This window comes from Chryseolinea sp. H1M3-3, assembly GCF_029360725.1.
Lineage (GTDB): Bacteria > Bacteroidota > Bacteroidia > Cytophagales > Cyclobacteriaceae > Chryseolinea.
The window spans coordinates 519,043-576,713 of the sequence record NZ_JARKMY010000002.1 but is presented as its reverse complement, the minus strand read 5'-3'; the positions used below and the strand labels follow the sequence as shown (position 1 = coordinate 576,713).

The following is a 57,671-nucleotide window of genomic DNA, read 5'->3' as shown; positions in this document are numbered from 1 at the left end:
ATGCAGATGCATAACGGATCGATCACTGTAGAGTCGGAACCTGATGTGGAGACCGTTTTTACACTGCGGTTTTAAGGAATCTACGTCGATATCCTATTCAAGTACCGGTGCAACTTGATTCGCTATTTTTCCAATACAGGTAAAGCGACATAAAATATGGATCCTTTGCCAATTTCTGTTTCGAACCAAATTTTACCTTTCATTTGTTCAATTGCTTGCTTGGTGATGGCCAATCCTAATCCTGAGCCGGTTTGTTTCGTTGTGAAATACGGTGAAAAAATTCGTTCGGCTTCGTGCGGCTGAATGCCTTTACCGGTATCTTGAAATTCTATTACATAATTACCGTTGTCTTGTTTCAGGGATACCTTTACCTGCATCGCCTTTCCCGGTTGCGCAGACTGAAAGGCATTTAAGATTAAATTCGAAAAGGTCCGGCCCAGCAATTGTTCATCACCAAGTACAAACGCCTCCTTGAATGACGATGTAAAAATCAGATCTCCGGCATGCAAGTGAAGGTCAACGATTCTTCGAAGCAGTGACACCAATTCTAACGGGTGCATTACTGGCTCTGGCATTTTGGCAAACGAACTGAAAGAGGATGCGATCTCGTTTAAAGTTTCGACCTGTGTCAACAATGAAGCGACCGCCTTCTCGATTTTTTCAGGCGTTTGTGAAGCAGCTGAAAGCGAACGCTCTAATTGCTGAAGCGTTAACTTCATTGGCGTTAGCGGGTTCTTAATTTCATGAGCTACCTGCTGTGCAATCTCCCGCCAGGCGCGTTCGCGCTGCGTGTGTTCCAGCTCAGCTTTGCTTTCCCCCAACTTCAGCAGCATTTGATTATATTCTTTTACCATCAGGCCAATCTCGTCATCGGCGTTCCAAATCAACGGCTGGTTTGTTTTGACCAACGAAGTTTTTCTTAGCGATTGTGTAATAAATTTCAGCGGAAAGGTTAGCCATTGAGATACAAAATAAGAGAGGATAACGAGCCCTATAAAAATGAGTGCGAAGATGCTCAAGATGTTTGCAAGAATAGAAATCTGCACCCGTTCTAATGAGGAGGCTGATTGAAAAAATGGTATTCCCAAAATGCCGATGAGTTTTCCTGTTCTGGGGGCTTTCAACGCGGCGTAAGAAACGAAGTACTCCAGCGTGCCGACGTGTTCTGTTTGAATCACAAGATTTTTACCATCAAGAATTTCACGCCATGCTTTTGGATTGATATAACCAGAAACCAGGTTGTTTTCAACGATAAGCGGTTGACTGGACGCCAACAATTCGCCGCTCACGTCATAGACGTTGGCATCCAGGTTTGTAAGGCTCGCCATGTCAGTCAGTGCATTCTCAAAACTTCCCACATCACCAGTGCCTCCGTCCAGGTAATTATTGAGGTTAACTGCGAGCTGCGTTCCAAACGCTTCAGCCTTGTTCAGGTATTCATTGTTCAGCTGAATCTGTGATGAGATATTGGTCAGATTTAATGTGGTGACACTCACAATAATCAGTGGTAAGAAAAACGCTGCGTTTAACAACAATTGAATTCGCGCAGAAAAAAATAGTTTTTCTCCCTGCCAATAATTTTCAATTCCCAGAAATAACAGTTGAATAAGTATGATGGCCAATCCCAGTACCAACCAGAAAGAAAAATTGGCTAACATATATACGCGTTGTGTTTGCGGCGATGACACGACTGCCACTCTGCTGTTTTGGTCTTCTAAAGCGATATGATCAAATCCAGCCTCTGTCACCCCAATGGTATGAAGCTCAGGTATACCCAGCCACCCGCGTTTAAATGCTTTCTCATAGTTGAAATCGCCAGAACTAAACAATAAACTAGTATCGGAGTATACTGCGTAGCTGATGTCCTGCGCCCGGTAAAATTCCTTAAAACTATTGTCGACCAAAAGTTCAGGATAGACACTTTCCGGAATTATTTTTTTTAACGACAACTCCAGAACGACGTAACCGGCAATCACATTCATCCTGCTCATTGGAATCTTCACAAGGTACTTCTGGGTGACGTCGTTGGAAGGGCTGTTGATAAAGTAAACACTCTCGTAACCCGTCCGGAACGAGTCATTATCATAGGCGCCGATCATTTCGGAAAAGCTTGCATCCGTTCTATTATCTAACGGTTGGCCTGCTGCATTAAAAATATTGATTTCAACATCATACTTATTAAAATAGCTGGGCATGAATACCTGACGAATCTTTTGCCTCACAGCATCCCGGCTTAGAAATGGCGATGCTATGCGAATCTGGCTAAAAGCATCTTTAGAGATCTTTTCAGCAGTTTCGCGCAATAGGTACTCGCCGAAATAATCACGATCGATCAAGAAATTGGAAGCAAAGCGGAATTGATTTTCTATCTTTTCTTTGTGTTCAAAAAAATGTATGGCATAAGCTCCATTCGCAGACATAAAGAAAATTGAAACAAAAAGATAAACGAATGTCTTGAACCCCAATTGTCGTAAGCTGTTGTATAACCTTAGGAAGTACACCAACATGAAATATCCTGTACCTAAAACCAAAGAAGATAAAAACGATTGTTCAATGATGGTATTAATAACAAAGAACAAGATTAAAGCTATCAGAAAAGAAATAATCACCCTAACGCTATTGCTATCTGCAATCAGCAACCGTGTAAATGTGTGAGCAAATAAAAAAGAACAAATTCCGGAAAGCAATACCCCTATCGTAGCAACAATTCGCAATTGATCGAATCGCAAAGACTGTGATAAGTCCAGAACAATGGATGAGTTATTATACAATGTTTGAATGACAATAAAAGGAAATAACGCGGCGTATAACACGCATAATGCCGATACAACAGAGAGCACCCACGCAAATAGATTCCGGGAATAGAAATATTTCAGGCTTTTAAACTTCTTATAGTTTCTAAACAAATGAATGCATAGAATCAATAGAAAAATTTCATTTAAGATGAGATCACCCAGTGAGGCATTGAGGGTAGAAGAGGCAAAAATTTGCGGATTAAAAAGATCCGCATCCAACAACCCTGCAGGAAAATTAAAGCTCACCATCGCATACCGGATCGACCATAACAGCGCATACAAAAACAGAAACTGAATTTCGGGCGAAGGTATTTTTACAAGATAATGGTACGAAAGACCGATCAACAAAACAATTGATATCGAGATAAAGGCAACAGCAGCGAAATTCATTTTTTGATGAATGGGCAAATCGTTAATCAAAAAACTAATTCGAAACACGCACTCGTCCTGAATGCATACCGGCAGACCAAGATTTGCATCAGGCTCAAGAATATCAAAACTAGAAGCAGGGAAAACATGATCATTCCATTCTCTTGTGAGGTAATCATTGGTGATCGTATAATTACGAATGAGTGGAATGATAGCAACGAGAAACTGCCTGCCATTCAGTTTCCATTTTTTGGCCAGGTAATTTCCATTGCCAGCCTTCAATAGTTTGATCGTGAAAGGTTCCGCTACGGATGCAGCCGTAGGCACAAAGTCATTGGTTGACCATGAAATCAGGCGACCGCCGTTAAATAAAAAAAAGGAATATCTCGCCTCGGACGGTAGGAGTTGAATCTCGCCCTCCGTTAGGCTGGAAATAATTTGGGCAGCCTCCGCGTCGATGTGTTTAAGTTCTTTCTCGAGATTTTCAGACACATTGAGGGCAACGGCCTGCGGAGATACAGATTGATTTCCAAAATAAACCAGCAGTAGCCCGACTACAAATGAAAAGAGAAAACTAAAAGTTAGATACTTGGAATTCAACGGCCAATCACAAATTGATGATTGATAAAGTTAAGGAATTACTTTGGTTGCGAGAGACGCGGATTGTATTTGATGCCGCCGAATAAGTGAAGGTAAACGATTCTGGACCAGCGGTAGTTTAAAGGTGCAAAGAGTATCAGTACACCGATTGTAACACCGATATAAACCCATTCAGAAAAATCTCCGAGCAAATAAAGAATCGCGCTGATGAAAACCAAAAATGCGACGGTGAAACCATAGCCGACATACATGGCACCTTGATAGAATCCAGGCTCCGGTTCAAGTCTGACGCCACAGTGCGGGCAAGTTTTGTTCATCACGTTAAACTTTCCAATACGATTCACCGGATAAGTAAAGATATTGCCCTCACGGCAACGCGGACACTTACCGAGGACTAACGCTGTCAGATAATTTCTTGCTTGCATTCTTACTTGATTTATACCACATATAACCGATGATCATCACTGCCAGGTAAGGCATACTTAATAAATACAAAATGCCGGTATTTATTCCAGCAGCAATACCAGGATCGCCGTTTGAGTAGTTATTCTCAAGCGTTGATCGGCACATGGCACATTGCGCAAAAACATGTTCTGCAGAACCCATCAAAAGTATGCAAACAATTACAGCGATCCTTTTCATATTCAAGACCTATTGATAATACGGACTAATCATAATGTATACTACAACACCGGTTACAGCCACATAGAGCCAAATGGGAAAAGCTATCTTTGCTATTTTCCGGTGCTTGAGAAAGTCACCTCTCCATGCGTACAAATACGTGAAAAGCACCAGCGGTATAACAACTACTGAAAGCAAAATGTGCGTGATAAGGATGAAAAAATAGATATATCTTATAAAACCAACGCCTCCGAAGGATGTAGAATCACTGGTCATGTGGTAGGCAACATACATGATTAAGAACAGGGCTGAAAGTGCCATGCAAGCGGTCATTAAAACTTGATGTAGACGTTGCTTTCGATTCTTTATGGCTACCAGGGCAGCGATCAACAGGCAGGCGGTTAGGCCATTAATCGAAGCGTAAATAGGCGGTAAAAATGAAAAATCATAGCCGTCAATTTTAACTCCAAACAAAACAGCCACAGCGACCGGAATAATAATTGAGATCGCCACAATCAATTTTTGAAAGGGCTCTTTTCGGGGCAATGTTTTTAGTGGTGTTTCTTCCATTCTAAAACTTTTTGAATAGTATAGATAATTCCATCAGCAACCGGTCAATTTCATCGCGATCACCAGAAACATACTGGCCGCGAATAACGCCTTCATCATCTATCAATACCAGATCAAACGGCTCCTTTAAAAAAAACACGCATTTTTTCAGTACGGCTGCATTCCTTTGATCATCCAGTATATTTGTTTTAACCTCCATGCCGTGTTCTTTTTTTACCCTGCTCAATTGGTTTCTGGATTCGGTGTTTAACTCACCAAAATGAATTAACGTTAAGCTATCCGCTGAAAGCTGAAGGGATGACATAACACTATCCGGAATATGATACGGGAGTGTAATGTTAACACCACATTCTGACACTCCTTCCGGATATACATCTGTATACAACGGCGGCACGTTAAATTCATTTTTCCCAAAAAACTTCAGAAACACAAAAACGCAAGCTGGAAACAAGAGCGCTAGAAACAGAAGGACTATCTTTTTTACTTTCATAGATTTAAAACCACTAGTCCGACAATAAAAAAGGCTTAAGTCCTCACCTAAGCCTTTTACCAATGCCAGGATGTATACTTATCGCACGCTACCGATGGCAAAGCCTTCATAAACAAAGGCTACCAACATCCACACGACGAATATCATCGGAATTAATATTGACCAAAACAATATCTTCACTTCATATTTTAAGTGCATAAACTCCAGCACAATATATCCTGCTTTCACTATTGTTAAGGCAACGAAAAGAAAAGTCTTAGTTGCACCATGGGGCATTGTAAAAGCTATGATAAATTCTACTGCTGTCACAATACCAAGTATTCCCGCTACTGTCCAAAGTTTTTTGATTTTTTCCTTGTTAGGCGGAACCACATTTATGTGTGCATTTTCATCTGAGTAATCCATGTCTTATTTATTTACTATTTGATGATTAATTTCAATTAAACGAGATAGAAGAACGTAAACACAAATACCCACACCAAGTCAACAAAGTGCCAGTATAACCCTACTTTTTCCACCATCTCATAATGGCCTCTCCTTTGGTAAACACCGGTTACCGTATTATAGTAAATGAGAAAGTTAAGACATACTCCGCTAAATACGTGGAAACCATGGAAGCCAGTTATAAAGAAAAAGAACGCCGCAAAATCGGGGGGGCCATATTGGTTATGCACCAGGTTGGCACCAAAGAACGTTGTACCTTCTGCTACTGCTTTACCGGTTTCAGCGCCATGGATAAAGTGCGCCCATTCCCATGCCTGGCAAGATAAGAAGGCAATACCTCCTAGAATGGTCCAGAGCATCCATTTCTCTACGGCTTTGCGGTCCATCCGATGGCCAGCTTCTACTGCCAACACCATAGTAACGCTACTCATGATCAAGATGAAAGTCATGATACCTACGAAAACCAACGGTAGCTCAACGCCATGCAAAAATGGAACAGCTTCGAAAACTCTTTCAGGAACGGGCCAATAATTTTGAGAAAAAACAAAATCTTCAATAGGGCCTGTGTAGCCTTCGTGTGAAGAGCGTACCAATCCATACGTAATAAGAAGTGCAGAAAAAGTAAAGGCATCGGACAATAAGAAGAACCACATCATGAGTTTACCATAACTGGCACCCATGGGTGATGCTCCACCATCCCACACACTTTTATCTGACGCTACTGACGAACTGCTTGCCATAAATACTATGCGTTAAAGATTATCGGTTTAAGAGTAAAAAGACGAACAAATATAACCAAAGTCCATCCAAAAAATGCCAATACGTTGCGCACATTTCTATCCGCAACAGGTTTTTAGAATGAATCTTAAGTTGATATACGGAGACAAAAACAATGACTAAAAACACCAGTCCACCGACGATATGCAGTCCGTGTAAGCCGGAAATAACATACACAAATGAACCTGATGGATTTCCTACCAAATGAATGCTATTCTTAATTAGTTCACCCCAAGCCATATACTGGCCGACGAGGAAACTTATTCCTAGCAATGTGGTTAGCGCAGTGGCAATTTTAGCGGATTCCAAATTATCTTTCTTAACGGAGAGATAAGCCCAATGCATTGTGCCACTGCTGGCCAGGATGATCGCTGTTGTTACCAGAAATAAATTTGGCAATTCGAAAATTACCCAGTTGCCATCTGCCTGACGAACAATGTATGCACTGGTCAATGCAGCAAAAATCATAATAACCGTGACGATGAAAAGCCACAGCGCAAATTTTTTGGGCTGCATCGACAGCGGCCGCTTTGCTTCTTCTACAATTCTTATTTCAGTTGCCATAAATTCTTTCTTCCCTCCTAATCAAACTTTATCCAGTAAATATGCAATCTGTACAATGGGTAAATATAAAAATGAACCAAACATAATTTTCAATGCAGAACGGCGATCCCCCGAACGCATCAATGACAATGTCTGTGCAAAGAATAGAACACCGCATACGGTAACAACAATGGCGGAGTTTAGACCTGTTATTCCAAACGTTGCGGGTAATAATCCCAATGGAATAAGGAACATCGTGTAGATCATAATCTGCATAGCGGTATTAAGATCTTTTTTTCCACCCGACGGAAGCAGTTTAAAACCGGCTTTTTTATAATCCTCATCGGAGACCCAGGCGATCGCCCAAAAATGGGGGAACTGCCAAATGAATTGGATACCAAAAATGATCAATGCTTCGTGCGATATCCCTCCCGTTGCCGCTACCCACCCCAGCAATGGCGGAAGAGCACCTGGGAAAGCACCAACGAATACAGCAATAGGGCCTACTCTTTTTAAAGGCGTATAAACAAAGCCATACAAAATCATAGAAACAACAGAAAGAATGGTTGTCAACAGATTTGTGTAAAGCAACAGAATACTCACCCCGGCGAATAGGCAGAAAATTGTCAGTGCACTCGCCTCATTTACAGAAACGCGGTACGTTGGTAAGGGACGGTTCATCGTTCGCGTCATGAGCCGATCCAGATCCTTTTCAATAATTTGATTAATGATGACGGAAGACCCTGACAATAGAAATCCACCCAGGAAAAGCATGGCCAATGTTATCCAATTTATTTGAGGCGAGGCCAGCGCATAACCAAAGCCACATGAAAATGCTACTAAAAAAGACAACCTCGGCTTCAATAGTTCGAAATAAGCACGCGCTTTCGCGGTGACGAAATCAGAACCTGTTAAGTCGTTTATATTGGTAACTATCATTGTGCTACTGAGATCTCAGCTTTTCGATTTAATCTCAAGAGAAAGGCAAATTGCATCCCAAACGTAACTGTAGCCAGCAGCAAGTGCACTGGCTGAAGAAAAGCAGGAACAGCAAAATAGGCCATGCCCATACCGGTTAAAATTGTCCCCAAAATTAGCAGGATTAGGGTAAGTGCGAAAGATTTTGATCCCTCAGTTTTGTACAATCTCACGATTAATCCAACATGCAAAATCAACACAATCCAGGAGAATGATCGGTGAATTATAAATTCAGTTCCAAGATTGCTGATCCATGCCACTCTGTCGGCTTTCAAGGCTACCTGATCGATTGCCTCCCTGACCTGTGTGCCTAATAAAATTTGTACTAACAGAACTGCCATGCAAGCCAAGAGCCACCAGAATCCCAAAGAAGACTGTATCTCTTTTTCGTAACTGCTTTGGTGAACCAGATAAATCAGTAATGCTACAATTACTAATGCTAAAAACATATGCACTGTAATGGTCCATGGCGTCAAGTTGGTTGAAACCACAAAAGAGCCAATCCACCCTTGAAAAGCTACTAAGAGAAATGTTATGCCTGCGATAATGGTAAGCTTGTATTCTGTCCTCCAAAACTTTACTGACACGACAAACACAGCGAAAATCAAAAATCCAATAATGACACCTACGATACGATTAAAATATTCGATCCATGTTTTGGTGGGATTGAAATCACTTTCTTCAAGCACGCCAGGATCATTAAGAATTTTCTCTCCTGTTTCCTTCATTCCAAACGTACTTAAATACTGGGCGAAGCGAACGTTCTTTTTTTGTCGGTAAGCAGCATAAACTTCTTTATAGTTTGATGGCAGATCTTCCACCGATGACGGCGGTACCCAGCGACCAAAGCATTTGGGCCAATCAGGACATCCCATTCCGGAGCCTGTACTCCGAACGACACCACCTACGAGGATCAGTACGTAAACAGCAGCCAATGTTGATATGGTAAGCCTTCGAAATGAACGCATATTAAAATAGATATGCTGATTAGGGCCGAATGAAAAAATAAACAAAGGTTCAAAGCGTAGCGCTTTGAACCCTTCAACCTTAACAGGTGTACATATTAGTGTTTGCCTCCTTCAACTATAATCTTTCCTTCCCCATTCGAGGTTTCGAGTTTGATCAGATCATTTTCGCTCGGAAGGTTAGACTCTGGCGTTTCGGAGAATGGAATATGTTGAGGAATATAATCTTCTTTTGAACCAGGTTTGCTGTAATCGTATGGCCAACGATATACAGAAGGAATTTCACCAACCCAGTTACCATGACCAGGATTGCGAGGAGTAGTCCATTCAAGCGTATTGGATTGCCATGGATTTGCCGGAGCCAAACGGCCGCGGAACATGCTGTAAAAGAAATTGAACAGGAAGATAAATTGCGCAGCCAATGTTAAAATAGCAGCCGTACTTACTAACATATTCAAATCGGTAAAACCACTAAAAGTATCAAAGTTGGTCCAAGAATAATATCGTCTTGGGAATCCGGCGATACCAATATAGTGCATCGGGAAAAACACCATGTATACACCTACAAAAGTGAGCCAGAAATGTATTGATCCCAGCGTCTCGTTCATCATTCTTCCAAACATTTTGGGAAACCAGTGATAAATACCTGCCAGCATTCCGAAGAAAGATGCACTACCCATTACAAGGTGGAAGTGAGCCACAACAAAGTAAGTATCATGAAGCTGGATATCGATAGCAGAATTTCCAAGGAAAATTCCAGTGATACCACCCGTGAGGAAGAATGACACCATTCCAATAGAGAATAACATGCCCGATGTAAAGCGGATGTTACCCTTCCAAAGTGTAGTCACATAGTTAAATATCTTAACAGCAGAAGGAACTGCGATAATAAGGGTCAACAACATGAAGATCGATCCCAGGAATGGATTCATACCTGTTACAAACATGTGATGTGCCCAAACAATAAATGACAGGATGGCAATGAAGAGCATGGAGCCAATCATGGCTTTGTATCCGAAGATTGGTTTACGTGAGTTCGTAGCGATGATCTCGGAAGACAATCCTAATGCAGGAAGCAATACAATGTATACCTCCGGGTGCCCGAGGAACCAGAACAAATGCTGGAATAGAATAGGGCTACCACCATCGTGCGCTAGTGCCTCTCCACCAATGTAGATATCAGACAAATAGAAACTTGTTCCGAAACTGCGGTCGAAGATTAATAACAAAGCTGCTGCAAACAACACTGGGAACGAAAGTACCCCAATGATTGCAGTAAAGAACAGCGCCCAGATCGTGAGTGGCATTTTCGTAAATGACATCCCTTTTGTGCGCAGGTTGATAATGGTCGTAATGTAATTGATACCGCCTAATAAAGAACTTACTATGAATAACGCCATGGCTACCAGCCACAGGGTCATCCCAAGACCCGATCCCTTAATTGCTTGTGGTAATGCGCTAAGCGGGGGATAAATTGTCCATCCTCCAGAGGCAGGACCCGTGGAAAGAAAAAGAGAAGTAAACATGATGACACTGGAAAGGAAAAAGAACCAGTAGGAAAGCATGTTGAGGAATCCTGATGCCATGTCGCGGGCACCGATTTGAAGGGGAATGAGGAAGTTGGCAAATGTTCCGCTTAATCCGGCAGTAAGCACGAAAAATACCATGATCGTTCCGTGCATAGTAACCAGCGCCAGATAAAATTCCGGGTCAAGTTTACCTTCGGGAGTGATCCACTCACCAAGCACTGGCTTAAGCCAATCGAGGTTCATGTCCGGAAAACCAAGTTGCAAGCGGAAGATCACCGAGAGCGTACCACCGAGCAATGCCCAGAAAATACCAGTGATGAGGAATTGCTTTGCAATTACTTTGTGATCCTGACTAAAGACGTAGTTCGTCCAGAAATTGCCTTCGTGATGCTCATGTTCATGGTCATGATCATCGTGATGGTGGACGTCAGAATGAATGTGTATGTCGGTCGTTGCCATGTCGTTGATAATCTTTAATTGTATTAATCATTTGCCTCCGCTACGGATGATCCAGGATCTTTTTGCATTCCTGCTTTTATCATCGCCGCCTCTTTCAACGCATCGGGTACTTTTTTAAGGTAGTCCGGATTTTGTTTTAGCCATGCTTCCTGAGAAGCCTTCCATTTTTCGTATGCTTCTTCTTCCTCTACGACTACAGACATTTTCATCGAGAAATGTCCGCGTCCGCATATTTCTGCGCAAGCCAACTCGTAGTTGAAATTGGGGTTACCCAATTCATCGCGCATTTGCTGTGTGGTCTTTGTAACTGTGAATTTAAATTGTGTGGGCATGCCTGGGACCGCGTCCATTTTCACACGGAAGTGTGGTAAGAATACGCTGTGCAAAACATCTTTTGCCCGAATCTTAAGTAAGATCTCTTTATTAACCGGGAGATGTAACTCTAAGGACTTGAAGTCGTCAAAAGCATTTTTGTCAGTCAAGTCAAGACCAAACTCATTAACATCGTCAATCAGTTTGTAATTATTTTTTCCAAGTGCGCCATCCTTTACACCAGGGTAGCGTGCAGTCCAGGCAAACTGTTGTCCTATAAGTTCAACTACCTCTGCATCTTTTGCTGCCGGGGAAGTAATGTCATTCCAGGCCCGCAAACCAGTAAAGATGAGAACCGCCAACACAATTGCCGGGATAATGGTCCATGCCAACTCCAGATAGTGATTATCAGGATAGTATTTTGCGCGTTGACCCTCACGGTATTGGTATCTATAGATAAACACGAACATAACAATACTGATGATCACGAATGCTATTACAGAAACTGCCATCGTAATCCAGAACAGTGTGTCTGTCCATTTTCCATGGTCGGAAGCTACCGGTAAGTTATATTCATCAAAATAGGCAATGGAGTACCAGAAAAAACCGCCCAAGCTCGCTACCATAAAGACTATGAAAAGCGCCGCGTTCACTTTGTTCGCTGTTCCGCCCCGTTGATCCCGAGGCCCCTTCGCTATGGTTATAAGGTTACTAACCCTGAAGATCATGTATAAGATCGCCAGAATCAGGATAACACCAAGAGAAATAATCAGACTCATCATATCAGTTTCAAAAATTAAATGTGGTGATGGAGACTTTCTTGAAGCATTGGATCATTCTTTCCAAAGAGTGGCAATTTTGTCAAACTGCTAAATGCCACTAACAGGAACAATGAAAGGAAAATCAGCGCAAGACCGATCTCCAATAAACCAACACCTCCGTCATGTTTCATAACACCCGGTGTAACCATATTAAAGAAATCAAACCAGTGTCCAACAATGATGATAGGACAAACCAGTTTCAGCATAGACATTTGTCGTTTGGCGTCCCTTGTCATCAGTAACAAAAAAGGTAGCACAAAATTCAAAATTAAGTTTAAATAAAATATCCAACTGTAGGGACTATTTCTCATGCGTTCAAAAAAGTAAACCGTTTCTTCCGGAATATTTGCATAGTAGATCAATAGGAATTGGCTGAACCAGATGTAAGTCCAGAAAATAGAGAAAGCAAACATAAATTTACCAAGATCATGCAAATGGTTTGAGTTTACGATCTTGAGATAACCAGCATCTTTCAACCATACGGCAATCAACGTAATAACGGCAAGTCCTGTGACCCACCAGCTTGCAAACACATACCATCCGAACATCGTACTGAACCAGTGTGTGTCAATGCTCATTACCCAATCCCATGCAGCGATGGATGAACTTACGCCGAAAAAAATCAGAAAGACGGTAGACAACACGACATTTTTGTGCCAGAAGGAAGTAGTTCCTTGAATATCTTCAGCTGCCATGTTCTTGCGAATCATGATGAAGAACCAATACCACACACCGAAAAACAACACCATTCTGAAAATGAAAAATATCGGGAATGAACCACCAGCCAAAGGCCAGAAAAAGAAGGGCGCCTTCTTGTTGATGATAGGGTCAAATTCAGCACCGTCTTTGTTATATAAATAGTCGTGTGTCCAATGAAAAATATCATGATGTGTTATAAACCAAAGGATCAGCATCACTACACCTGCTATAGGAATCCAGTTACCCATAGCGATACCAATTCGCTTAACGCCTACCGACCAGCCTGCCTGTGCAGCATATTGAATAGCTACGAAGAATAAACCGATTATACCGATTCCAGCAAAGAAGACATTGTTCATCCATAAGGAAGAATAGAGTCGTTTCACCCAAGGTTCAGTTTCATGATGTGTGGCGGTCGCGTGTCCTTCTGAGGCAGCAGCGTGTTGCTGAACACTGGCCACCAGTTCCGAACTTTGAACGGCAGCATGTCCACCATCACCGCCTTCGTGATGGCCACCACCACTTATGGCAAGCACCAGGCCTAGAATAAACAACCCTACACCTATCCCTAAAACAATGTACAGGTTCTTCTTGGTTGCCGGTTTAAATACATAATGTTCTTCCGTAACTACTACTTGATGAGCCATTGTTATTTTATTATCCGTTTATCGGTTATCCGTTGTCTCTTATTTCTGAAGTGTTTTTACATACATGGAAATCTTCCAACGATCTTCCACACTGATCTGGGATCCATGAGGCCACATCAAACCTTTGCCATGCGTAATTACGTGGAATATGTGTCCTTCTGAAATATTTTTTAAAGCGTCCCCGGTTAGGTTAGCCACACCGTTATAAGCGCCTTTCTCAATCTTTCCTTTTTCAGGATCTTCTATCGTTACACCAGAAGCCACCTTTCCGTCGCCGGTTCCTTTAGCACCGTGGCAATGGTCGCAATACATGTCGTAAAGTAGCTTGCCACTTGCGATCATCGCGGCAGTTGAATCCAAAGGATTTTTCAAAGTGCGTGCAGCATACGCCAGGCTGTCTTTCCCCAACCGGTATGGCAGCCACCCGTTTTTGTTACGGCTTACTGTGTTTGGCGCAGGCAACCGCATGTTCATGTGGTTGGGATTGAATTGGTTTGTATTGAAAAATTCAGCGTGCTCGTCAGGATATTCGATAGATGTAAGCCAGCTACCTGCTTCCTTGTCGACGATTTGAGTATAAGGTTCGTAGGCAACCGAGTGATACATGTTGGGTGCATACTCAGTTCCTTGATTATCGCCACTCGCTCCGCAGCCGGCTAATATGACTGCTGCCGAAATTGCCGTGAATATTGTTGTTGCAAAACGCATCATCGTTGTCTGTAGTTATTCAAAATTCTTTTCATTCACCTCAGAAGCTCCAGCGGATTTTAAAATGCCGGCAATTTCTTCCTTGCTTTTACCCTTGTTCAACGCAAGGTCTATTGCCATCACATGTTTATCTTCCGTGCTACGAAGGTCAAACTGGCGAGGCCAAGCGTATGGCTTTAGGCCGCTCACAATGAGAAAGGTACCAACCATTCCCAATGCACCAAGCAGAACCGTTAATTCGAATGTAACTGGAATGAATGGTGGCAGTGAAACAAAATTCTTTCCACCGATGATCATTGGCCAATCGAAGCCCAACATCCATATCTGCATAATAAGCGCAAGGGATGTTCCGGTCATACCGAACAAAAATGCGGCAATGGGAAGGCGTGTTCTCTTATATCCTAATCTTTCATCCAGGCCGTGTACCGGGAAGGGAGAATACACCTCATGAATTTTCACTCCGCTTTGGCGAACTTTATCGACGCCGTTGAGAACAAGCTCATCGTCGTCGAAAATGCCTACTAGAAAGTTTTTATCTGCGTCCATTATTTAACAGTTATAATAGATCACATCTTAATGATGTGAATCATGCGTTGTTTTTTCTGAATCTGATTTAATAATGCTTTTTACTTCAGCCATGTTGATCACCGGGAAGAATTTCGCGAACAATAAAAAGGCCGCGAAGAAAAACCCAAAGGTGAACAGGTACTCACCGATATCATACATCGTCGGGTGAAACATCGTCCAGCTTGATGGAAGATAATCCCGATGAAGGGATGTCACAATAATTACAAAGCGTTCGAACCACATACCGATGTTTACAATAATCGAAAGCACGAAGGTTGCAACGATGCTGGTTCGGATCTTTTTGATCCAGAAAAGTTGAGGAGATATTACATTACACGTCATCATTGACCAGTATGCCCATGCATAGGGACCTTGAACGCGGTTGTAGAACGCATATCCTTCATATTCAACACCGGAATACCAAGCGATGAACAACTCAGTGATGTATGCTATACCTACAATCGAGCCGGTCACGATGATGATGATGTTCATCAATTCAATATGATAGATCGTGATATAGTCTTCGAGTTTGAAAACTTTTCTTGTAATCAACAGCAGTGTAAGTACCATTGCAAAGCCAGAGAAGATGGCACCGGCCACAAAGTATGGAGGGAAGATAGTAGTATGCCAGCCTGGAATAACGGAGGTAGCAAAGTCCATCGATACTATCGTGTGAACCGACAATACCAGTGGCGTAGAAACACCGGCAAGAATCAACGCTACTGATTCATAGCGCATCCATGTTTTGGCACCGCCTTGCCATCCGAAACTTAATATGTTATAAATGGAGGCCCTAGTCTTGTTTCCCATTACAACGGCTCTATCTCTAATAACAGCAAAGTCAGGAATAAGTCCCATGTACCAGAATACCAATGAAACGGTAAAGTATGTTGAGATCGCGAACACGTCCCACAATAATGGTGAGTTAAAGTTTACCCATAGTGAACCGAATGCATTGGGAAGCGGAAGTGCCCAGTAGAAGCCTAACCAAAGCCGGCCCATGTGCATGAGCGGGAAAGTGGCAGCGCAGATAACTGCGAAGATGGTCATCGCTTCCGCAGCGCGGTTAATTGACATTCTCCATTTCTGACGGAACAATAAAAGGATTGCTGAAATCAGTGTACCGGCGTGACCAATACCGACCCACCAGACGAAGTTTGTAATATCCCACGCCCAGCCTACTGTTTTATTTAATCCCCACACCCCTATTCCATTCCACAAAAGATAGCATATGCAATAGAAACCAAAACCCAGTACAGCTAAAGATACCGCCATTGCCATCCACCAAAGGGATGTGGGCTTACCTTCCACCTGACGGCTGATGTCATGCGAAACATCTTTTACTGTTTTCCCTCCGGTTACCAGCGGATCACGAACTGATGACGTTACCTGCATTGTATGATGTAAAAGTTAATCGTTAGTCTTTATTAATTCTATTATGCTTTAGCAGCATCTTTATTCCTTACTTTCCTCAAGTACCAGATATTTGGCCTTACACCAATTTCCTCCAATACCTGGTAAGCACGAGCGTTGTCTGCTTCTTTGTCATTTACCGTCGGACGGTCCTTATATAGCGGGCGGACCTTCAGCAATTTTGCAATCTTACTTTCGGGATTGTTCATGTCTCCAAAAACAATAGCACCTGTTGCACATGCTGCCTGACATGCTGTTACTACCTCACCATCCTGCAATTTTCTTCTTTCTTTGCGGGCATTCAATTTACCCAATTGAATACGTTGAACGCAGAAAGTACATTTTTCCATCACACCTCGTGAACGGACCGTAACATCTGGGTTCAATACCATTTTGCCGAGGTCGGTGTTCATAGCGGGGTTGACCTCTTCAAACTGACGATTGTCGTGGTACTTAAACCAGTTGAAGCGTCTCACTTTATAAGGGCAGTTGTTGGCACAATAGCGTGTACCAATACATCTGTTGTAGGCCATCTGATTCAAACCTTCGCTGCTGTGCGTGGTTGCAGCAACCGGGCAAACCGTTTCGCACGGTGCGTTATTGCAATGCTGACAAAGCATGGGTTGAAATACCACTTCAGGATTTTCTGCTGCTTCTTCTACACCTCTCCAATCGTCGGCTTGCGCATCGCTGCTATAATATCTATCAATGCGTAACCAATGCATCTCCCTTCTGGCAATAACTTCTTCACGTCCTACGAGGGCAACGTTGTTTTCAACGTTGCAGGCTACGACGCAAGACCCACAACCGGTGCAGGTATTCAAATCAATAGCCATACCCCAATGGTGATTCTTATAATCGTGACCTTTCCAAAGAGAAAGTGTTTCAGGATCAACTTTATGGTCTGGAGATGACCATGTAGATATTGCAGGCTCGAAGGCATCAGCTTTCGAGTTACTCTTAAAGGAAGCAAGCGTTGTCTCCTGAATAACCGCCTTGCGGCCCATGTATGTATTGTGCGTTTGCGTTTGTGCGAGTTGGTAAGATTTCTCTCCAATGGTAAACTCTGCACTTGCAGCATAGCTTAATGATCCGTTCACCAAACCAACCAGCGGGTAAGCATTCTCTCCTCGCCCATCAGCAACTTTCCCAGCTTTCGTGCGCCCATAACCTAACGGTATGCCTATCGTTCCAGCTGCCTGGCCAGGTTGTATCATTACCGGCAGCTCTACAGTTTTTCCGTTTGCCTTGATTGTTGCAACTTTAGTGAAGCTCTCCGAGAAACCAATTTCCTTGGCATCCTTAGGCGCAACAGTAACATAGTGATCCCACACTACCTTAGTGATTGGATCTGGTAATTCCTGCAACAATGGATTGTTTGCCTGTGAGCCATTGCCAATATTTCCACTTTCGTAAACAACAACTTCCCATTTGCCAGCTTTGTAATTACTTGCAATGGCACTTGCTGCACCATTTACATCGCCGCCAAATGTCACGGCGACAGCCGCTGCTTCAGGCAAATCATAAACACCATCATACAGGCATTTGTCCCAAAAGCTTTGGAAGTCGGGCGATGCAGATTGTGTGGCGAAGAATTTTGTTCTCCAGCTATCTTTTACAAATTCAAAATAATCGGCATTTGATTCGCCAGCCCACGTGAGGAAACTACTTTGAGCTGCGCGTGATTTGAAAATCGGCGTGATCGCAGGTTGACTTAAGCTAAAATGATTTTTCTTAGGCTCTGCGTCGTTCCATGATTCCAGGAAATGGTGGTCTGGAGCCACGTAATTTACGAGAGAACCAGTCTCATCTTCTTTATAGTTTGTTGAGATGGTGAGGCCGATCTTTTTAATGGCAGCACCAAGTTTGTCGCCTGCAGGGTAATCGTAAACAGGATTACAATTATAAAAAATAACTGCGCCTAGTTTTCCGCCCTCAGCGTCGCTGATGAAGTTGGCCATCGCCTGGTCGTCACCTTGCTTGTAATTTACGGTAAGGCTCGTATTAATCGTCGTTCCATAACTTCCGAGGATGTCATTGATTGCATTAACCAACAGCTGAATAGCCTTATCGTTCGAACCTGCCACTACCAACGCTTTTCCACGGTTGCTCCACAGGTCATCTGCGGCTTTTGACAGATTATTGATTTTATCATTACCACCAGACACCGTCGGACGGCCCGCTTTGGATGCTAAAAGATTATATAGTGTAATCACGGCAGCACCTTCCTGAGAAGGCTTTATCTGCGTTCTGTAATCTGCATTTGCGCCTGTGATCGAAAGAACCGACTCAAACTGATAATGCCGGGACATTTCTTTCTTCTCCTCTGATACTTCTCTGGTCTTGGCATACTGCTGACTAAATTCGATAGATGATGACAACCATCCGCCAAGGAAATCGGCACCAATACCCACAACGATATTTGCTTTACTGAAATCGTAAGAAGGTATAAAGGCCGAGCCAAATGATTCTTCATTTGCTTTCAGCATCCCATATGCTGAAACCTGATCGTATTGAACCAGCTGGGTTGTAGGATATTTTGCTTTAAATCTGTCGATGACAGTTTTTGTGCTGGGGCTTAGAATGGAGTTGCTAACAATCCGGATTTGTCCGCCGGCGGCTGAAATTTCGGTCAACTTTCCGATGATTTCTTTATCAAGGTCTTCCCAGTCAATCCGCTTCTTGTTGGCTTTGGGGCCACGTAATCTTGCATTATCATATAAGGAAAGCACGGAAGCCTCAACCTGAGCATTTGTTCCGCCATTTGTAATCTTCGACAATGCATTACCTTCTATTTTGATAGGGCGGCCTTCGCGGGTCTTAACCAGAATGCTGCAATATTCACCCCCATTAATATAAGTAGAAGCAAAATAGTCGGCGATACTTGCCTCCGTATCCATAGGTTTGTTGACAAACGGGATCGCTTTCCGGACTGGAGCTTCACATGCCGCTAAGGTTACTGCTGACATGCCAAAGCCCATCATCTTTAAGAAATCGCGACGGGAATGTCCCAAATCCTCCTCTGGACCAGGTTGAGCAAATTCGTTTTGAGCATTTTTCACAAACTCAGAATTGTTTGCGAGTTGCTCGATACCTTTCCAGTATACCTTTTTAGACTCTTCCATTATTATTGTAATGAATCGTTATTCGTTATCCGTTATCGCTATTGTATTAATAGCTTGAATTAATAGTGACACTTTGAGCACTCGAGACCACCGATCTCTTCCACTTTCATAGGAGCCTTGCCCGTTTTATTATGAATTTCCACGAGATTATCATAATAGGCATTACCTCTTGTGTTGACATCAGTTTTACGATGGCAATCAATACACCATCCCATAGTTAATAAAGAGTGCTGACGAACCACATCCATAGTTTCAATCGGGCCATGACAAGTCTGGCATTCTACGTTTCCAACATTGACGTGTTGAGCGTGATTGAAATAAGCGAGGTCAGGCAGGTTGTGAATGCGTACCCACTCGATAGGTCGGTTGTTCTCGTAAGCGGCAACAATTTTTGAAATTTCTCCTTCTCCAGTTAAGCTTCCTTGTTTGATCTGATTATGGCAGTTCATACAAATGTTAACCGAGGGTATAGTCGCATTTTTTCCCTTGGTTGCTCCCACGTGACAATATTTACAGTCGATTTCGTATTGACCAGCATGTATCTTGTGAGAAAAGGCAATAGGTTGTTTAGGTGCGTATCCTTGCTGAACACCAATTGAAAACAAACTATTAATTACAGCTTTAAAGCCCAATGCAGCCACCAGGAATACGACGATGAAAATGAATCCGGAACTTCTTGTGATAGACCCAACGCTGATGGGTGAATGAACTACCTCACGATCTTCTTCAGAAAGCTCTTTTTGGTCGAGGAAGCGTTTTAGCGCCGAAACGATGAGGCCTAATATAATAAGGAGTAAAAGCAGGATGATCACCAATCCAATCAGGACGATGTTCAAATATTTGCCAGAGAGGCCTGTGTCTTGAGTTGCCTGTTGTTGTCCTCCTGTTGGAGCAGCAGCCACTTCTTCAACTTTTTCATTCTCAGCTTTAACATAAGCGAGAATATTCATGATGTCTTCATCCTTCAGGGAAGTGAAGGAAGTCATCTGAGTTTTGTTATACTCATTGTATAACTTCACAGCATACTCATCGCCACTTTTAATTACAGCAGAGGAGTTGTGAACAAAGTCTTTGATCCATTGAATAGACGGTGCGCGGTCCTGAACGCCTCCTAAGGCGGGCCCAACCAGTTTTCGTTTTACAGCATGACAAGCTTTACAATTCGCATTAAATAAACTTTCACCGGCTTTAATCGCGGCAGGTTCAGTAGAAATTTCCTGAGCGGACGAAGTAAAATTTATAAATGCGAAAACGAAAACCAGTGAGAAGAACTTGCAAGCGGAAGAGATAAAGTTTTTATTCATGTGTGGTTCAGTGTCCGTTTTCAAAACAAGCGGCACAAATCTACTATCCGAACTCATTTTTTCAAATTTATTTAAAGTGTAGAACCAGAAATTATGACGAAAATCTTACTTATCTAATGAGTTAAAGAGACTTTAGAACACGCCTTTTTGAAATAGTTTAGAATAGTTACAAATTGAATTGCTTATTTTTTTAAATGCAGGATACTATCAATTTGATTATTAGCTTGCAAAATTAAGGTTTGATCAATATTCCGTATTAACCCTTAGACCACCCTTCTTCTATTCCTAATCCGAATAGCGCAAAATCATACTTCACCGGATCATACTCATCGAGCTTGCGAAGATTATTCGTCAACTCAACAGCAGTTTGCCAATCAGTTTGTTTTCGTTTTATCAATTTAAGTTTGCGCGATACACGATCAACATGAAGATCGCATGGGCAAATCAGTTGTGCCGGTGAAATGCTTTTCCATATACCAAAGTCGACACCTGCGTTGTCTTTCCGCACCATCCACCTTAGGTACATATTAAGTCTTTTGCATGTGGATTTTCGTTCCGGTGTTGCTATGTGCTTTTTAGTGCGACCTGGAAATTCATCCAAGCTGCAAAACAAATTGTAAAAATTCACAAGACCTTGCTCAATTGTTTGGTCATCAGATGAAACTTTGAATGCTTGTTCCAGGCTTTGATGGCGACTGTAATACCACTTAAGAAATTGTATGAAATAAAGCGTATCGGTAGCGTTGAAGGTACGGTGTTTAAATTGTTGCAAAGATTTCAAATCCTTTTCCGAATGATGAAGGACAAATTGATGTGGATCATTATCCATCATCGCTAAAAGTTCTTTGCATTTTCTAACGATTGTGACTCGCTGACCCCAGGCCAGCACTGCAGCGAAAAGCCCTGCAATTTCAATGTCTTGTTGTTTTCTAAAAGCATGGGGAATCAGTATCGGGTCCGACTCGATAAACGCAGGCCGGTTGTATAAATCAACCTTTTCGTCGAGGAAGGCTTTGAGCGCTGCTGCTTTCGTGGGAAACAAGTTAAAAGTTAAACATTGAACCGATGTTGTCCAGCGCGAATATATACTGGATTTTGAATCTTTATGAAGGAAAAAGTCGCCAACCAAAAGATACGCGCAAGCAACTAAATAGACCCGACTGAAAACACTTTTAATTTTTACTTAACTTTTACGCTTGCTTTTCTTACCTCATGAAACGATTCTTTAAAATATTCCTGCTCACTTTACTCGGTTTCATCCTCGCAGCTTTCGCATACATACTGATTACATTTCCACCTGTTATGGCAGGCATGGCTGCGAAGACGATGTGTTCATGCGTCTTTGTTACAGGACGTGATCCACAAAGTGTGAGAGATAAAGAACTTCAGGTTTTTCCCGGATTATCAAGTTCCACTATTCTGGTACATGAAGACTCCACTGTAACTGCCACCGTTTTCTGGAAGACCAGCAAAGCGATTTTTCGAAAAGGATTGGGATGTACGTTACTCGCACAGCGAAGCGAAGAAGATGTCAGGGCTCAGCAAATCGTGATTGCCGGGACTGTGCCAACAAACCAGGATTCGATCGCTTGGCCTGCTGGAAATGTAACAACGGACTCAATCCTCCCGGAGATAAATAACGACATGGTTCGCGCGGCCATTGATGAAGCATTTTTCGAGACGGATCCCGAACGTCCGCTCAACACACATGCCGTTGTCGTGGTTTATAACAACAGCATCATAGGAGAACGTTACGCTAAGGGATTTGACGAAAACTCACGACTCATGGGATGGTCCATGACAAAAAGCATAACCAATGCGTTGCTTGGGATTTTGGTACAAGAAGGAAAGCTTGATATTCAACAACCCGCACCGGTATCAGAATGGAAAGATGATAATCGGAGTAAAATCACCTTGAGTCATTTACTTCAGGCAAGCAGCGGACTGGCATGGTCTGAATCTTATTTTTCTCCCACTGCCGATTTTCATCAAATGTTTATCAAAAGCGATGACAAAGGTGGCTATGCATTATCGAAGAAACTTAAACATGAACCTGGTACACATTTTCAATACTCCAGCGGCACTACCAACATCCTTTCAAAAATCATCAGGCAGACCGTTGGTGATAGTGCCTACTACCAGTTTCCTTATCAAAAACTTTTTTACAAGATCGGAATGAACCATGCCATCATGGAACCTGATGCTTCGGGATCTTTTGTCGCTTCATCCTACAGCTTTGCGACAGCAAGAGACTGGGCGCGGTTTGGTTTACTATTTCTAAATGACGGTGTATGGAATGGAGAAAGGATATTACCTGAGGGCTGGGTAAAATATTCCGTGACACCTGCTCCAGGTGCTGAAATAGGACAATATGGAGCGCACTGGTGGCTTAACGCAGGTGATCGTGCTAACACTCCGGTGCGAAAGTTTCCTGACTTACCCACCGATGCCTATTGGGCCGATGGGTTTGAGGAACAAACAGTAATGATTATTCCTTCCAAACAATTGGTCATTGTCAGGCTAGGGGTTTCACATCACGGATTTGATTTTAGCAAGCTCGCGAGAGGAATTATAGCGGCTTTGCCCAATTGAATTGTTATCTTCCGAAATCGTCCTGAACGCGTACGATATCGTCTTCATCAGAAGGTGTGGTCGCATCGGTATGTTGCCAGATTTCGGCGATCATACCCCATCCATCTAAACCTACAAGTCGATGCCGCTGTCCTTGTTTCAATCTTATGATCTCCCCTACTTCTAACTTACGCCGCGGTCCTTCTTCATCCGTGTCACTTGTAACCACACCAGCGGTACCCGCCACCAATTTCCAGATCTCCGCCCGGCGAAAATGGTATTGCCAGGAAAGACGTGTATTGGGTTGTACTATTAATATTTTGGGACTGAGTTTTCCACTGATTTTCAGTGTAGACAATTCTACATTTGGAAAATAAAGCTGACCGAATTTTTGAGCTTGCGATTCGTCGAGAACGAAAAATCCACCCCACGGGCGATTAAAATCTTTGGCTGCAATTTTAAAGTCGTTGTCCGTCAAGTACTTTTCAACAGAAGCAAACACTTCAGACTTCTCGCCCTTTAAGGATAATACTGGTTGCATAGTTTTATATCAAGGCCGAAAATTACAAATTTATTTCATCTCGTCGACGGGATATCGAATACCACAGGCAACACGAATGCTATCTAGTGTTTCCATCAGCAACATTGTATCGGCATGGCTCATGATAGGACTTTCAAGTAAATCTTTGCGTAAACATTCACCGACATGCCGTGCTTCAAATTGATAACCATATCCTACTTCGCGATGTATGGCACCGATGTCGATGTGCTCTGCGTTTTTTATTAATGCGACATTGCCGACGGCATTGTGAAACCGGTTGGTCATCCGGATGTATCCTTCTGTACCAGCGATGGTTGCCTCTACAGGCGTTACCGCTTCAAAGGTAGCGCTCAGGTTTGCTAACACGCCTGATTCAAATTTCAAAATAATTGCAATTTGCTGATCAACACCTGAAGGAAAAGGTTTCATGCTTGCAACAATCTCTGAAGGTTTGCCTAGCAAGGAAATCGCTAAAAAGACCGGATAGATTCCTATGTCGAGCAAGGCTCCGCCACCTAGCGCCGGTTCGTATAACCTTTTGTTTAAAGGCGCTACTGCCTTAAAACCAAAATCCGCCTGAATCATTTTAACATCACCGATTTCTCCACTACGAATGAGGGAGACGATTTTTTGATACTGCGGAAGAAACTTCGTCCAGAAAGCCTCCATGATGAAAACTTGATTCTTTTTTGCCGCCTGAATCATTTCTTTCGCCAGGTGCGCATTCAACGCAAATGCCTTTTCGCACAATACTGCCTTCTTATGATTTACACAGAGCAAGACATGCTCATGGTGAAGGCCATGGGGCGTTGCTACGTATACAACATCAACATCAGGGCAAGTAACCAGAGCCTCATAGGAATCGAAAGCGTGTCGAACACCATATTTGGTTGCAAGGTCCATGGCTTTTTGCTGGCTTCGCGAAGCAACAGCTACAAGTTCGGCATCGTCTACCCATTTTAGATCGGCGGCAAACTTATTGGCTATATTCCCACAACCTAGAATGCCCCAACGGATTTTTTGAACCATTTGAAAAAAATTATTAATTACTTGTTAACAAGCGCAATCTATTAACTTTTAACTTTTAACTTCCAATTGGCGTGAGAAGTAAGGAACTTTTTCATTTTAAAAAATTCAGTGTTTCGCATGCCCGGAGTACTATGAAGGTAGGAACCGATGCCGTATTGCTGGGAGCCTGGGTGAAAATCCATGAGGCCAAATCCATTCTCGATATCGGGACGGGTAATGGTACGATTGCGCTTATGCTGGCACAGCGGTCCAACCCAGCTGCCGTAATCCATGCCGTTGAAATCGAGGAAACAGATGTTTTGCAAGCGGACGAAAACTTCAAAAAGTCGCCGTGGTCTTCGAAGATCCATCTTTATCACACGGCCATTCAAAAGTTCCATCCCGACCACAAATACGATTTGGTTGTTAGTAATCCCCCGTATTTTAACAATAGCCAAAGCCCACCAGATGAAAAACGGTATAAAGCCAGGCATACCATCACACTGTCGTATGATGAATTGATTACGGCCGTCCTAAGGCTCTTGAAGGAAAATGGAAGGTTCAATGTTGTGTTACCTTTCACGGAAGGCCTGCAATTCAAGGCGCTAGCTGAAAAATCAAACCTGGTTTGCACCCGTCAGTTTAGTTTTAAAACGCGGGCTGGAAAGCCGGCGGAGCGCTGGTTGTTGGAGTTTTCGAGAAAAGATCTACCAGTCGAGGAGGGCGAAATACTACTATATAAAAAGGGCGATGAATGGTCTGATGAATATGTAAAATTGACCCGGGAATTTTATTTGAAGTTGTGAAGGTGTCGGTAGGGATATACCATATGTCCCAAATGGTATATATAATTATTTTTTTATTTTATTGTATATTTGAAATGCAAAAGGGGCTGCCACTATAATGATGTGACCACCCCTGTTTGGCCTTACTCGCAAGCGCAAGGACTTAACTTTGCAAAAAGAAGCCCCTACCGAGTAGGGACTTCATGGAGTTAATTGATCCGTCTTACTGTCACCCGTATCGGTTTAACCGTTACGACGCGACGAACGGTAACTCGAACTGTTCTAACAATTCTCATGACTGTCGAAGGTTTAAAGTTTGTCTGAATCTGTTACTGGACTTTCAGTGCTCCATTTAAAACCCCCTAATCGCGCCACGATTTTGGGGTTTTTATTTTTTATGCCACCCCAAGGTATTTTTCCTTAACGTTTCCGTCTACCGTAAACCATTCTTCAAGCCCAATAAAAAACTCAGAGCTGTCTAAATCATGGTATCGATTAAACATAATGCTATTTGAAATTTTACCAGATATTGTTCCGCTCACACTGTTGATTGGATTTCCTATTAACGGCTCAAAATTTCTTAATCGATCTATAATTTGTCTTGTTGTAAGACATCTGCCCGCATCTTCAATTACGTATTTAATTTTTTGAGACCACGACCAATTTTCCCTATAGACAGGATTACTAACCTTTGTGCTGTGCGTGATGCTTAGTTGATTGTCGGCAGGGGTAACTACAGCCTCCTGTAGCTGAGCGATTATCCCCTTAACCTCCCGCAATTTTATTTCTAAATCACGCTGCTTATTCAAATAGAAATCCATTAGTTCACTACGCTGACCTTTTGGTAAAATGAGTTTCAATTCGTCCATAATGAGTCAATTCTTTGGTTTTCAAATTAATTTAGCATAATTTTAGACAGCAAAAGGAAGGGACGGTCACTAGGATGACGCCTGATTTTGCTAATCCAATCACGAAAGGTCGGCCCGCAAAAGTTGACCTTTCGTGCTTTAAAAATAAGAACATTACGTGAATATACAAGCCCTAGACAAAAATAAACTAGGGCGTTTATAAAATGTGGACAAACTCAGGAATGAGTAAAAGGTAAAAAGTAAATCCCCGAAACTACGAATCAAATTTGAGCTTCACGGCAAGATTACGTTTGATGCTCTCTCTCTGGACTTGCTATAAAACGATCTGAAAAAAAGTAGGTCGCACCAAAGAAGAAGAAAAAGCTACCACCATTTTGCTTTCAGTTCGCCCAATATCCCTAGGCTGTCCTTAACAGTAAACCTGTCAAAATTTTTTCGCTTGGTTATCAGGAGGTTAACAAATTTAATTTATATGTTTAAACAAACAAATTGAATCTGGTGTTAAATTGGCATAACCATTCATAAATTAATCAACACAACAAATGAAAAAAATTAACGCATTATTAGGCCTATTGCTTTTTTCGGGCGCGGCATTCGCACAAACCACCTGGACGGTTGACAAAGCCCACAGCAAAGTGGGGTTTAACGTAACACACATGGCCGTATCGGAAGTGGAAGGAAAATTCAATGACTTCGAGGGAACAATAGTTTCCAAGTCAGAGGATTTCAACGGAGCTGAAGTTGAATTCACGGCAAAAACTGCTTCAATCGATACGGATAATGAAAGAAGGGATACACATTTAAAATCTCCAGATTTTTTTGAGGCAGAAAAATATCCTGAAACCAAGTTTAAGGGAACCCTTGTAAAAGACGGCGGCAAGTACAAACTTAAAGGAGATTTCACCATGCACGGTGTTACCAAGAAAGTGGAGTTCGATGTGACTTATGGTGGAACCATAAACCATCCACGGGGTACAAAGGCTGGATTTAAATTAACTGGTAAAATTAATCGCCAGGACTATGGTTTGACCTGGGCCAACAAGGTGCCTACAGGTGAAATGGTAGTGAGCGATGAAGTTGAACTGGTCGTAAAAGTTGAATTGGATAAAAAAGCTTAAATGTAAAAACCCCGGAGCACCATCCGGGGTTTTTACTTTATGTAGTTGAAAGTGGAAAGCTCAAGCGGACGGATTAGTTCCAGAAAAGAACTCCAACACTTCGAACATCAACACTTCAACATTCAAGACATGAAAATCGAAGAAGAAATAAAACAGCAAAAATTTCACAGTGGCCATCAAAAGGCGCTGATCAATCTTTTGTATACAGCCAGCTGGTTGCAGGGTAAACAGCAAGATTTTTTCAAGCCTCATAAGATAACTGCGCAACAGTTTAATATCCTTCGTATTTTGAAGGGTCAACATCCGAAAAGTATTTCGGCAACTGAAATCAAGTCACGAATGCTGGATAAAAATTCAGATGTATCGCGGTTACTGGATAGGCTTGTAGCAAAAGACCTGATTTCAAAGAAAACTTGTCCTAATGATAAACGCGCTACCGACGTGAATATCACGGACACAGGACTTCAATTGTTAAGCTTACTTGAAAAACATCAAAGCGAAATTGATGGCGTCCTTTCCTTAAGCGAAGATGAAGCACATCAACTTAGTGCATTGCTCGACAAATGCCGCGGATAAAAATTCCACTTGTTGCAAATTATCATTCCGAAAATTTAAGTTAGTAATTACGACTACCCTCCCAGACACAGTTTCACCTGTATTCTCCAAATTACCGCTTAAGGAAGCCTTTTATATCTTGTCAAGTTCCTTTCTCACAAAATCCATCAGTTCCTTAATGTATCCCCTGCTGAAATCAAATTTAATATTTGCGGCTTTGTAGATTTCAGGAATAGTTTTCATATAGCCGAGCTTCAATGCATTCTGATAACCTTGAAGACCTTTTGCAGGATCTTGTCTGAAATTTCTCCACACGGCAATAGCACCGAGCTGCGCCATTCCATATTCGATATAATAAAAGGGAACTTCGTATAAATGCAGTTGCTTCTGCCATAGATAATCTTTGGCTTCCTGCAAGCCCGACCAATCGGTGATCGTATCTGCAAATTGATCAAAGATTCTATTCCAGTTTTCTTTGCGTTGCTCCAGCGAATGCGTTGGATTCTCATACAACCAATGCTGATAACGATCAATGGTAGCAACCCATGGCAGCGTTTCAATCAGATCTTCCAGGTGCTCACGCTTTGCACGTTTTAACTCAGCTTCATCGGTAAAGAAAACATCCCAATGATCCATGGAAATCAATTCCATCGACATGGATGCCAGCTCAGCAACTTCGGAAGGTGTTGATTTAAAATCGTTCAGTTCGAGGTCGCGCGTTAAAAAATTATGAATCGCATGACCACCTTCATGCATGATGGTAACCATATCCCTAAGCGTTGAAGTGGCGTTCATAAAAATAAAGGGTACACCAATCTCTGACAACGGATAATTGTAACCACCCGGTGCTTTTCCTTTTCTGGACTCTAAATCCAAGTGACCCATTTCTTTCATGATAGCGAGACATTGCCCCAGGAACGGATCCAGCTTTCTAAATACTTCGATCGTTTTTTCTGTTAACTCCTTTCCATTGGTAAAAGGTTTGAGTGCTTCTCTGCCTTCAGGATCAACAGCCTTATCCCAAGGTCTAAGCGAATCGACCTTAAGCGTTTTTTTTCTTTCTTTTGAAAACACATCAAGAATAGGTACCACTTCATGTTGAATTGCTTCATGGAAATTAAAGCAATCCTGAGGGGTATAATCAAACCTTCCCAACGACTTGAACATGTAGTCACGGAAATTTTTAAATCCTGCATTTACGGAAACACGATGACGCAGGTCAACCAACCCAGAAAAAAGCTTGTCCAGTGTTTCATGATCCTGCAACCTGCGTTTTGTTACTTTGTGATAGACATCCTCACGAAGCTTACGATCGGTCGACATCAAAAACACGGAGGCTTGTTGTAGCGTCAACTCTTTACCATTTACCTCCACTGTCATTGCACCAGAAATTTGTTGATACTTCTGGGCTTCCGTACTGATCTGCGTAAATAAAGGAACATTTTCTTCGCGGAAAATTTCGATATCCTTTTTAAGGTTTCGAATCATCAAATTGTATCCTTCAACGTTCGCCAGCTCGTTTAAAAACGATGAGGCGGCTGCCTTCTTATTCAGTTTGTCGGAAACAGGAGCAATCTGGGGTTGAATATTTTCGATAAAATCCTGATAGCTATTTCTGTAGGATTCGTTTTCCGTGTAACAGGTCATATTAATATAACGCCATGCCAAGTCCTCACCGATGACGGATTCGAGTTCACTCCGATCGTGAAACCATTTCTTCAAATCTGAAACGGATTCAATTTTCCGATCCAACAGGTTATCAAAAAAAGGCTTCAGGCCTTCCCAGGAAGCTACTTTAAAATCTTCTCCTACGAATTTACGAGCCGGGCGTTTGGGTATTTCAAGTTGTGCTGTCGTCATGGTAATCGATTAATTCTATGCTTTACTAAAACAAATGCTTTTCGATTTAAAAGGTTCGAAATTAATTAAACAATCAAGAAAAGCTACCATACTATTGATTGGATTATTGGAATACCTCCCGAGCGCAAATGCGAAGACTGGTAAACTTCGACGGATTCAGTTTTTTGCTGCTCGCAATTTTCAAGGATATAGACATGTTAACCGTTACCGGTCGTCTTTAACAACCTAAGGCTTAGCTGGCCGTAAGCTTCACCTTAGATTCATCTATCGTACAGTGATCCTACATTCATGATACATTCATTGTACAGTGGACCATAAAATTTGCAGGGAAGGAAGATCTGTAAAAATGCTTGCAGAGAGCAGTAGGAAAGATACGAATTAATAACAGCCGTGTAGCCGTGAGCAATACAAAATATTTACGTTACCACATCGAATAAAATCTTATTGATATCTTGGTGTCATTTATTTTTAACGCTGTATGATAAACGACATTCAGATTCGAAGCGCGACGATGAAAGATCTTTCAACGCTACTGGACTTTGAACAAGGGATTATTTTTGCGGAAAGACCATTTGATGAAACATTGGTGTCAGAAAAATTCCACTATTATGATTTGGCCTCGCGTATACAAGACCCTGACGCGGAGGTGGTCGTAGCGGAAATCAATGGTAAAGTTATTGGAGGAGGCAGTGCGATTATAAAAGAAGGTAATCCCTACAATACATTTGCACACTATGCTTTTCTCGGATTTATGTTCGTCGATCCTGCGTACCGCGGAAAAGGCATTAATAAACTTGTTATAGATAAACTGGTTGAGTGGTCGGATAAAAAAGGACTCAAAGAGATCAGGCTGCAAGTTTACAGTGATAATCTTCCTGCTATCAAAGCATACGAAAAAGTCGGGTTCAAAAAGATACTGACTGAAATGCGCCTTACACGATAATGCATGTGTTGAGCCTATAAAGAATGATTTCCTACCATGCGTAAATTCTATTTTGCTTTCATCCATCCGGTGTAAACCCGCTTCATCGTCTCAATCTTTTGATCGTCTTCTGCAACGGAGTTACTGGTGAACATCATCACACCGGTTGCCTGGGCACTGGCCCCATATCGTAACACTTTTTCAAATTCAGCTGCAGCGATAATTTCAGGATCATTATATGACTGAACGATAGGCCACACTTTTGGGAACGTGCCTTCCTTAATCTTCAGCCTGTTACTAAACCATTCTATATTTTTTTTCACCCACTCAGGACTTCTCCTCATTCGTCCATGATACACCATAGGAGAAAACACATCGACAATTGCTTTCAATGAATCGTAATCGAGTCCCAGGTTTTTACGTCGTGCTCCATTGAATTCATCATCATCCCAAGGGCAATGGTAAACCCCCAACAGTGCCCCGGGCCGCTCTTCATTCACTATCTTTTTGAAATCACGCACCCATCCTGCAATTACCGAACATCGCCAATCTCGCCACTTGTTCTCATGATTATTGAGTATCCACGCCGCTTTTTCCCGGGTGCTTCCATCCGGTACTTTGATCTGTGTCGTCGATTGAAAATCGTTAATGCAATGAGAGCAAAAACAAGTCTCAGGCAGAATAGGCTCGGGATCTTCAAACTGTGCGTGCCAATGCAGGTAGTCCATCCACACGCCATCGAGATCATATTTTCTTAAGAGCGTTTTCAGCTGATCCCTTCTGTGCTTTTTAAATCCAGGCTCCGTCGGACAAACACCCATAAACCAGGTGGCGGCTTCGACTTTGTTTCCGTTTTTATCGATAGCCCACGCCTCCGGATGATCCACCACATATTGCTTTCCATTTAAGGTTGCAAACTCAGCAAACACTTTGAGACCTTCCGCCCTCGCCCGTTTCATGATACTTTCATTAATAGACGCATCATGCATAAAGATCGCGTTTACACCAAGCTCGTTAAGTCGGAGGTTTTTTTTCCAAAAAGGCTCGGGGCTTCCATAAATCCCCCGGACTTCAATTTTTTTTGCATCTATGAGACCGACGCGCCCTTTGTTACTGATAACAAAAGCGGTAAAAAGCATTGCTGTGGCAGACAGAACAATAAAGGTGATGCGCATGGTCACAATTTACCACTCAAGATAGCCAAACGAAACATAAAAGGTTCGAAGGGGTCTGAATCGTCGAACCTTTTATTTTGGAATTTGCCACATCAGGCATTTTCCAATTCCCTGATATCAAATTTTTTCATCTTCATATACGCCTGCATCACGTTTTGTGCCTTGTCAGGATTGCTTAAGAGTTTGGGCAATACAGTTGGTACGATTTGCCACGACACCCCGAATTTATCCTTAAGCCAGCCGCAAGTTCCTTCACTGCCTCCATCTGCAGTGAGCTTGCTCCAATAGTTGTCAATTTCTTCCTGCGTGTCGCAGTCCACTACAAAGGACACGGCTTCGTTAAATTTGAAGTGAGGTCCCCCATTTAATCCCATAAATTTTTTACCGTTCAGTTCAAATGTTACCACCATCTGATTGTCGGCTGTAATTTTCGAGTTTTTAAAGATGCTGCAATAAAACTTAGCTGCTGCTTGCGCTTGACCATCAAACCACAGGCATGGATAAATCTGATTTGTCATAATATTATCGGTTTAAAATCTATTGCAAATCAAAGGCTGACACGATCGCGATGATAGAATGAAACCGACAATTTAATAGGCTAGTCAGGTGTTCCGAAATTCAGGTATTCTTTCGGAGTGATATTTGTAAACTCTTTGAAGGCCCTGTTGAAATGGCTTTGATCAGCATAGCCATTTTTGAATGCCACGTCCGATAATGTTGTGAACCGCCTTGTATTGATTTGCTGAAATGCCGAATTGAATTGCGTGATGCGCCGATAAAGGTTTGGCGAAATTCCGATTTTATTTTCGAACAATCGCTGAAACGTTCGCTCCGTAACACACAACTCATTTTGCGCTTTTACCAGGCTATCCTTTGAAGGATTGTTTACAATGAGCGACGTAGCAAATTGCAGTAATCGCGTTTCGCACTTCACTCTTAACATCAGGCTGAAGATATAGTTATCCAGCAGCGCGAGCATTTCCTTCGTGCCTGCTGCATTTAGCAACTGTTCCTTTAATTCGTTCGCCTTTGCTGGATGGAGCAAATTTAAATCGATAGGATAATCAGTGATTTCTTTAGCGGAAATTCCAAACAAGGAGTGCAGGGAAAAGGGTTTAAGGAAATAAGCGATGAGTGTAAAATCGTTGTTGATTAGTAACGACTCGGGAAATACCGTCTGTCCAAATAAAGTCAGATAGTTGGTAGCGTTATTATTCAGTGTCGCCTTCGTAGATAAGAATAACAGCGTGGGGGTTCCGTTGGCGAAGAGCGGGAGCACAAACGGAGTTGTAATGCTAAAATTTTCAATAACCAAAATCCTCTCCACGTAGTCGGAAACCTGCACGTCGGGTACTGGTGTGATGACTTTCATTAAATTGTTTTTATCAAATTTCAGTTTGGGATCGGGTAAGCGCCATACCCCAAAAAAACTCATTCCTTGTTGCCAACTAATTTAAGGAAACAGATTCCGCTTGGCAAAATCAAATTATGACTTGTCTCACTTCTTTACTTTTTGCGTTGATGATTCGCACAAAGATTGGCCATCGAGGGATCGTCTGAATAAAAAATCATCTATAGCAACATCCTCAAATGATTTGAGACAGCATGCCATGAACGGCGCGCTTGGGCAGTTTTTCGTACCGGATAACTGAAGGCACGGCAGCGATGCATTTAACGGCTATGCCATCCGTTACCCCGGGATGCCGCGCTATGACTCGAGGCTGTTGATAGTGACGAAACCATTAGAAAATGTAATCAAGGATTTTGCTTTTCTGATTTCGGCTCCCGGCGTGTTCCCGAATACATTTCATATTCAAGCAACCGGCAATCTAGTTTGGCGGTATAAAATTCAACCCGCCTGCTGGCTTTTAATCCGATCTTCTTTGCGAGCTCCAAGTTTGCGGTGAAAACATATCCCATGTAGCCCTGGCATTTCTTTTTCAAAAAATCTCCCACTCTGGCGTAGGTTGTTTCGAGTGCCGAAATCTCACCCATTCTTTCTCCATATTCCGGGTTGAAGTAAATAACCCCCGGTTCGTCGGGCATTTCAGTTTGCTCAAAATCGCAAACCTGAAAACGAATAAGGTGTTCAACCCCTGCGATACCTGCATTCACCTTCGAAATCGAAATTGCATCTTCGCGGTTATCCGAAGCCACAATAACGAGACCGGGAACTTCCTTGACTTGATCTTTCAATCGCGCCAGTTCCATGTTGTGAACGGATTCATCATAACCTAAGAAATGCATGTATGAATAATTATTGCGAAGTAATCCAGGTCTGCGATTCGTTGCCATTAAGGCAGCTTCAATGGCAAGCGTTCCCGAACCGCACATCGGATTTACAAAAGGAGACTTTCGATCCCATTTTGTAGCTAACAATGTACCGGTAGCCAACGCTTCCAACATGGGAGCCTTGCCTGGAATTTTCCGGTATCCATGTTTTGATAAGGTCTCCCCGGATGTATCGACGAAGACCTCTGCCCTATCATCCTTCCAAAACAGATATACCACCGCACCGCTCAAATCCGAACCGGAATTTGGCCGTTGTGACGTCTTGTTACGGATGCGGTCAACAATGGCATCTTTCACCTTCACGTTTAGAAACATGGTATTATTGATCGTCGGGTGATCAACATTGCAGGTGACGGAGAAATAGCCATCTTTCGCAAGAATATTTTCCCATGCGTAATCGGATAATGTCCGGTACAGCTCATCAGGGTTTTTCGCAGGAAATTCCAACAAAGAATAGTGTACCTGGCTTGCACACCGCAGGTTCAGGTTCAGCCGGATGCAATCATTGACCGTTCCAAATAATTCGACACCCGTGGCAAAAACACTTTCAAGTTCAAAACCTAGTTCTTTCACCTCTTGTTCCAAAAAAGGCGACAGACGTTTACTACAAGTAATAATGATTCTGCTTCTGGAAGTGTATATATCTTGATTCATCCCGCAATGTTAGTCAGCTTTAATTCACAAATGAAATCTCCTTAATCCCAAAGATTTTTTCTTGTCCGGCAGTGCTTATGCGTAGCCTGCCGTATTCATCCACGCCAATAATTTTACCTTCAAATTGATTGTGATCGGCGCTAAAGGTGTGTATCTCGTTAATTCGATATAAATGCCTCAAATAGTCAGCTTTTAAAATGTGCGCATGACCTTGTCGAAGCTGAACATAACGCGCTTCGAGGTTGGATAACAAACCTTCCAGCACTTCCTGAAGATCATAAGTCCTGTTTGTTACCGAGGCTAAAGAAGTTGCCGACCCCCAAGAAAATTCACGTTGATTGACATTAAAACCAATCCCCACGACAACATTGGTAAACCGGTCGCCCATGAGTTGATTTTCGATAAGTATTCCACAAATTTTGAACTCATTTACCAAAATATCGTTAGGCCATTTAATGTGTATTGGAGCCTTGCACGTTTCGGATAAGTAATCATGAACGGCCAGCGAAGTAATTACGTTTAATAAGAACTGATCTTTCACCAAAAGAAAAACGGGTTTTAATATTACGGAGAATGTTAAGTTCATTCCGGGCCGTGATTCCCAGGTATTTCCCCGCTGACCTCTTCCTGAAGTTTGCTGATTTGTGATCACTAAGGTACCCTCCGGGGTATTGGGTTGTTGGCAGAGTTCCAGAGCCTTTGTGTTGGTAGAATGACATTCCGGCATAAAAACCAGATTTTTACCAAGGAAAAGGGTACTGGCAGGGATTTTATACAAAGTAAATTTGATTAGTTTTGTAGGTTAAAAAAAAACGAAGATAGATTAATGGCGAAAAAAAGGAAGGGTGCAGATTCAGAAACCCTCAGTGATGTCATCGTAAAAGGCATGCAGGAGAAGAAAGCATCGGACATTGTAGTAATGGATCTTAGAAAAATCAAGAATGCAGTGGCTGACTTCTTTGTTATCTGTTCAGGAAACTCAGACAAGCAATTAGACGCTATTTCAGATTCCATAGATGCTGAGGTTTATAAAAAGTTTCAGGAAAATCCCTGGCATACCGAAGGAAAGAACAATAAAGAATGGATGTTACTCGACTATATCAATGTGGTAGCGCATGTCTTTAAAAAGGATCGAAGGAGCTATTATGCATTGGAAAGACTGTGGGGAGATGCCGATATTACGGAAATTGATACTGATAAAAACTAAAAATACAGCCCCGCGTTATTTATTTTTGATATTTTAAATCATTTGGAACATAGAAATGGCAGACAACAAAAAAGATAATAATAAACCATTATTGCCTACCAAACCGCCCAGAGGTAACTATCAGATTTGGGTTATTCTGGCAACGGTCGCCGTCATTATAGGCGTGATGTACTTTAGCAACACCAATAATCTGAAGGACGTGGATTACGACACCTTCAAACAAATGGTTAACAATGGTGATGTAAAGAAGGTAGTACTGGTTCAAAACAGGAAATTCGTTGAGATTACGCTCAGACCTGAAGCGCTTCAAAATGCTAAGTATAAGCAAGAGCTGAACATCAGTGAAGGGCCGTTGGGTGGCAGCGCCTCAGGCCCCCATTTTTCCATGAAAGTCGTGGATGTCGGTAATTTTGATCAGGAGTTCAGAACCATTCGGGATAAGCTGCCTGCAGATAAAATGCCGGAGTATAAACCTGAGGATCGTGAAGATTACTTCAGTGTTTTTGTTCAATGGGGTTTCCTCTTTCTGTTGCTGTTTGGATTTTGGATGCTCATGCGCCGGATGACAGGCGGTGCAGGTCCTGGCGGACAGATATTCAACATCGGAAAGTCAAAGGCAGCCCTTTTTGATGCAGAGAGCAAGGTCAAAATCACTTTTGCTGACGTTGCTGGCCTTGACGAAGCAAAAGAAGAAGTAAAAGAAATTGTAGACTTTTTAAAGACGCCATTGAAGTTTACCAAACTTGGTGGCAAAATTCCAAAGGGAGCGCTTTTAGTGGGCCCTCCGGGAACAGGTAAAACTTTATTAGCTAAGGCTGTAGCTGGCGAAGCAGAGGTACCTTTCTTTTCCTTATCAGGATCGGATTTCGTAGAAATGTTCGTGGGAGTTGGCGCGGCGCGCGTACGCGACCTTTTTAAACAAGCCAAAGAAAAAGCCCCTTGTATTGTATTTATAGATGAAATTGATGCGATTGGTCGTTCACGTGGTCGCGGGCAAGTTCCCGGCGCCAATGATGAACGAGAAAACACATTGAACTCACTGCTGGTAGAAATGGACGGATTCGCGACAGACTCCGGTGTTATCATCCTCGCTGCTACAAACAGGCCCGATGTACTTGACTCTGCTTTATTAAGGCCAGGTCGTTTCGACCGCCAGATAAGCATTGATAAACCAGATATTGTTGGTCGGGAGGCAATTTTTAAAGTTCACCTGAAACCCATTAAGTTAGACCCGACCGTAGATGTCAAAAAACTTTCAGCTCAAACGCCAGGGTTTGCCGGCGCTGAAATAGCTAACGTCTGTAACGAAGCAGCGCTTATCGCTGCAAGACGGGATAAAAAAGCTGTTGACATGCAAGATTTTCAAGACGCGATCGACCGCGTTATTGGAGGACTTGAGAAGAAGAATAAGATCATCTTACCGGAAGAAAAAAAGATCGTTGCTTTTCACGAAGCTGGTCACGCAGTGGCAGGTTGGTTCCTGGAACATGCTGATCCATTGGTAAAAGTGAGTATCGTACCTCGTGGTGTTGCTGCATTAGGATATGCCCAGTATTTACCGAGGGAACAGTTCCTTTACCAGACAGAGCAAATGCTTGATGAAATGTGTATGGCTTTTGGAGGCCGTGCCGCTGAAGAACTTGTCTTCGGAAAAATTTCAACTGGTGCCCTAAGCGACTTAGAGCGCATCACCAAAATGGCATACAGCATCGTTACCATTTATGGTATGAACAAAGAGATTGGAAATATATCTTTCTATGATTCTAAACAATCTGAATACTCTTTCCAAAAGCCTTATTCAGAAGCGATGGCCGAACGCATTGACAGAGAGGTGAAGAAAATTATTGACGATGCTTATCATCGTACAAAGAGTTTGCTGACACAGCATCGCCAGCACCTTGATACGATTGCAAAAGAATTACTTGAGAAAGAAATCTTATTCCAGGCAGATTTGGAACGGTTGATTGGCAAACGTCCTTTCGAAAAATTGACGACCTATCAGCAATTCACCAATGGCCTTGGTAAGTATGAAAAGAAACAACTTGAAAATGAGCAGCCAGGCGTCGATCCGACCCCTACCTTAGAGGGAGAAAAGCCGGCCGAATCTGGCAATTAATTATTTAGTTATAAATCTTACTTTTGAACTCAGGTGCTTACAACACCTGAGTTTTTTTTTATGATCGAACCTATACCAGACCTTCACGGGAAGAAGATTTTTTTTGCTTCGGATTTTCACCTCGGTGTTCCGGATTATAAGTCCAGTCTTGATCGTGAGAAACGTATTGTGAAATGGCTGGATTCGATCAAACATGAAGCGCACACCATTTATTTATTGGGCGATATTTTTGATTTCTGGTTTGAATACAAACACGCGATACCCAAAGGATTTATCAGGCTTCAGGGTAAGTTGGCTGAATTGTCGGATGCGGGAATTCCTATCAAAATGTTTACGGGCAATCATGACATGTGGATGTTCGACTATTTTCCAACAGAGTTAGGGATTCCGATTTTTAGAAAGCCGCAAACGCTGCGGGTAGGTAAACAGACGCTGATGATCGGTCATGGTGATGGCTTAGGACCGGGAGATCACACCTATAAGTTTTTAAAGAAATTTTTCGACAGCAAAATTTGCCAATGGTTATTCGCGCGCATTCATCCCAATCTTGGTATAGGCATTGCATCATATTGGTCTAGAAAAAGCCGGATCAGCAATTTGAAACGAGAAGAAAAATTCGAAGGTGAGCAAGGCGAATTCCTTTGGAATTATTGCAATGAAGTAGAGCGCGAACAGCATTATGATTTTTACATCTTTGGCCACCGGCATTTGCCATTGGATCTTAAGATTGGCGAAAACAGCCGGTATGTGAACCTAGGCGAATGGGTACATTTTAATACGTACGGCGTATATGATGGTACGGAAGTCGTATTAAAAACATTTACTCAATGAGGTACCTAATCATTTTCGTTTTTTTATTTTCGACGTATACAGTAGTCGCGCAAAAGAAAATCACGACACGAAATATCAGCGACGAAATTGAATTTGCGAGTGTCGACAGGGTTGGAGAGTTGTATTTGATTACCAAGAAAGGTCAGATTCAAAAATTCGATGTTAACGGAAAGCTGCTATCGGTTTATAAGAATGAACCGGTGCCAACCTTATTTGAGCCACGCGACGGTAGCCGTTTGTTTGCTTTCTTTAGAACGTCAAGGAAATTCGAATATTGGAATCCTTCCTTTGAAGCTACCAATTCCTTTTTGCTAGATTCTGCTTTCATTATTGACCCTTGGCTGGCATGTTCATCGGGTGATCACAACCTTTGGATTCTGGATGCGGCCGATCAAACGATTAAAAAATATAATCCACGGAAGTCCATCCTTGAAACTGATGTTAAATTTCCCGAAACCATCTCACCTGATTTTTCAAACATTATCTTCATTCGCGAGTACCAGGGTTTCATTTTTTTCCTTGATCGCGAAAAGGGTATCCATATATTTAATGGGATGGGAAAGGTGATCAAGAGCATCGCCGTTCAACGCCTCTCCTATTTCAATTTTGTCGGGGAGGAATTATACTATCCCGTGGATGGCCAGCTTCGTTTTTTAAATCTGTTTACTGGTGAGGAGCGAACAATGAAACTTCCCGGCGAATTTACGATGGCCTTGTTAACCGATGAGCGACTTTTCCTCATTCAAACAAACTCCGTAGATTTTTTCGAATTCAAGCCATAAAACTGTTCAGTTTTGAACATCTTTGTACAACAAAGAACACATTGAACAGATGCATAAGCCAATCAAAGCTTTAAAGCCGGATTTAGCGCTTGGCACAAAATTCCCTAGTTGAATTCCCTAACTTAAATCTAAACAAGTGAATCCTGAAGGCGGTAAAATCCTAATGATCGATGATGACGAAGATGTCCTTCTCGCTGCGAAAATGTTACTCAAAAAACAAAACCATCATGTAATCATTGAGAAAAACCCAAAGAAAATTCCATTCCTTCTCAACAACGATACTTACGATGTTATCCTGTTGGATATGAATTTCAGCAAAGATATCACCAGTGGCAAAGAAGGTTTCTTTTGGCTGGACGAAATCATGAAGCATGATCCGACAGCGGTTGTGATTCTGATCACTGCGTTTGGAGATGTAGAGATGGCCGTGCGGGCCTTGAAACAAGGTGCTACGGATTTTATTCTGAAGCCCTGGCAAAATGAAAAACTAATCGCCACCATCGCTACTGCAATCAAATTGAAGCAGTCTTATAACGAAGTTGACAAGCTGAAAAAGGCGAAAGAAATGCTTGAGGAACAGATCAGCAAGCCTTTTGCAGAAATCATTGGTAAAAGCCAGGCGATACAGGAAGTTTTTACCCTCACGGATAAGGTGGCAAAGACCGACGCAAATGTTTTGATCTTAGGGGAAAATGGAACCGGTAAAGAATTAATTGCGCGGGCCATTCATCAGCGCTCCTTGCGGAAAAATAACAGTTTTGTCTCTGTAGACATGGGCGCCATCACAGAAACGCTTTTTGAAAGCGAATTATTTGGCCATAAAAAAGGTGCATTCACCGATGCGCGAGAAGACCGGCCCGGAAGGTTTGAATTGGCGAATAAGGGAACACTTTTCCTCGACGAAATTGGCAACTTAAGTTTGAGTTTGCAGGGAAAATTACTTAGCGCGTTGCAATCGCGGCAGGTAACGCGGGTGGGCTCAAATCAATCCATGCCGGTAGATATACGGTTGATCTGTGCTACCAATATGCCCCTGCATAAAATGGTTCAGGAAGGTACCTTTCGGCAGGACCTTCTATACCGGATTAACACGGTTGAGATTCAGGTTCCCTCCTTGTACGAACGTATTGAAGATATCCCTTTGCTCGCGCAACACTACCTGAGTTATTACGCAAAAAAATATCATAAATCCGTAAAGCAAATTACGCCCGAGGCAATGGACAGACTAAAACGATATCCATGGCCAGGCAACATTCGTGAATTGCAACATGCCATCGAGCGTGCCGTGATCATGACGGACTCGGACACCTTGCAGGAAAGTGACTTTTTACTGAGCCGGTCGGTGTCGTCAGGGACTGTAAACCATACCCTGAACCTCGATGAAGTTGAACGAAGTGCAATTGCTAAAGCGCTGCAAATGCATAACGGAAATATTTCGAAAGCTGCTGATGAATTAGGTCTCACCCGTGCTTCGCTTTACCGAAGAATGGAAAAGTATGGACTTTAATTGGCGATCTCCCGTAGTACCACGGGTGGCTTTCCTGGCTGCTTCAATTTTTTTATTTGGTTTTTTTACCTTTTCAAAAGGTGACTGGGTGTATGCGCTGATTTTTTTAGGGATCAGCATCTATCAGGTTAAACTCCTGATTGAATATCTCGATCGATCCAATGAAAATATCGCCTCTTTCCTCGACTCCATACAGTTTGATGATTTGTCTTATTCCTTTAAGACAGAAAGCGATGATCCCGCAGTAAGAAGACTCCACCAGGAATTAAACGAGGCAATGCTCAAGCTTCGGAATTCCCGTCGTGAAAAGGACTCTGAATTTCTCTTCTTCAAAAATATTGTAATGCATGTCGGAATTGGTCTGATGGTTTTTAAAGAAGATGGGAATATTGAAATTTTTAACAGTGCAGCACGCAAACTTTTAAAGGTAAATCGTGCTGACAAACTCAGTGACCTTAAAGAAGTAAGTGAGACCCTGGTACAGGTTTTTATAAAGCTTAAAACCGGCGGCCGTGAGTTGGTTCGGTTAAAGATCGGTGAAGAGCTTGTACAACTTTCGGTCTATGCTATCGAGCTTAACCTTCGGGGGGAAAATGTAAAATTGATTTCACTTCAGAATATCCAAAGTGAGCTTGAAGAAAAAGAAATGGAAGCATGGCAAAACCTTGTGCGCGTCTTGACACATGAAATCATGAACTCTGTTACACCCATTTCATCCCTGGCCGGAATTGTCGAGGAGGAATTGAAACCACATGTAAACGATGTCACCGCCCACCCGTTGACCAAGGATCAAATGGCCGACATTCATCTTTCTCTCCAAACCATCAGCAAACGCAGCGAGGGTCTTATCCATTTTGTAAAGGAGTTTCGGAGTCTCACAGCGATACCCAAGCCCCGACCGGTTCAAATCGATGTACAATGTCTTTTCGATGAACTTACCATTTTACATAAACGGGATTTGGCAGATCGTGAAATCCAGTTGATTACCACCGTCTACCCGGAAGATCTAACCATTTCGGCAGACAAAAACATGATCGAGCAAGTGTTGATCAACTTGATTCGAAATGCCATACAGTCTTTTGAGGACCAACAGGAAAAGAAGATAGAGATCAAAGCATACGTCAATGAAAAGTCAAGGCCAGTGATCTCCATTAAAGATAACGGTACAGGAATCGATCCTGAAGCGATGGAAAAAATCTTCATTCCATTTTTCACCACCAAAAAAACCGGTTCAGGAATCGGACTTAGTCTCTCCCGTCAGATTATGCGACAGCACCAAGGAACATTAACAGTAAAGTCGACGGTAGGAAAAGGGACAGAATTTTTCATGCGCTTTTAAGAGATAAAGTATCGGTCCGTTTTCAATCGCTAGTTGAGCACTTGTGGGGCAAAAACGGATTTAATACATTTACCAAACAGTTAATAGCGCTATGCAAGATATCCAAAAGAAAGTCACTAAAATATTGACTGAAAAATTAGGCATTGCAGAATCAGAAATTACCCCAGACGCAAATTTTGTTAAGGACCTCGGAATAGATTCCCTCGACTATGCTGAAATTGTAATGGAGTTTGAACAAACTTTTGATATTCGTATTCCGGATGATGATGCGGAAAAAATGCAGACCTTTGGACAAGCTGTAAAGTATATTCAAGACAAGTTAAAGTGAGCAGCACCTGATTGCCGCATTCATTTTAATCTTTCGTCCAATTTTTTGACATCCTTAATCCTTTTGTAGCAAGCTTTCTATTGAATTGATCTCACAGAATTAACATTTACTTCTTTAAAAATTTGTATTGTTGAGGTGTGGATTGTCGAGACAAGAAAATCCTTTTTATTATTAACAAGCATTCCGGCGTTGGTTATCAGGCGACGGTGGAAGGATTGATATTGAATGCCTGCAAGGAAAATCGGGCAGACTGTACCATTGAATACACACAACGGCGAGGCCATGCAATCTCTTTGGCAAACAATGCATCAAAAAATGGATTTGACTACGTAGTGGCCGTTGGCGGAGACGGAACAATCAACGAAGTTGCACAAGGGCTATTGCACTCATCAACCCCGATGGGAATACTTCCGCGCGGCTCAGGAAATGGCTTAGCCAGGCATTTAGGAGTTCCTGTTAAGTTATCAGAAGCTATCAGGAGTTTATTTTCCAACAAGATTGTCCGCATTGATACGTTGACTGTAAATGGAAAACTATCCCTTAACGTATCGGGTATTGGTTTCGACGGGCATATTGCCAATCTATTTGCTGACCGAAAAATTCGGGGATTGTTCGGATATGTTAGACTTGTCTTAAAAGAGCTATTTAATTTTCAGGAGTTTGAGGCTGAAATTTCCTTCAATGAAATGACCTCAACCCAGAAAGCTTTTATTATTGGAATAGCTAACTCATCACAATACGGCAATAACATTAAGATTGCGCCTTTAGCATCGGTATGCGACGGCTTGCTGAATATCACTGTCTTAAAAAAAGTACCGCTGTATAACCTGAAATTTATTTATGGCTTCTTGAGAGGATCGCTTAAAAAATCGGATATGTGTGATATGCTGAATGCAACAGCTGTGAGAATAAAGACGAGCACTCCTGTACCTTATCATGTTGACGGTGAGCCCTGTGGGCTGAGCAATTCTTATACTATACAACTGAACGCGGCTTCACTTCCTATTTTAGTACCCCCAACTTTTTTAACGTAGCGTTGCTATCTATTGAGTGTGGAGCTCAATGCCGTTTTTCCTTTGGAGGAGGAAATGACCACCCTCTTGCTTGTAAAGGTGAAGGTAGATCCTTTGCCGACTTCGCTGCTAACCCATATTGAACCGCCATTCTTTTCAATAAACTCTTTCGTAAGCAGCAGCCCGATGCCTACTCCTTTTTCCTGATCCGTTCCAAGATTAGAGAAATGTGTTTGGGCATTGAATAACTTCTTCAGATCGGATGATTTTATTCCGACACCAGAATCCCGGACCGATATCTCCACGACATCACTGACAGATTTTTCCTGAATATGAATAGTTCCTCCGTGTTTATTAAACTTGATTGCATTAGCCATGAGGTTGCGTACGACGAGCCCGAGATGATTCTTATCGGCTAACACCGTAAGGTCCTCGCTAATGTCATTTATCATTGTGATCGCTTTCCGATCGCCTGCATCTTTGAACAGTTTTATTTTATCGTTGACAATGGCACGAACGTTGATTTGTTCGATATTGATTTGAATTCCGTTCAATTGCGATTGAGCCCAATACAGGAGATTATCTAAGTCTTCCTGCACGGAGTCCAGGTTCTGTCGAATCTTCAGAGAGTGCGTAAGAAATTCATCTTGATCCAGACCCCCGCTGCAAACAATGTTCACCAATCCCCTTAAACTTGCCAGGGGCCCACGTACATCGTGGCTGATAATGGAAAGCAGTTTGTCTTTTGTAACATTGAGATTGCTAAGTTGCTGTGCCTGCTCCTGTATTTCCTGATTTTTTGTGCCCAATACGACATTTGCTTTTCTCTTTAACCAGTTGCTGTACAGCAATACAAAAACTAAAACAGCTGTTAATGTTAATAAGCCAATAGTAAAATACATCCATACCTGTTGATTGTTGATCTCCTGCTGTTTGATCTTGGTATCTTTTTTCAACAGTTCAATTTCCGCCTCTTTTAATTGTGATTCAAATCGTGCTTGCATCAGTGCCAAGTGCTGACTATTGCGTTGGTCGTATAAAGAATCGTGAAGATGGATGTATCTGGACTGATATTCATAGGCTTTTTCTACAGCTTTTTTGACAGTATAGACTTCTGCAGTCAATTTTAGAGCGACCTCAAGTTCATCACTGTAACCAAATTGTTTAGCAACCGCTATGTTTTCCTCCAGGTGTTTCAACGCTGAGTCAGGCTGATTCAAGTTGATGTATGCTTTTGCCACGCGATGCAACGTTGAGGCTTTCAGAAATTTGTTTTTAACCTTATCAGCCAGTGCTACTGCATTCCAAAACTTTTTTAGTGCAGCATCAAATTTTTTATTCCTTAAATCGATATCTCCCAGCGTTCGATATGCATAACCTTCCAGGTACTTGCTGTGCGCTTGTTGACTTGCACGAAGTCCACGTTCCGCATAAATGGCTGCGGAGTCTTGCTGCTCCAAACGCAACATGGTGTATGCAATGTTATTCAAACTTCGGGCTATTGTCGTGTAGTCGTTACTTCGGTTCGCTGCTTGTAAGGCACGCTTGAAATTATGGAGGGCGGCATCATATTGTTTTTGCTCATAATAGATCGCGGCAATACTATTCAGGCATCTTGCAATGGTAGAGAAATCATGATAATTCTCAATAATATTTAGAGCATCTGTAGCCAGTTGAAAGGCAGTAGCATAATCCCCTTTTCGATACGAGAGCCATCCCAGGTTTTCCAGTGCCCACGCCAACCCACGGTTGTATTTTAACTGCTGTGCAAGATCTCGCGCTTGCCCAGCATATTTCAGTGCTTTATTATTATCGCCTTCGCGCAGGGTGGATACCAGGTGATTCAAAAGCCAGACTTTTGTAGTATCGTCAGGTCTCGCTTGCACTAAATTCTCTAAACTATCGATCTGGTTTTGTTGCGAATAACAAAACAAAGGGGAGAAAAAAAGAAAAGCGCAAATGAGCGTTCGAAAAACCATATGTTCGCTACAGAGAACTCAGCAATACCTTGCAACTTCGGAAAGGTGACGACGAATTTCTTTTTAAAAGCTGAGCAAAACCTACATCTTTTGAGAGCGCTGAAGATTGATTAAAATAATATCAGGTTCAGTCGATTTATGCAGTCAGAATGTAAAAACCCAATTTCCGGAAACGGCTGAAAATAGAAGCGGGCTGCGTTTTAACCGCAACCCGCTTGAGTTTACCGATTTTTAGCATTAAAGGAAAAAGACTACATGAATCTAGGGTTTACGGGTCATTTCTAATACATAAGTACCTGCAAATGGACCTGATTCGACACTGTGTACAAGGTTAAGCGTAATAAAACCTGTACAGGAAAAAAACAAGCCATTTCCCTCTATAGACGCCGGGCCCAGACCAAAACCGAAATTGTCGGAGTTCCATGCCGCTTGTTTTTCGACGGTGGCGACCGCCGAGGCCGGATCCACATCAACGATGATATCATAGTTCTCCGGATGCGAAAACAAGTTTTTCACTGTTACCTGATTAGGCCCTGGTCCCGCAATAACAACCGGCTGATATGTAGGATCAAAAGAAACTTCGGCGTCATCACGGGTGATGATGTATGTACCGGCCGCTTCAGCAGCAATAAAGGGACACAATACCGCAAATGATAACGTACTGGTATAACTCGTAGAACCTGCTGATGTAAAAAAACTATTCTCAACATTGACAAATTCATCTCCTCCAAGCTCCAATGTATCAGGATAAACTCTTCCATCAATCATATTAACCTGGTTATGGATGTTAAAAACATCGCCACCTTTAATATCGTCCAGTGAAAGACCCACAGCCGCTGCAAATTCAGATAGCTTAATAGAGACTGTTGTGGAAGGCGAAGCAGCAAACGCATCGCCAGGCAATTCTTTCAGCAACCTTTTGGCTGAAGGCCCGTCTCCACCGAACTCAACAAACTCAACAATGATTTTCACATTGTCGATGGTTTTTGTATCAGAGTAAATGGTAAAATTAATTTGTGGATCTCCCTGTGAGATGTCGAACGTATTTTTGTCGGGAGACATCCGGAGGTTAAACGCCTTATCTGATTCATCAAGACCAAACTTTCCTTGCTCTTCACATGAAAATACAATCATGGCGAAAGCAATTGTTGCAAAAGAAATTAATATCTGTTTCATAAAATGTTCGCTTTAGAAATAAATCAGTTCATCCAAAATGGTTTCGCGTCATCGCTTGTCACAACCTTTTGGTTAGGCGCGTTTCCATTAACCTGTAAATTGGCTGTCGGCCATGGAAATGAGTGGGGAAATTCCCTGTTGCGAATTGTATAGCTAAGGTTATCCGTATTGCCATCATGCAGTACCGGAAAACCTGTTCGTCTGTAGTCTGTGAACAGGTCAACACCAAATCCGAAGCTGGCAATCCATTTTTGTGTCATGATGTGTTCTAGTTTCCCGGTGTTATCATCGGAATCATAGTCTGCCAGAACGCCATCTATATATTCCTGGATATCGGTTTCTTCCATTACCGGTGCGCCTACACTTTCTGCTATTTCATTTACTTTATCAAACGAGGCCCACATGGCGTCTTCAAAGGCAGCGCGATGGTCGCCCGGAACAACATTTGTCAAGTACAATTCGGCTTCAACAAATTTCAATGCATAGTGCGTGAGCATGCGCTGGGGTACCTGCGGATTACCGCCGGCAAAAGAAGATGCGCCACCATCGCCGGAATCAAAATCGCCGCCAAGCGGGTATAACCCTGAAACAGTCTGGGAAGCTCCCTGATCGAATCCTTCATTGGGATCGATGTTCAAGGAAAAATTATAAATTGAAACGACACCAGTTCCTTCTAGTTCAGGCACTACCGTAATAAAATCGCCTGAACCAGGGTCCACGTAACCGTAACAATAGCTACAAGGATTTTCTGGCGAATCGTCCGGACTTACTTCACTGATTTGATTATAGAAGTAATAAGGAATCCGAGGATCTACCACACCCACATCACCGCCGTAATTGCGATGATTGAAAGTATTGAGGTTAGCCATTGTTTCATAGAAGTAGGGACTTATGTTATAATTCGCATTCCCTGCATTCCATTCCTGTACGTATCCGGGATTTCTGTTATCAGGGCCAGTACCCACACCGTAGTACAACTGAAAATCTTCTGATCCATCACTGATCAGATTTCCTTCGGCCAGCAACGCAGATACTTCTGCAGATACATCCTGAACCTCCCTGATTTGGTTGTACATCTTCAGTTTAACGGAATTTGCAAACTTGATCCAGAGATCGGTGTCGCCACCATAGATAAGATCCTCATTGCCTACCTGGAAGTCGGATTCCTTCTCCATGTTTGCAATACCTTCGTTAAGCAACGTGAAGAGCTGGGGATAGATGTCTTCACCCCGGTCATACGCTGGTGTCAGGTTACCGGCTTTATGCGCTTCTGAAAATGGCACATCGCCCCAGGTATCTACCATCAGGCTATAGGCATATGCCTTCATGATTTGCGCGATGCCCAGGTAGGGAAAAGCTTCCACTTCATTAGCTTTTTGAATGATGATTTCAATATCTGCTAGCGTACGTGTGTAGAGAACAAGCCAAGGCGCTGTCACACCAAAATCGCTGCCCGACAAGGCATAATCATTAAGCGTAGGACGTCGTTCTACCCAGTGGTGCATGTAGATGCTGGTAACTCTCGACAAACCTCCACCGCTTGTTCCCAGAGCACCTGCCATATCCAATTGTGTAGATGGCAACAATAATTCCAGCGAAACGTCGAGTGGATTATTGGGATCATCATTGATATCAAGAAAATCTTTTTCGCAGCTTAGCAATCCGATGCAAGCAAATACAGCAAGTATCTTATATAATTTCGATTTCATAACTTTTACATTAATGAGTTAAAAAGTTGCACGCAACGTGACTGCAAATCTCCTTGCAGATGGTGTGGTACTGTATTCAATACCCTGACCGTTGCGAGCGCCAAACTGGTTGGTTTCCGGATCGTAGTTTACATCCTTCGGAAAGTTCGGTGCATAATACCAGAGATTTCTTCCCGTGACACCGACACTAATCGCACCGAAAGGCGTACGCTGCAGCAATGTCTTCGGGAGCTGGTAAACAATTGAAGCTTCGCGTAGACGATACGTGGTCGCATCAAATACTGACCATTCATCTGCTGCATTCACGGCAAAGGTCTCACCGAAGTACAATGAGTTAACTTCGATCATTGTCTGATTGGGAATCTTGTTACCTGCATCATCCAGGTACGGTTGGAATGTTGTTGGATCCCCATAGACGCCTCTCAAAACAGCATTTTGTTCACGGTCTGCCTGGTAGGCAAGTACACCGCGTCCCAAGACTGAATTCACGGTGGTAGAAAATATATCACCGCCCTGACGCAGGTCCCACACAGCCGATACGGTAAGTCCCTTAAATGAAATGCTGTTGGTGATACCAAGTATAAAATCAGGGTTAGGATCACCGATGATACCGGGTTCCAATGCCTGAATAAATGTTCCGGTGCTTGGATCGATCAGCATATTTCCTTCATCATCCCGTACGTCTACTGTCCCTATTAATACACCATAGGGTTGACCCGGCCGGTGTACGGTAGATACTGATCCTCCGAAACCTGAACCAAATTGAATTTCACTTACACCTGGTCGCAGTTCTTTGATAAGATTCTTGTTTTTTGTAAAAGACCCGATGATGGTCCATGTCAGACCACCCTGCGTTTTAACAGGCATGAAATCAACACCGATTTCAATTCCTTTGTTGGTCACCGTACCAAAATTTGTAAGTTGATTCTGGAATCCTGTTTCTTCAGGCACAGAAATTTGCGCGATCTGGTCTGAAGACTCCTTGTTATATGCTGTGAAATTTATCCCTGCCCTATCGTTCCAGAATCGTAAATCGACTCCAGCTTCTATTTCTGTGGTTCTTTCGGGTTTAAGGTCCGGATCAGTGGCGACTGCATTCAGCCCGGCCGTTGGAATGGTCGAACCGGCAGCAGGCCCATTGGTAGGAGTAAATGGACGGGCGGCGGTACTTACTGTTACATTATCAAAATCATTAACAACAAAGACATTACTCAACAGATAAGGTCCCGTATCATTTCCAACCGTAGCCCATCCTGCCCTGAGTTTTATAGTGTTAAAAAACCCTGACGACATGTTCAGCGCATCCGTTAAGATTACTGAAGCATTGGCAGCAGGATAGAAGAAGCTTCTGTTTTGAACCGGCAGCGTAGACGACCAATCGTTCCGTGCTGTCAGGGTCAGAAATGCCCAGTCTTTGTAACCTAAATTTACATCTGCATAAACACCGTATAATCTCCTGCGTGAATATGCACTGTTTGGATTGGGTGTGACGGCATTCAGATTAGTGAGTTCATCTATATCAAAAACCACATATCCTACTCCGTTCAGAGATCGCACCTTGCTCGTCCGCTGATTCACATTCCAACCTACCAAACCGCGAATGGAGAAATTTTCATTGAGATCGTGCGAAGCAGTGACAATCAGATCGGAATTTATTTCATCTGTGAATACGTCAACTGTTGTCATGGTACCCAATGGATTTCCAGCGCCATTTGGACGTTGGAATTCATATTGGCTCTGGCCAAATCCATTTATACCTATTTTGTAGGATAAATTAATCCAATCATTAAAATCGTAGGCCACGTTGAATGCGGCGACGTACCGATCGACTCGAGAACGGATTCCAGAATTCTTTACAGACCAATAGGGATTGTTCGCAGTATTTCTGCCAATAAAAAACTCACTTCCATTGTCAACGGGATTTTGATAAGGCTGGCCTTGTACATCCCAATTCCGTCCGAAGTACATGGTCCGGGCGAATGCTGACGGATCACCGGAAGTTGCTGTTGGCGCACCACTTAATACACCATCCTGGGAGGACCTGGTGTAAGCAAGATTTCCGCCAATAACCAGTCCGTTAGCCAGTGTCGTCTTACCACCGACGCTTATGTTATGCCGAAGAAATTCTGTTTCGGGAACGAAGCCTTGCTGATTGAGCTGTGACAATGTTACAGAGATGACAGATTTCTCATTTCCTCCTGTGATGGATATGGAGTTTTCAAAAATGCGTCCTACATCGAAGAAGTCTCTTACGTTATTGGGGTATGCCCGATAAGGCACTCTTTTTCCGTCGAACTCACCCATGCCTGGTCTTCCTGAATACCAATGTGGAATAGAGTCCAGGTTTGCATAAGGTCTGGTGCCAATGAATGGAGCACCCCACGAACCATTGGCCTGCTGATAGGCAAAATTCACACCTGTGCCATATGTATTCTGAAAGGTTGGAAGGTTGGCAATGGTTTCGATACCATACGTGGTACTGTAGGTTACTTCCATACCTTTTCGCGAGGCGGATGCTGAACCAGACTTCGTCGTGATAACGATCACACCATTGGCAGCGCGCGCACCGTACAGTGCCGCAGCTGTAGCACCCTTCAGAACAGAAATAGACTTGATGTCATTCGGATCAAGGTCGGAAATACGACTTGAAAAAGCACCACCTTGCGTGAGCCCTCCTGTATTTGTGTTGACACCTTCTGTAGTTACAAAGTCATTGTTATAAGGAATTCCGTCGACTACAAACAACGGCTGATTATTATTCAACATCGATGAGTTACCGCGTATGGTAATTCTGGTAGAACTGCCGGGCGCACCACTGGAGGAAACAATATTCAAACCAGGTACTTTTCCGGTTAGCGCGCGTAGAGGATCTGGTTCGGAAACTTGTTGCACTTTGTCGCCGTTCACAGTCTCAACGGAATAGCCAAGGGCTTTTCGTTCGCGTTCGATACCGACGGCGGTGACCACCACTTCACCAAGTTGTTGAATGTCCTGGCCCATCTGCAAATCGATTGTAGACCGTGCACCAATTTCAACTTCCTGGGTGGTAAGCCCGATGAAAGAAAAAATTAGTGTGGTAGCCGTACCAGGAACATTTAAAGTATAGACACCTTCGGTGTTGGTAACGGTACCCAGTGAAGTGCCTTTGACTACAACGTTGACCCCCGGTAGCGGAGCTCCATCCTCTGTTGCTGTTACTTTTCCAGTAACCGTTCTTTCTTGTGCCCAGATCACGCTAACGTGAACCAGACATAAGAAGCTTGCTAGTAGAATCTTCTTCATGTGCTTTAGGTTTGTTCGAGTTATTCGTATCCATCCTAACACTTGGCAGGATGTTATTCAAAAGTCCCAAAAGCACTTACTAAAAGAATGACTTAATAGATGGTATATTATTGAAATGGAAATAACGCATAATGGGTTATTTGCGAAGCTTGGGTTTTCGTACCCACGAGGTACAGGTTTAGCGTTTGAAGGGGGAAATGAAAATATAGTTGTGTTCGCGAACAACTCAGAGAATAAAAATAACACGAACAAGGGAAGAAATAAAAAAGCCCCCTCACCTAGGGGGCAAGTCCTTCAGAGAAAATTTTTCATTAACCTAAACTTATGAAGAAAATCTACTCGTGTTATTGAAGGACTCTGCGATAAAGTTATGTTGTTTATATGGATTTTCTGTCACCCATTCGGGATGATTTAAATAAATTTTTCTGACTTACTGACATCCGTTAGTTTTTGTATCTTTTTTAATACGGTATCCCTACACGAAAAAACTCGACTTGCCGACTAAATCAGTTTTTCGAGGTTAGCTTTTGCGATTGCCTCAGATTTACTATTGACCTGGAGTTTGGAATAGATGTTTTTTATATGCGTTTTTGCGGTCTCTTTCGAAATAAATAGCTCTTCGGATATTTGTGTGTACGTCTTTCCTTCAGAAATGAGTTGCAAAATTTCCGTTTCACGTTTGGTTAATGGCGAGTTAGGGTTTACGTGAAAATTGTCAATAACCATCCGAGCTATGCGGCTACTCATGGGCGCTCCACCTTTCACAATTTCTTCAAGCGCTGATAACAATTCCATATAATTGGCGCTTTTGGTAATGTAACCAGAGGCGCCGGCCTTCAGGGCCTCAAAGACAAGTTCGCTATCCTCATATACGGTAACCATGATAATATCGATATGCGGATTTTTATCCTTAATGATTTTTGTGCCTTGAATTCCGTTCATACCGGGAAGCTCGACGTCCATCAATACGATTTCCGGTTTGTCACGGTGCAAGGCAGCAATTGCATCTTCACAATTGCCGTAGGCGCTTACTACAGTAAATTTTTGTGAGCTATTGACGATTAGGCTGAAGCTGTTACGAATCTCCTGATCATCCTCCACGATCATCACCCGTTTTTTAAATGGTAACGCCATATTTTAAAGTTTTTGTTGGTTTAAAGCTCAAGAATATTTTAGTGCCGCAATTCTTTTCACTCTGTATACGTAAATAAGCGTTGATTCTATCGGCTCTTTCGCGAATATTTTGAAGACCATTCGATTTTTGTATTTCACCGGTATAAAAACCTATACCATCGTCTTCGAAACTCATCTCAAATCCATCAGCATCATCACGCTTCAAGCTTAACGTAACATTCAACGCTTGCGAATATTTGAAAGCGTTAGTCATCACTTCCTTGAAAATGAGATTAGCCTGCCTGCAAAATCCGTAGGGTAATTTAACTGGGTCCTTGATTTCATTAAATGCACGGAAGCTTATGTTTTTTTCTTCGAATAATTTTTCACCAAAATCGCGGATATGAAGAAATAGTTTTGACAATTCATCATTCACAGGATCGATAGACCAAATGAAATCGCGCGTCCCCGAATACAAGTATTTTGCGGAGTCCTCTACTTTTGTATAAAGCTCAGCATTGCTTTTTCCATTGCCATTTCCATTTACATGTCCATTTACATGACCCTGACCATTAAGTTTTAATAAACTGATGTAGTTGATAATGCGGGTTAACTGGTTTCCCATTTCATCATGAAAGTCGCGCGCAATTTCTTTCCGAACAGCCTCCTGTTCACGTTGGCGAATCCGCTCCAGCACCATTGCGCGTTCAATGCGTTGCTTTACACGCAAGTAAAATATAAGAGTAAATATTCCGGCTAATAAAATTATTGTGGCAACGATGAAAGATGTCGTCTGATAAAAGGGAGCTTTTATCGTAAATGGGTACGCAATTTTTGAATCATCCCAGCTCCCTTTGTTGTTCGTTACCATCACCCTAAACACATAGTTTCCAGGTGGAAGATTGCTGTAAGTAACCGAATTAACAGAAGATGGCTGCGACCACTTTGTGTCAAAATTCTCCAACAAGTATTTATACTTAACAGATTTGGAATAACGTTTATCAACACGATTAAAATGAAACGTCAGGTGATTTCTATCCGGTGGTAATAATGGTTTATAGGGTATTCTAAAAAATCCGAAAGTACTGTCGGCGTATTCGTGGGTAGCATATTCTCCATATAGAATCTGAACGTCTGAGAGATGCAGATCAAAAGAAGTATGATCCTTATCCATCGCATGGTTGAATTCATACAAGCCATCCACTAACCCAAAATATTTTTCCTTCGGACTTAAATAAAAAGCATTTTGATTTGTCTCCACACCGGTTAGACCATTGTCATCATTGAAGTGAAGGTTTTCAACAATTTCAAATTTGTTGTCCAACTGTAACTTGTTAATTCCTTTTTCACTGCCAATCCACAAGTAATCTTTATCGTCAACACCAGCGAAATAAATAAAGTCCGATGGCAGTCCTTCGCGAGTCGTAATGAGTTTGCTTTTTTTAGAATTAGGATTGTAAATAACAACTCCTCCACCGGTGGTAGCCATCACTAACAAATCCTTTTTATAAGGTTGTAAGCCCAACACACAAGCATTACCAAGCTCAGGTATATGAATAGGTGTAAAGACACCATCGCGAAATGCAAACAACCGCGATGACGTAGCAACGTACAGGGTCTTTAACGGCTTATAATAATATAATGTAACAATTCTTCCTGCATCAAGACCATCTTTCTCATTATAGGTTTTAAAAGATTTGCCGTTAAAAAAAGTTAGTTCGGGTCCTGACGCGATCCATAAACCCGTTTCATCAAATTCAATACACATCACCGGGCGATTTGAAAAACCGTCTGCAGCGGTATACCACCGAAACGAATCCTTCTCTCGGATATACTGACCCAAGCCATAGGCTGTACCTACCCAAACTTCACCTTCAGGGGACACCTTTACACATCCAAACTGATTACGATACATTTCCTTCTCATCTACATACGAGGTGGCCTTCCCGTCCTTAATTTTCCATAAGCCTTTGTACATGGTACCAGCCCACAATGCTCCATCAACATCTTTTGCCATCGTCATTACACCCCGAATATTTTCAGCATTGAATCGTTGAAAATCCTGAAGAAAATATTTGTATAAGCCATCGCCATTCGTGGCGATCCAGGTGTTGCCTTCCGAATCGCGTAAGATCTGGCTTACTTCAATATCTTGAAGAATGGTGTCGCTATCAAAATGACCTGGCTTAAATTTTTCTCTTAAAAGACCCTTTGCATTACTTGTCCAAAGCACATCATCTTTCTCATCGTAGAACAAAACAAAATTGCTAGTGGTCCATGGCATTTTGATAACCTTCTTTTGCGCTATATCCAATTTGAAAACGCCATTTTTTGAACGAAAAAGAATATCATTTTTATAATTAAAGAAGTTAAAGACTCCTTCTAATGGCACATCAGGTTTAAATGATATGGTTTGGTTAGGAAGTTTTACAAAGAACGAGTTGTCATCCATAAAAAAACAAGCTTCCCCGTTGGGGCCAATGTGCATTCGCTTCAAGGTATTGGGTAGTGGCTTTTCCCAGTAGTAAATAGAATCTCCATAAAGCTTACTGATGCGGTCGCGGGCAGACAACACATATAGTGTATCATGCATGTTAAACATTCGCCACATCGATTTTGCGGATGAAGGTGCTGTCGTAGGCGCTTCAATTTTTTTGAATTCCCGACCATTAAATTTTGTAACACCGCGAGCATGTAATATCCATAAGTTGTTATGAGCGTCAAGGTGAATGCTGACGATTTGATTGGTCAATAAACCGTCCAGTGTGGTGTAAACTTTAAATTCCCGGCCATCAAAACGTGCTAATCCGCCCCCATGGGTTCCGATCCACAGATACCCGCTTTTATCCTCCACCAGACTTGTGACTTGAGATTGAGGAAGCCCATTGATAACCGTATAGTTTCGGGTGGAATAAAAGCGGTCTTGCGCCTTTACATTTTGATAAAAAAGGCTGAAAACAAAGACTAAAAAGAATACCCTGCTCATACGTTACACCTTTACAAAGTTCAGGTAATTACCAAGATACGTAATACCCCTTTATACGGGATAATTAAATCCTGGCCCCCTACCCTCGTATTGTACGCTAAAAGCCGCTCAGATAACAGAAATTTTCTAGAATTTACGACCAACACTGGGCGTTTTAAAGTAAAGTTTGAAAATAACTGCGGGTGCAAAAGGTTTTGACGAAACCTTAAACTTGAAGCCTGTGACTTTACTCCTACTTTTGCATTCTTTGTATGTAATTCGTCCGCATGTCCGAAGCTGAGATACGCCAAGAGTATTCGATCCTAGACCGATCCAAAAAAAATCCACAGGCATTTGGAGAACTGTACGAAAAATATTTCGACCGCATTTTTAATTTTATCTATCGTCAAACCGATGATGAAGAATTGACTGCAGACTTATGTTCGCAAACATTTCTTATCGCGTTGAAAAATGTGGATCGATATCAATTCCGGGGAGTTCCTTTTTCTGCATGGTTATATAAAATAGCAAGCAACGAAGTAAACAAACATTACCGGAAGCAAAAGCATACCAAAGTTTTTAGCATTGAAGAAGTTCGTATCCGCGAATTAATAGAGCAGGCTAACGAAGAATATGATGAAGAAATAATTCATCGGTTAATGAACTTTCTAAAAGAGCTGCCGACTGAAATGCTTCAAGTGTTGGAACTTCGGTTCTTTGAAGACAAAGATTTTAAAGAGATCGCATTCATCCTTGAGATAACAGAAAGCGGGGCAAAAATGAGGACGTACAGAGCCTTAGACAGGTTACGAAAAAGTTTTAATTTACGTATCAAGTACGATGGGAAGGAATGAAATACGTTTGAGAAGACAAAAGATAAGTGCCGGAAGAATAGCGCAACACCGGAACTATGGAGATATCATGGCGCGCCATGAACGAGATGTTAAATTAAAACGGATCACCAGGATTTTTATTTACTTCATTCTCATCGCCATCATTACGATTGTATTTTTCTTTGTTCGCCGCTGGGAGAAAAATTATGTACCTAAGGGAAAAGAGGTTACTGCGTTTGTCAACGATGTGAAGGCACCCCTTAAACATTAAACGTTTCTGGTGGGTATCCATTGGTCATCAGCCGTACCGTTAAACACGTGTAATTTCCGATACGTAACATTGCATGGATATTAGCGCACGCTATTTCATCACCAATACCTTAGCACCCTTTACATGCTTATGCT

General features: G+C 42.3%; 51 protein-coding genes (2 of these 51 only partly in view). 16 read left to right on the top strand and 35 right to left on the bottom strand.

From position 1 onward, the window contains the following. Positions 1 to 75 carry the 3' end of an ATP-binding protein gene (locus tag P2W71_RS10025; protein ID WP_276370374.1) on the top strand. 1,278 nt of this gene lie to the left of the window's left edge, so the window shows 75 of its 1,353 coding nt (coding positions 1,279-1,353); the start codon falls outside the window, past its left edge; it ends in the stop codon at positions 73 to 75. Between the two features lie 47 nt (positions 76 to 122). Here the strand turns inward: P2W71_RS10025 and P2W71_RS10020 are convergent, their stop codons facing one another. From P2W71_RS10020 to P2W71_RS09930, 19 genes are all read right to left on the bottom strand, one after another. Beyond that, positions 123 to 3,764, bottom strand: coding sequence for a sensor histidine kinase (locus tag P2W71_RS10020; RefSeq protein ID WP_276370372.1), 3,642 nt, complete (start codon positions 3,762 to 3,764; stop codon positions 123 to 125). 38 nt (positions 3,765 to 3,802) lie between these two features. Further along, a complete protein-coding gene (locus P2W71_RS10015) occupies positions 3,803 to 4,189 on the bottom strand; it encodes a DUF983 domain-containing protein (RefSeq protein ID WP_276370370.1) in 387 nt (128 codons plus the stop codon). Beyond that, positions 4,149 to 4,406 (bottom strand): hypothetical protein, encoded by a 258-nt coding sequence (locus tag P2W71_RS10010; protein WP_276370368.1) that lies wholly within the window; start codon positions 4,404 to 4,406, stop codon positions 4,149 to 4,151. Before P2W71_RS10010 ends, P2W71_RS10015 begins: the two co-directional genes overlap by 41 nt. 9 nt (positions 4,407 to 4,415) lie before the next feature. Further along, on the bottom strand, positions 4,416 to 4,955 hold the full coding sequence (locus tag P2W71_RS10005; RefSeq protein WP_276370366.1) for a DUF420 domain-containing protein: 540 nt from the start codon (positions 4,953 to 4,955) through the stop codon (positions 4,416 to 4,418). 1 nt (position 4,956) lies between these two features. Further along, positions 4,957 to 5,445: a hypothetical protein gene (locus P2W71_RS10000; RefSeq protein WP_276370364.1), complete on the bottom strand. Its 489-nt coding sequence runs from the start codon at positions 5,443 to 5,445 to the stop codon at positions 4,957 to 4,959. Positions 5,446 to 5,523: 78 nt separating this feature from the next. Then, the gene (locus tag P2W71_RS09995) at positions 5,524 to 5,850 is read right to left on the bottom strand and encodes a cytochrome C oxidase subunit IV family protein (protein ID WP_276370362.1); all 327 of its coding nucleotides are present in this window, start codon (positions 5,848 to 5,850) and stop codon (positions 5,524 to 5,526) included. A 35-nt stretch (positions 5,851 to 5,885) separates the two neighbouring features. After that, entirely contained in the window at positions 5,886 to 6,629 is a 744-nt protein-coding gene (locus P2W71_RS09990; protein ID WP_276370360.1) for a cytochrome c oxidase subunit 3, read from the bottom strand. Positions 6,630 to 6,648: 19 nt separating this feature from the next. Next, a complete protein-coding gene (locus P2W71_RS09985) occupies positions 6,649 to 7,230 on the bottom strand; it encodes a cytochrome c oxidase subunit 3 (RefSeq protein WP_276370357.1) in 582 nt (193 codons plus the stop codon). 21 nt (positions 7,231 to 7,251) lie between these two features. Further along, positions 7,252 to 8,148 carry a heme o synthase gene (gene cyoE / locus P2W71_RS09980; RefSeq protein WP_276370354.1) on the bottom strand — a complete coding sequence of 299 codons (897 nt, stop codon included), beginning with the start codon at positions 8,146 to 8,148 and terminating at the stop codon, positions 7,252 to 7,254. Continuing rightward, positions 8,145 to 9,155 carry a COX15/CtaA family protein gene (locus P2W71_RS09975; protein WP_276370351.1) on the bottom strand — a complete coding sequence of 337 codons (1,011 nt, stop codon included), beginning with the start codon at positions 9,153 to 9,155 and terminating at the stop codon, positions 8,145 to 8,147. Before P2W71_RS09975 ends, cyoE begins: the two co-directional genes overlap by 4 nt. A 95-nt stretch (positions 9,156 to 9,250) precedes the next feature. Next, the gene (locus P2W71_RS09970; RefSeq protein WP_276370348.1) at positions 9,251 to 11,140 is read right to left on the bottom strand and encodes a cbb3-type cytochrome c oxidase subunit I; all 1,890 of its coding nucleotides are present in this window, start codon (positions 11,138 to 11,140) and stop codon (positions 9,251 to 9,253) included. Between the two features lie 23 nt (positions 11,141 to 11,163). Next, entirely contained in the window at positions 11,164 to 12,234 is a 1,071-nt protein-coding gene (locus tag P2W71_RS09965) for a cytochrome c oxidase subunit II (RefSeq protein ID WP_276370345.1), read from the bottom strand. Positions 12,235 to 12,248: 14 nt separating this feature from the next. Further along, positions 12,249 to 13,619 (bottom strand): quinol:cytochrome C oxidoreductase, encoded by a 1,371-nt coding sequence (locus P2W71_RS09960; RefSeq protein ID WP_276370343.1) that lies wholly within the window; start codon positions 13,617 to 13,619, stop codon positions 12,249 to 12,251. A gap of 39 nt (positions 13,620 to 13,658) precedes the next feature. After that, positions 13,659 to 14,330 (bottom strand): cytochrome c, encoded by a 672-nt coding sequence (locus tag P2W71_RS09955; RefSeq protein ID WP_346659954.1) that lies wholly within the window; start codon positions 14,328 to 14,330, stop codon positions 13,659 to 13,661. Between the two features lie 12 nt (positions 14,331 to 14,342). Continuing rightward, positions 14,343 to 14,873: a DUF3341 domain-containing protein gene (locus P2W71_RS09950; protein ID WP_276370340.1), complete on the bottom strand. Its 531-nt coding sequence runs from the start codon at positions 14,871 to 14,873 to the stop codon at positions 14,343 to 14,345. A gap of 27 nt (positions 14,874 to 14,900) precedes the next feature. Continuing rightward, complete coding sequence (gene nrfD, locus P2W71_RS09945; protein ID WP_276370338.1) at positions 14,901 to 16,289, bottom strand: NrfD/PsrC family molybdoenzyme membrane anchor subunit; 1,389 nt, start codon at positions 16,287 to 16,289, stop codon at positions 14,901 to 14,903. A gap of 41 nt (positions 16,290 to 16,330) precedes the next feature. Beyond that, the gene (locus P2W71_RS09940; RefSeq protein WP_276370335.1) at positions 16,331 to 19,432 is read right to left on the bottom strand and encodes a TAT-variant-translocated molybdopterin oxidoreductase; all 3,102 of its coding nucleotides are present in this window, start codon (positions 19,430 to 19,432) and stop codon (positions 16,331 to 16,333) included. A gap of 59 nt (positions 19,433 to 19,491) precedes the next feature. Continuing rightward, positions 19,492 to 20,736, bottom strand: coding sequence for a c-type cytochrome (locus tag P2W71_RS09935; RefSeq protein ID WP_276370332.1), 1,245 nt, complete (start codon positions 20,734 to 20,736; stop codon positions 19,492 to 19,494). Between the two features lie 256 nt (positions 20,737 to 20,992). Beyond that, positions 20,993 to 21,778: a TIGR02757 family protein gene (locus P2W71_RS09930; RefSeq protein ID WP_276370330.1), complete on the bottom strand. Its 786-nt coding sequence runs from the start codon at positions 21,776 to 21,778 to the stop codon at positions 20,993 to 20,995. A 170-nt stretch (positions 21,779 to 21,948) separates the two neighbouring features. Here P2W71_RS09930 and P2W71_RS09925 point away from each other — a divergent pair, with 170 nt between their 5' ends. Further along, entirely contained in the window at positions 21,949 to 23,328 is a 1,380-nt protein-coding gene (locus P2W71_RS09925; RefSeq protein WP_276370327.1) for a serine hydrolase, read from the top strand. A 4-nt stretch (positions 23,329 to 23,332) separates the two neighbouring features. On the opposite strand, the gene P2W71_RS09920 is transcribed toward P2W71_RS09925, so the two are convergent. Both P2W71_RS09920 and P2W71_RS09915 read right to left on the bottom strand, forming a co-directional pair. Beyond that, positions 23,333 to 23,848, bottom strand: coding sequence for a phosphoheptose isomerase (locus tag P2W71_RS09920; RefSeq protein WP_276370324.1), 516 nt, complete (start codon positions 23,846 to 23,848; stop codon positions 23,333 to 23,335). 30 nt (positions 23,849 to 23,878) lie between these two features. Further along, positions 23,879 to 24,877 carry a Gfo/Idh/MocA family oxidoreductase gene (locus P2W71_RS09915; RefSeq protein ID WP_276370321.1) on the bottom strand — a complete coding sequence of 333 codons (999 nt, stop codon included), beginning with the start codon at positions 24,875 to 24,877 and terminating at the stop codon, positions 23,879 to 23,881. A gap of 71 nt (positions 24,878 to 24,948) precedes the next feature. Here P2W71_RS09915 and P2W71_RS09910 point away from each other — a divergent pair, with 71 nt between their 5' ends. Beyond that, positions 24,949 to 25,662, top strand: coding sequence for a methyltransferase (locus P2W71_RS09910; protein WP_276370318.1), 714 nt, complete (start codon positions 24,949 to 24,951; stop codon positions 25,660 to 25,662). A gap of 374 nt (positions 25,663 to 26,036) precedes the next feature. On the opposite strand, the gene P2W71_RS09905 is transcribed toward P2W71_RS09910, so the two are convergent. Next, on the bottom strand, positions 26,037 to 26,510 hold the full coding sequence (locus P2W71_RS09905; protein WP_276370315.1) for a hypothetical protein: 474 nt from the start codon (positions 26,508 to 26,510) through the stop codon (positions 26,037 to 26,039). A 542-nt stretch (positions 26,511 to 27,052) separates the two neighbouring features. Here P2W71_RS09905 and P2W71_RS09900 point away from each other — a divergent pair. Together P2W71_RS09900 and P2W71_RS09895 are read left to right on the top strand one after the other, a co-directional pair. Then, positions 27,053 to 27,628 carry a YceI family protein gene (locus P2W71_RS09900; protein WP_276370313.1) on the top strand — a complete coding sequence of 192 codons (576 nt, stop codon included), beginning with the start codon at positions 27,053 to 27,055 and terminating at the stop codon, positions 27,626 to 27,628. A gap of 129 nt (positions 27,629 to 27,757) precedes the next feature. Beyond that, a complete protein-coding gene (locus P2W71_RS09895; protein WP_276370310.1) occupies positions 27,758 to 28,204 on the top strand; it encodes a MarR family transcriptional regulator in 447 nt (148 codons plus the stop codon). A gap of 111 nt (positions 28,205 to 28,315) precedes the next feature. Here the strand turns inward: P2W71_RS09895 and P2W71_RS09890 are convergent, their stop codons facing one another. Beyond that, complete coding sequence (locus tag P2W71_RS09890; protein ID WP_276370307.1) at positions 28,316 to 30,043, bottom strand: M3 family oligoendopeptidase; 1,728 nt, start codon at positions 30,041 to 30,043, stop codon at positions 28,316 to 28,318. A 478-nt stretch (positions 30,044 to 30,521) separates the two neighbouring features. Here P2W71_RS09890 and P2W71_RS09885 point away from each other — a divergent pair, with 478 nt between their 5' ends. Further along, the gene (locus P2W71_RS09885) at positions 30,522 to 30,986 is read left to right on the top strand and encodes a GNAT family N-acetyltransferase (RefSeq protein WP_276370305.1); all 465 of its coding nucleotides are present in this window, start codon (positions 30,522 to 30,524) and stop codon (positions 30,984 to 30,986) included. Between the two features lie 47 nt (positions 30,987 to 31,033). On the opposite strand, the gene P2W71_RS09880 is transcribed toward P2W71_RS09885, so the two are convergent. From P2W71_RS09880 to P2W71_RS09860, 5 genes are all read right to left on the bottom strand, one after another. Further along, positions 31,034 to 32,140 carry a hypothetical protein gene (locus P2W71_RS09880; protein ID WP_276370302.1) on the bottom strand — a complete coding sequence of 369 codons (1,107 nt, stop codon included), beginning with the start codon at positions 32,138 to 32,140 and terminating at the stop codon, positions 31,034 to 31,036. 92 nt (positions 32,141 to 32,232) lie between these two features. Then, positions 32,233 to 32,658, bottom strand: coding sequence for a VOC family protein (locus P2W71_RS09875; protein WP_276370300.1), 426 nt, complete (start codon positions 32,656 to 32,658; stop codon positions 32,233 to 32,235). An 80-nt stretch (positions 32,659 to 32,738) separates the two neighbouring features. Beyond that, positions 32,739 to 33,512 carry a helix-turn-helix domain-containing protein gene (locus P2W71_RS09870; protein WP_276370298.1) on the bottom strand — a complete coding sequence of 258 codons (774 nt, stop codon included), beginning with the start codon at positions 33,510 to 33,512 and terminating at the stop codon, positions 32,739 to 32,741. Between the two features lie 383 nt (positions 33,513 to 33,895). Then, complete coding sequence (locus P2W71_RS09865) at positions 33,896 to 35,086, bottom strand: class I SAM-dependent RNA methyltransferase (RefSeq protein WP_276370296.1); 1,191 nt, start codon at positions 35,084 to 35,086, stop codon at positions 33,896 to 33,898. Positions 35,087 to 35,105: 19 nt separating this feature from the next. Further along, the gene (locus P2W71_RS09860; protein WP_276370292.1) at positions 35,106 to 35,813 is read right to left on the bottom strand and encodes a biotin--[acetyl-CoA-carboxylase] ligase; all 708 of its coding nucleotides are present in this window, start codon (positions 35,811 to 35,813) and stop codon (positions 35,106 to 35,108) included. 99 nt (positions 35,814 to 35,912) lie between these two features. On the opposite strand from P2W71_RS09860, the gene rsfS reads away from it, so the two are divergent. The 8 genes from rsfS (at position 35,913) to P2W71_RS09820 (ending at position 44,230) form a co-directional block, all read left to right on the top strand. Further along, positions 35,913 to 36,293, top strand: a complete 381-nt coding sequence (gene rsfS / locus P2W71_RS09855) for a ribosome silencing factor (protein ID WP_276370289.1) — start codon at positions 35,913 to 35,915, stop codon at positions 36,291 to 36,293. A 55-nt stretch (positions 36,294 to 36,348) separates the two neighbouring features. Further along, positions 36,349 to 38,409 (top strand): ATP-dependent zinc metalloprotease FtsH, encoded by a 2,061-nt coding sequence (ftsH, locus tag P2W71_RS09850; protein ID WP_276370287.1) that lies wholly within the window; start codon positions 36,349 to 36,351, stop codon positions 38,407 to 38,409. 60 nt (positions 38,410 to 38,469) lie between these two features. Continuing rightward, positions 38,470 to 39,240 (top strand): UDP-2,3-diacylglucosamine diphosphatase, encoded by a 771-nt coding sequence (locus tag P2W71_RS09845; RefSeq protein WP_276370284.1) that lies wholly within the window; start codon positions 38,470 to 38,472, stop codon positions 39,238 to 39,240. After that, positions 39,237 to 40,022 (top strand): hypothetical protein, encoded by a 786-nt coding sequence (locus tag P2W71_RS09840; RefSeq protein ID WP_276370282.1) that lies wholly within the window; start codon positions 39,237 to 39,239, stop codon positions 40,020 to 40,022. The genes P2W71_RS09845 and P2W71_RS09840 overlap by 4 nt, the downstream gene beginning before the upstream one ends. A 163-nt stretch (positions 40,023 to 40,185) precedes the next feature. Next, positions 40,186 to 41,529, top strand: coding sequence for a sigma-54 dependent transcriptional regulator (locus tag P2W71_RS09835; protein WP_276371726.1), 1,344 nt, complete (start codon positions 40,186 to 40,188; stop codon positions 41,527 to 41,529). Next, positions 41,519 to 42,868: an ATP-binding protein gene (locus tag P2W71_RS09830; protein WP_276370279.1), complete on the top strand. Its 1,350-nt coding sequence runs from the start codon at positions 41,519 to 41,521 to the stop codon at positions 42,866 to 42,868. The genes P2W71_RS09835 and P2W71_RS09830 overlap by 11 nt, the downstream gene beginning before the upstream one ends. A gap of 91 nt (positions 42,869 to 42,959) precedes the next feature. Next, positions 42,960 to 43,196 carry an acyl carrier protein gene (locus P2W71_RS09825; protein WP_276370276.1) on the top strand — a complete coding sequence of 79 codons (237 nt, stop codon included), beginning with the start codon at positions 42,960 to 42,962 and terminating at the stop codon, positions 43,194 to 43,196. A gap of 137 nt (positions 43,197 to 43,333) precedes the next feature. Next, positions 43,334 to 44,230 carry a YegS/Rv2252/BmrU family lipid kinase gene (locus tag P2W71_RS09820; protein WP_276370273.1) on the top strand — a complete coding sequence of 299 codons (897 nt, stop codon included), beginning with the start codon at positions 43,334 to 43,336 and terminating at the stop codon, positions 44,228 to 44,230. 5 nt (positions 44,231 to 44,235) lie between these two features. Here P2W71_RS09820 and P2W71_RS09815 read toward each other — a convergent pair whose 3' ends face one another. The 6 genes from P2W71_RS09815 to P2W71_RS09790 form a co-directional block, all read right to left on the bottom strand. After that, a complete protein-coding gene (locus P2W71_RS09815) occupies positions 44,236 to 46,056 on the bottom strand; it encodes a tetratricopeptide repeat-containing sensor histidine kinase (RefSeq protein WP_276370270.1) in 1,821 nt (606 codons plus the stop codon). 393 nt (positions 46,057 to 46,449) lie between these two features. After that, complete coding sequence (locus P2W71_RS09810; RefSeq protein WP_276370267.1) at positions 46,450 to 47,364, bottom strand: hypothetical protein; 915 nt, start codon at positions 47,362 to 47,364, stop codon at positions 46,450 to 46,452. A gap of 23 nt (positions 47,365 to 47,387) precedes the next feature. Continuing rightward, positions 47,388 to 49,073: a SusD/RagB family nutrient-binding outer membrane lipoprotein gene (locus P2W71_RS09805; RefSeq protein WP_276370264.1), complete on the bottom strand. Its 1,686-nt coding sequence runs from the start codon at positions 49,071 to 49,073 to the stop codon at positions 47,388 to 47,390. A gap of 18 nt (positions 49,074 to 49,091) precedes the next feature. After that, entirely contained in the window at positions 49,092 to 52,355 is a 3,264-nt protein-coding gene (locus P2W71_RS09800; protein WP_276370261.1) for a SusC/RagA family TonB-linked outer membrane protein, read from the bottom strand. A gap of 501 nt (positions 52,356 to 52,856) precedes the next feature. Beyond that, positions 52,857 to 53,489 carry a response regulator transcription factor gene (locus P2W71_RS09795; RefSeq protein WP_276370259.1) on the bottom strand — a complete coding sequence of 211 codons (633 nt, stop codon included), beginning with the start codon at positions 53,487 to 53,489 and terminating at the stop codon, positions 52,857 to 52,859. Next, positions 53,473 to 56,454, bottom strand: a complete 2,982-nt coding sequence (locus P2W71_RS09790; RefSeq protein ID WP_276370256.1) for a sensor histidine kinase — start codon at positions 56,452 to 56,454, stop codon at positions 53,473 to 53,475. Before P2W71_RS09790 ends, P2W71_RS09795 begins: the two co-directional genes overlap by 17 nt. Positions 56,455 to 56,720: 266 nt before the next feature. On the opposite strand from P2W71_RS09790, the gene P2W71_RS09785 reads away from it, so the two are divergent. Next, complete coding sequence (locus P2W71_RS09785; protein ID WP_276370254.1) at positions 56,721 to 57,287, top strand: sigma-70 family RNA polymerase sigma factor; 567 nt, start codon at positions 56,721 to 56,723, stop codon at positions 57,285 to 57,287. A 7-nt stretch (positions 57,288 to 57,294) separates the two neighbouring features. Continuing rightward, positions 57,295 to 57,537, top strand: a complete 243-nt coding sequence (locus P2W71_RS09780; RefSeq protein WP_276370253.1) for a hypothetical protein — start codon at positions 57,295 to 57,297, stop codon at positions 57,535 to 57,537. Between the two features lie 90 nt (positions 57,538 to 57,627). On the opposite strand, the gene P2W71_RS09775 is transcribed toward P2W71_RS09780, so the two are convergent. Further along, positions 57,628 to 57,671, bottom strand: partial view of a zinc-dependent alcohol dehydrogenase family protein gene (locus P2W71_RS09775; RefSeq protein ID WP_276370251.1) — the 3' end only. It continues 985 nt past the right edge of the window; only the last 44 of its 1,029 coding nucleotides appear in the window; its start codon lies off the right edge, out of view; its stop codon occupies positions 57,628 to 57,630.

Bases quoted from the DNA above. Each gene is read 5' to 3' on its own strand.
- P2W71_RS10015 (WP_276370370.1), bottom strand. From the start codon at position 4,189: ATGCAAGCAAGAAATTATCTGACAGCGTTAGTCCTCGGTAAGTGTCCG.
- P2W71_RS10010 (WP_276370368.1), bottom strand. From the start codon at position 4,406: ATGAAAAGGATCGCTGTAATTGTTTGCATACTTTTGATGGGTTCTGCA.
- P2W71_RS10005 (WP_276370366.1), bottom strand. From the start codon at position 4,955: ATGGAAGAAACACCACTAAAAACATTGCCCCGAAAAGAGCCCTTTCAA.
- P2W71_RS10000 (WP_276370364.1), bottom strand. From the start codon at position 5,445: ATGAAAGTAAAAAAGATAGTCCTTCTGTTTCTAGCGCTCTTGTTTCCA.
- P2W71_RS09995 (WP_276370362.1), bottom strand. From the start codon at position 5,850: ATGGATTACTCAGATGAAAATGCACACATAAATGTGGTTCCGCCTAAC.
- P2W71_RS09990 (WP_276370360.1), bottom strand. From the start codon at position 6,629: ATGGCAAGCAGTTCGTCAGTAGCGTCAGATAAAAGTGTGTGGGATGGT.
- P2W71_RS09985 (WP_276370357.1), bottom strand. From the start codon at position 7,230: ATGGCAACTGAAATAAGAATTGTAGAAGAAGCAAAGCGGCCGCTGTCG.
- cyoE (WP_276370354.1), bottom strand. From the start codon at position 8,148: ATGATAGTTACCAATATAAACGACTTAACAGGTTCTGATTTCGTCACC.
- P2W71_RS09975 (WP_276370351.1), bottom strand. From the start codon at position 9,155: ATGCGTTCATTTCGAAGGCTTACCATATCAACATTGGCTGCTGTTTAC.
- P2W71_RS09970 (WP_276370348.1), bottom strand. From the start codon at position 11,140: ATGGCAACGACCGACATACACATTCATTCTGACGTCCACCATCACGAT.
- P2W71_RS09965 (WP_276370345.1), bottom strand. From the start codon at position 12,234: ATGATGAGTCTGATTATTTCTCTTGGTGTTATCCTGATTCTGGCGATC.
- P2W71_RS09960 (WP_276370343.1), bottom strand. From the start codon at position 13,619: ATGGCTCATCAAGTAGTAGTTACGGAAGAACATTATGTATTTAAACCG.
- P2W71_RS09955 (WP_346659954.1), bottom strand. From the start codon at position 14,330: ATGATGCGTTTTGCAACAACAATATTCACGGCAATTTCGGCAGCAGTC.
- P2W71_RS09950 (WP_276370340.1), bottom strand. From the start codon at position 14,873: ATGGACGCAGATAAAAACTTTCTAGTAGGCATTTTCGACGACGATGAG.
- nrfD (WP_276370338.1), bottom strand. From the start codon at position 16,289: ATGCAGGTAACGTCATCAGTTCGTGATCCGCTGGTAACCGGAGGGAAA.
- P2W71_RS09940 (WP_276370335.1), bottom strand. From the start codon at position 19,432: ATGGAAGAGTCTAAAAAGGTATACTGGAAAGGTATCGAGCAACTCGCA.
- P2W71_RS09935 (WP_276370332.1), bottom strand. From the start codon at position 20,736: ATGAATAAAAACTTTATCTCTTCCGCTTGCAAGTTCTTCTCACTGGTT.
- P2W71_RS09925 (WP_276370327.1), top strand. From the start codon at position 21,949: ATGAAACGATTCTTTAAAATATTCCTGCTCACTTTACTCGGTTTCATC.
- P2W71_RS09920 (WP_276370324.1), bottom strand. From the start codon at position 23,848: ATGCAACCAGTATTATCCTTAAAGGGCGAGAAGTCTGAAGTGTTTGCT.
- P2W71_RS09915 (WP_276370321.1), bottom strand. From the start codon at position 24,877: ATGGTTCAAAAAATCCGTTGGGGCATTCTAGGTTGTGGGAATATAGCC.
- P2W71_RS09905 (WP_276370315.1), bottom strand. From the start codon at position 26,510: ATGGACGAATTGAAACTCATTTTACCAAAAGGTCAGCGTAGTGAACTA.
- P2W71_RS09900 (WP_276370313.1), top strand. From the start codon at position 27,053: ATGAAAAAAATTAACGCATTATTAGGCCTATTGCTTTTTTCGGGCGCG.
- P2W71_RS09895 (WP_276370310.1), top strand. From the start codon at position 27,758: ATGAAAATCGAAGAAGAAATAAAACAGCAAAAATTTCACAGTGGCCAT.
- P2W71_RS09890 (WP_276370307.1), bottom strand. From the start codon at position 30,043: ATGACGACAGCACAACTTGAAATACCCAAACGCCCGGCTCGTAAATTC.
- P2W71_RS09885 (WP_276370305.1), top strand. From the start codon at position 30,522: ATGATAAACGACATTCAGATTCGAAGCGCGACGATGAAAGATCTTTCA.
- P2W71_RS09880 (WP_276370302.1), bottom strand. From the start codon at position 32,140: ATGCGCATCACCTTTATTGTTCTGTCTGCCACAGCAATGCTTTTTACC.
- P2W71_RS09875 (WP_276370300.1), bottom strand. From the start codon at position 32,658: ATGACAAATCAGATTTATCCATGCCTGTGGTTTGATGGTCAAGCGCAA.
- P2W71_RS09870 (WP_276370298.1), bottom strand. From the start codon at position 33,512: ATGAAAGTCATCACACCAGTACCCGACGTGCAGGTTTCCGACTACGTG.
- P2W71_RS09865 (WP_276370296.1), bottom strand. From the start codon at position 35,086: ATGAATCAAGATATATACACTTCCAGAAGCAGAATCATTATTACTTGT.
- P2W71_RS09860 (WP_276370292.1), bottom strand. From the start codon at position 35,813: ATGCCGGAATGTCATTCTACCAACACAAAGGCTCTGGAACTCTGCCAA.
- rsfS (WP_276370289.1), top strand. From the start codon at position 35,913: ATGGCGAAAAAAAGGAAGGGTGCAGATTCAGAAACCCTCAGTGATGTC.
- ftsH (WP_276370287.1), top strand. From the start codon at position 36,349: ATGGCAGACAACAAAAAAGATAATAATAAACCATTATTGCCTACCAAA.
- P2W71_RS09845 (WP_276370284.1), top strand. From the start codon at position 38,470: ATGATCGAACCTATACCAGACCTTCACGGGAAGAAGATTTTTTTTGCT.
- P2W71_RS09840 (WP_276370282.1), top strand. From the start codon at position 39,237: ATGAGGTACCTAATCATTTTCGTTTTTTTATTTTCGACGTATACAGTA.
- P2W71_RS09835 (WP_276371726.1), top strand. From the start codon at position 40,186: ATGATCGATGATGACGAAGATGTCCTTCTCGCTGCGAAAATGTTACTC.
- P2W71_RS09830 (WP_276370279.1), top strand. From the start codon at position 41,519: ATGGACTTTAATTGGCGATCTCCCGTAGTACCACGGGTGGCTTTCCTG.
- P2W71_RS09825 (WP_276370276.1), top strand. From the start codon at position 42,960: ATGCAAGATATCCAAAAGAAAGTCACTAAAATATTGACTGAAAAATTA.
- P2W71_RS09810 (WP_276370267.1), bottom strand. From the start codon at position 47,364: ATGAAACAGATATTAATTTCTTTTGCAACAATTGCTTTCGCCATGATT.
- P2W71_RS09805 (WP_276370264.1), bottom strand. From the start codon at position 49,073: ATGAAATCGAAATTATATAAGATACTTGCTGTATTTGCTTGCATCGGA.
- P2W71_RS09800 (WP_276370261.1), bottom strand. From the start codon at position 52,355: ATGAAGAAGATTCTACTAGCAAGCTTCTTATGTCTGGTTCACGTTAGC.
- P2W71_RS09795 (WP_276370259.1), bottom strand. From the start codon at position 53,489: ATGGCGTTACCATTTAAAAAACGGGTGATGATCGTGGAGGATGATCAG.
- P2W71_RS09790 (WP_276370256.1), bottom strand. From the start codon at position 56,454: ATGAGCAGGGTATTCTTTTTAGTCTTTGTTTTCAGCCTTTTTTATCAA.
- P2W71_RS09785 (WP_276370254.1), top strand. From the start codon at position 56,721: ATGTCCGAAGCTGAGATACGCCAAGAGTATTCGATCCTAGACCGATCC.